At 50.3% G+C, this 48807-nt stretch carries 43 protein-coding genes; 30 read left to right on the top strand and 13 right to left on the bottom strand.

Annotation, left to right across the window (positions count from 1 at the left end):
- Positions 1–375: transposase (locus tag ACCI49_RS07085; RefSeq protein ID WP_371837343.1), on the top strand; the 375-nt coding region annotated here is incomplete at its 5' end.
- Between the two features lie 72 nt (positions 376–447).
- Positions 448–666, top strand: coding sequence for a hypothetical protein (locus tag ACCI49_RS07080; RefSeq protein ID WP_371838256.1), 219 nt, complete (start codon positions 448–450; stop codon positions 664–666).
- A 311-nt stretch (positions 667–977) separates the two neighbouring features.
- On the opposite strand, the gene ACCI49_RS07075 is transcribed toward ACCI49_RS07080, so the two are convergent.
- From ACCI49_RS07075 to ACCI49_RS07060, 4 genes are read right to left on the bottom strand one after another with little or no spacing between them, the layout of a single operon-like run.
- Complete coding sequence (locus ACCI49_RS07075; RefSeq protein ID WP_371838255.1) at positions 978–1859, bottom strand: sugar phosphate isomerase/epimerase family protein; 882 nt, start codon at positions 1857–1859, stop codon at positions 978–980.
- 2 nt (positions 1860–1861) lie between these two features.
- On the bottom strand, positions 1862–3598 hold the full coding sequence (locus tag ACCI49_RS07070) for a GMC oxidoreductase (RefSeq protein WP_371838254.1): 1737 nt from the start codon (positions 3596–3598) through the stop codon (positions 1862–1864).
- 14 nt (positions 3599–3612) lie between these two features.
- Entirely contained in the window at positions 3613–3837 is a 225-nt protein-coding gene (locus tag ACCI49_RS07065; protein WP_371838253.1) for a gluconate 2-dehydrogenase subunit 3 family protein, read from the bottom strand.
- Entirely contained in the window at positions 3800–4204 is a 405-nt protein-coding gene (locus ACCI49_RS07060; protein WP_371838252.1) for a gluconate 2-dehydrogenase subunit 3 family protein, read from the bottom strand. The genes ACCI49_RS07065 and ACCI49_RS07060 overlap by 38 nt, the downstream gene beginning before the upstream one ends.
- 288 nt (positions 4205–4492) lie before the next feature.
- Between ACCI49_RS07060 and ACCI49_RS07055 the strand changes: the two genes are divergently transcribed.
- The 13 genes from ACCI49_RS07055 (at position 4493) to rpoS (ending at position 17719) form a co-directional block, all read left to right on the top strand.
- A complete protein-coding gene (locus tag ACCI49_RS07055) occupies positions 4493–5719 on the top strand; it encodes a helix-turn-helix domain-containing protein (RefSeq protein WP_371838250.1) in 1227 nt (408 codons plus the stop codon).
- 87 nt (positions 5720–5806) lie between these two features.
- Positions 5807–7117 carry a tRNA lysidine(34) synthetase TilS gene (tilS, locus tag ACCI49_RS07050; protein ID WP_371838248.1) on the top strand — a complete coding sequence of 437 codons (1311 nt, stop codon included), beginning with the start codon at positions 5807–5809 and terminating at the stop codon, positions 7115–7117.
- Between the two features lie 125 nt (positions 7118–7242).
- A complete protein-coding gene (gene pyrG, locus ACCI49_RS07045) occupies positions 7243–8877 on the top strand; it encodes a CTP synthase (protein ID WP_371838247.1) in 1635 nt (544 codons plus the stop codon).
- Between the two features lie 56 nt (positions 8878–8933).
- A complete protein-coding gene (gene kdsA / locus ACCI49_RS07040) occupies positions 8934–9779 on the top strand; it encodes a 3-deoxy-8-phosphooctulonate synthase (RefSeq protein WP_371838246.1) in 846 nt (281 codons plus the stop codon).
- A gap of 226 nt (positions 9780–10005) precedes the next feature.
- Positions 10006–11292 carry a phosphopyruvate hydratase gene (eno, locus tag ACCI49_RS07035; protein ID WP_371838245.1) on the top strand — a complete coding sequence of 429 codons (1287 nt, stop codon included), beginning with the start codon at positions 10006–10008 and terminating at the stop codon, positions 11290–11292.
- Positions 11293–11379: 87 nt separating this feature from the next.
- Positions 11380–11667, top strand: a complete 288-nt coding sequence (locus ACCI49_RS07030) for a septum formation initiator family protein (RefSeq protein WP_371838244.1) — start codon at positions 11380–11382, stop codon at positions 11665–11667.
- Entirely contained in the window at positions 11664–12383 is a 720-nt protein-coding gene (ispD, locus tag ACCI49_RS07025) for a 2-C-methyl-D-erythritol 4-phosphate cytidylyltransferase (protein WP_371838243.1), read from the top strand. Before ACCI49_RS07030 ends, ispD begins: the two co-directional genes overlap by 4 nt.
- Positions 12383–12868, top strand: coding sequence for a 2-C-methyl-D-erythritol 2,4-cyclodiphosphate synthase (gene ispF / locus ACCI49_RS07020; RefSeq protein ID WP_371838242.1), 486 nt, complete (start codon positions 12383–12385; stop codon positions 12866–12868). Before ispD ends, ispF begins: the two co-directional genes overlap by 1 nt.
- The gene (gene truD, locus ACCI49_RS07015) at positions 12861–13823 is read left to right on the top strand and encodes a tRNA pseudouridine(13) synthase TruD (RefSeq protein WP_371838241.1); all 963 of its coding nucleotides are present in this window, start codon (positions 12861–12863) and stop codon (positions 13821–13823) included. The genes ispF and truD overlap by 8 nt, the downstream gene beginning before the upstream one ends.
- Before the next feature lie 53 nt (positions 13824–13876).
- Positions 13877–14548, top strand: coding sequence for a protein-L-isoaspartate(D-aspartate) O-methyltransferase (locus tag ACCI49_RS07010; protein ID WP_371838240.1), 672 nt, complete (start codon positions 13877–13879; stop codon positions 14546–14548).
- On the top strand, positions 14545–15507 hold the full coding sequence (locus ACCI49_RS07005) for a DUF368 domain-containing protein (RefSeq protein WP_371838239.1): 963 nt from the start codon (positions 14545–14547) through the stop codon (positions 15505–15507). Before ACCI49_RS07010 ends, ACCI49_RS07005 begins: the two co-directional genes overlap by 4 nt.
- A 224-nt stretch (positions 15508–15731) precedes the next feature.
- Entirely contained in the window at positions 15732–16466 is a 735-nt protein-coding gene (locus ACCI49_RS07000; protein ID WP_371838238.1) for a peptidoglycan DD-metalloendopeptidase family protein, read from the top strand.
- Between the two features lie 203 nt (positions 16467–16669).
- Complete coding sequence (gene rpoS / locus ACCI49_RS06995) at positions 16670–17719, top strand: RNA polymerase sigma factor RpoS (RefSeq protein WP_371838237.1); 1050 nt, start codon at positions 16670–16672, stop codon at positions 17717–17719.
- Between the two features lie 89 nt (positions 17720–17808).
- On the opposite strand, the gene ACCI49_RS06990 is transcribed toward rpoS, so the two are convergent.
- From ACCI49_RS06990 to ACCI49_RS06975, 4 genes are all read right to left on the bottom strand, one after another.
- Entirely contained in the window at positions 17809–18135 is a 327-nt protein-coding gene (locus ACCI49_RS06990; protein ID WP_371838236.1) for a YdbL family probable chaperone protein, read from the bottom strand.
- A gap of 11 nt (positions 18136–18146) precedes the next feature.
- A complete protein-coding gene (locus tag ACCI49_RS06985; RefSeq protein ID WP_371838235.1) occupies positions 18147–18341 on the bottom strand; it encodes a YnbE family lipoprotein in 195 nt (64 codons plus the stop codon).
- Positions 18342–18533: 192 nt separating this feature from the next.
- Positions 18534–21524 (bottom strand): intermembrane phospholipid transport protein YdbH family protein, encoded by a 2991-nt coding sequence (locus ACCI49_RS06980; protein WP_371838234.1) that lies wholly within the window; start codon positions 21522–21524, stop codon positions 18534–18536.
- A 433-nt stretch (positions 21525–21957) separates the two neighbouring features.
- Complete coding sequence (locus ACCI49_RS06975; protein ID WP_371838233.1) at positions 21958–22110, bottom strand: hypothetical protein; 153 nt, start codon at positions 22108–22110, stop codon at positions 21958–21960.
- Positions 22111–22406: 296 nt separating this feature from the next.
- Here ACCI49_RS06975 and pepN point away from each other — a divergent pair, with 296 nt between their 5' ends.
- The gene (pepN, locus tag ACCI49_RS06970) at positions 22407–25040 is read left to right on the top strand and encodes an aminopeptidase N (RefSeq protein WP_371838232.1); all 2634 of its coding nucleotides are present in this window, start codon (positions 22407–22409) and stop codon (positions 25038–25040) included.
- 220 nt (positions 25041–25260) lie between these two features.
- Here pepN and ACCI49_RS06965 read toward each other — a convergent pair whose 3' ends face one another.
- Positions 25261–26298, bottom strand: a complete 1038-nt coding sequence (locus ACCI49_RS06965; protein WP_371838231.1) for an AraC family transcriptional regulator — start codon at positions 26296–26298, stop codon at positions 25261–25263.
- Positions 26299–26481: 183 nt separating this feature from the next.
- Here ACCI49_RS06965 and ACCI49_RS06960 point away from each other — a divergent pair, with 183 nt between their 5' ends.
- From ACCI49_RS06960 to ACCI49_RS06950, 3 genes are all read left to right on the top strand, one after another.
- Positions 26482–28398 (top strand): DUF3604 domain-containing protein, encoded by a 1917-nt coding sequence (locus tag ACCI49_RS06960; RefSeq protein ID WP_371838230.1) that lies wholly within the window; start codon positions 26482–26484, stop codon positions 28396–28398.
- A gap of 152 nt (positions 28399–28550) precedes the next feature.
- Positions 28551–29420: a peptidylprolyl isomerase gene (locus ACCI49_RS06955; protein WP_371838229.1), complete on the top strand. Its 870-nt coding sequence runs from the start codon at positions 28551–28553 to the stop codon at positions 29418–29420.
- Positions 29421–29448: 28 nt separating this feature from the next.
- Complete coding sequence (locus tag ACCI49_RS06950; RefSeq protein ID WP_371838228.1) at positions 29449–30471, top strand: HupE/UreJ family protein; 1023 nt, start codon at positions 29449–29451, stop codon at positions 30469–30471.
- 169 nt (positions 30472–30640) lie between these two features.
- Here the strand turns inward: ACCI49_RS06950 and ACCI49_RS06945 are convergent, their stop codons facing one another.
- Positions 30641–31483 (bottom strand): alpha/beta hydrolase, encoded by an 843-nt coding sequence (locus tag ACCI49_RS06945; RefSeq protein ID WP_371838227.1) that lies wholly within the window; start codon positions 31481–31483, stop codon positions 30641–30643.
- A gap of 365 nt (positions 31484–31848) precedes the next feature.
- Between ACCI49_RS06945 and ACCI49_RS06940 the strand changes: the two genes are divergently transcribed.
- The gene (locus ACCI49_RS06940; protein ID WP_371838226.1) at positions 31849–32280 is read left to right on the top strand and encodes a PaaI family thioesterase; all 432 of its coding nucleotides are present in this window, start codon (positions 31849–31851) and stop codon (positions 32278–32280) included.
- A gap of 86 nt (positions 32281–32366) precedes the next feature.
- On the opposite strand, the gene ACCI49_RS06935 is transcribed toward ACCI49_RS06940, so the two are convergent.
- From ACCI49_RS06935 to ACCI49_RS06925, 3 genes are all read right to left on the bottom strand, one after another.
- Positions 32367–33419 carry an NAD(P)H-dependent flavin oxidoreductase gene (locus tag ACCI49_RS06935; protein ID WP_371838225.1) on the bottom strand — a complete coding sequence of 351 codons (1053 nt, stop codon included), beginning with the start codon at positions 33417–33419 and terminating at the stop codon, positions 32367–32369.
- Between the two features lie 123 nt (positions 33420–33542).
- Complete coding sequence (locus ACCI49_RS06930; RefSeq protein ID WP_371838224.1) at positions 33543–34280, bottom strand: TIGR04219 family outer membrane beta-barrel protein; 738 nt, start codon at positions 34278–34280, stop codon at positions 33543–33545.
- A 234-nt stretch (positions 34281–34514) separates the two neighbouring features.
- The gene (locus ACCI49_RS06925) at positions 34515–35387 is read right to left on the bottom strand and encodes a LysR family transcriptional regulator (RefSeq protein WP_371838223.1); all 873 of its coding nucleotides are present in this window, start codon (positions 35385–35387) and stop codon (positions 34515–34517) included.
- Between the two features lie 185 nt (positions 35388–35572).
- Here ACCI49_RS06925 and leuC point away from each other — a divergent pair, with 185 nt between their 5' ends.
- From leuC to trpA, 10 genes are all read left to right on the top strand, one after another.
- On the top strand, positions 35573–37021 hold the full coding sequence (gene leuC / locus ACCI49_RS06920) for a 3-isopropylmalate dehydratase large subunit (RefSeq protein WP_371838222.1): 1449 nt from the start codon (positions 35573–35575) through the stop codon (positions 37019–37021).
- Complete coding sequence (gene leuD / locus ACCI49_RS06915) at positions 37021–37668, top strand: 3-isopropylmalate dehydratase small subunit (RefSeq protein WP_371838221.1); 648 nt, start codon at positions 37021–37023, stop codon at positions 37666–37668. Before leuC ends, leuD begins: the two co-directional genes overlap by 1 nt.
- A gap of 30 nt (positions 37669–37698) precedes the next feature.
- Positions 37699–38757, top strand: coding sequence for a 3-isopropylmalate dehydrogenase (gene leuB, locus ACCI49_RS06910; protein WP_371838258.1), 1059 nt, complete (start codon positions 37699–37701; stop codon positions 38755–38757).
- A gap of 69 nt (positions 38758–38826) precedes the next feature.
- Complete coding sequence (gene asd, locus ACCI49_RS06905) at positions 38827–39942, top strand: aspartate-semialdehyde dehydrogenase (protein WP_371838220.1); 1116 nt, start codon at positions 38827–38829, stop codon at positions 39940–39942.
- A gap of 191 nt (positions 39943–40133) precedes the next feature.
- A complete protein-coding gene (locus tag ACCI49_RS06900; protein WP_371838219.1) occupies positions 40134–41129 on the top strand; it encodes an Asd/ArgC dimerization domain-containing protein in 996 nt (331 codons plus the stop codon).
- Between the two features lie 198 nt (positions 41130–41327).
- Positions 41328–44669, top strand: coding sequence for a motility hub landmark protein FimV (locus ACCI49_RS06895; RefSeq protein ID WP_371838218.1), 3342 nt, complete (start codon positions 41328–41330; stop codon positions 44667–44669).
- 157 nt (positions 44670–44826) lie between these two features.
- Positions 44827–45720 carry a tRNA pseudouridine(38-40) synthase TruA gene (gene truA / locus ACCI49_RS06890; RefSeq protein ID WP_371838217.1) on the top strand — a complete coding sequence of 298 codons (894 nt, stop codon included), beginning with the start codon at positions 44827–44829 and terminating at the stop codon, positions 45718–45720.
- 132 nt (positions 45721–45852) lie between these two features.
- Entirely contained in the window at positions 45853–46482 is a 630-nt protein-coding gene (locus ACCI49_RS06885; RefSeq protein WP_371838216.1) for a phosphoribosylanthranilate isomerase, read from the top strand.
- A gap of 170 nt (positions 46483–46652) precedes the next feature.
- The gene (trpB, locus tag ACCI49_RS06880) at positions 46653–47876 is read left to right on the top strand and encodes a tryptophan synthase subunit beta (protein ID WP_371838215.1); all 1224 of its coding nucleotides are present in this window, start codon (positions 46653–46655) and stop codon (positions 47874–47876) included.
- A 92-nt stretch (positions 47877–47968) separates the two neighbouring features.
- Positions 47969–48778, top strand: coding sequence for a tryptophan synthase subunit alpha (gene trpA, locus ACCI49_RS06875; RefSeq protein ID WP_371838214.1), 810 nt, complete (start codon positions 47969–47971; stop codon positions 48776–48778).
- Positions 48779–48807: the final 29 nt, after the last annotated feature.

Here is a 48807-nt window from a genome sequence, read left to right as displayed (position 1 = left end):
CGTTTTCAAATTTACGAAGGAAGTATGAATGCCGATAGGCTGATTGACTTTCTTAAGCGATTGATCAAAACAGCGGGGCGTAAAGTTTACCTCATTCTGGACAATCTTAGGGTACATCATGCACGATTTGTTAAAGCTTGGCTGGCAGAGCACGAGGATGAGATAGAAATTTATTATTTACCATCATATTCACCTGAACTGAATCCAGATGAGTATTTGAATTGCGACCTTAAAGGGGGCGTTCACAGTGGCATGCCAGCCCGATCCAAGGAGAAGCTAAAAAGGAAAGTGCTTTCTCACATGAGAATGTTACAAAAGAAGCCCGCGCGTGTAGCAGCCTACTTCCGACACGAATCAATTAGGTACGCAGCATAACTGAACTATTTGTCCGCCGGGTTAATATATCCAGCGATTGAAGCCAGCCAGATGGCCCCTGGCGAAGGAGATGTGGAACTTTATCTCAGCGGGGTAAAGCCATATATGGAGCTGGAAATTCAAAGTGCGGCACAAAAACTCAAAGCGGGAGAATCTTTAGACTGGCGTATCCATTGGATGTTAGTTGAATTGCCTGAAAATTTAGAGGTAGAAGTTGGCTCTGCCTCTTTGTTGGATTTTGTCCGTCGTGAAGTTGAACGGACAGGGGGCAATATAGCACTTATTAACTGATTTTCCAGCTTATATTTAAGGACGCCGCTAAAAATTACACTTTCATCAATTTTATCGCCCTGCAGCCCTCATTGGTTGATATAGTTGGGCAGCAAAATAGTAATTAGCGGTGCCCATATGTCTTTTTCAAAGTATAGGGCGTAAAGATCTAAAGTTGAAGTTGGGCGGAAGCGTCACTACTGGGTCAGAAAGAATACACTGTACTCGAATCGCGCTGTGAATACATCCCTGTAAGCTCGTAATCGGCATCCATGTCTCATACGGTCCCGAGTGCAGTGTATTCTTTATTCCTGCGGCTGCTATCAGTGAATCTATGGCTTTGAAAGGTAAGCCTGAATGTAGCCATCAAGCCCTTTTTTGGATGCCTTAAGGGCTTCTATAGATGACATGCCATCGGGATATTCTTCCTGCTCTAGAATAATCCACTTGGTTCCGCCTGTTGTTGCAGTTGCCTTTAGAACTGACATCCAGTCGGTCGTATCTTCGCCGATTATTGGTTTGCCCGTTGCAGCTTCTTTTGGGATACGTGCTTTAAAGTGAGTGCTGTAAGCGCGTCCAGGATAACGTTCAAGATAGCTCACTGGGTTTTTACCCGCGGCTACAACCCAGCCAATATCCAACTGCAGAATGAACTCTTGATCGGTAGATGTGGCGATCAGATCCCAAAAAGTGGACTCTCGGAATGGCTGAAATTCACCATCGTGGTTATGGAATCCAAATTTTAAGGAGCGCTCAGTGACACCCTGATGAGCAGTGCGTAACTGCAAAATCAGTTCATCTATTTGTTGTGGGTCCCAACTTCGGGGGTCCCAGCCTACAATCAGATATTCTGCCCCGAGAGTTTTATAAAAGGAAACCGTGTTTTCGATGGATTCCGATTGTAGATGATGAATGGGAATATGCGCTCCGCTGACTTTAAGGCCTATAGCATCGAGAAGTTTGCGCAGCTCTGTTGGTTTGTTTCTATAGGGCCCTAACTCTCCGGCGAACTCTACAGCATTAAATCCCGCATTTTTAACCGCTTTCAGAGTCCCTGTAAAATCCTTCTTGAGTTCACCTTTTACCGACCATAATTGTACACCGATGTTTGGTAGATAGTTATTGTCTGTATCTTCAAAACTCTCTGCAAGCAGTGGGCATGGTGATAATAAAAGTACACTTAGCCATATGTAAAAAAAGTTTTTAAGTAACATGATTATATTCTCCCTGAAGAAAGTTCATCAGCTGCATAGTGGGCAGCACGGGCAGTTATTGCCATAAAGGTCAATGAGGGATTCTGCACCGCCGATGAGGTGAAGCAGGACCCATCGGTAATAAACAGGTTTGGAATGTCGTGGGACTGATTTTGGCCGTTTAAAACAGAGGTTTTTTTATTCCGCCCCATACGGGCCGTACCCACTTCATGAATAGCACTGCCGGGCGGTTTTTTGTCATTGGTGGTTTCGCCTGTGACTTCTGCCAAGCCCAGCTCGCGGAGCATTTTCTGCATGGTTTCACTGGCATCCTCCATCATCAAACGCTCATTGTCCGACCACCGGCAGTCAATCTCTAGTTGCGGTATACCCCAATTGTCCTTTTTACTTGGGTGCAGACTTATATGATTGTGGTGACGTGGCAGCATCTCTCCTTGCGCGCTGATCCAGAAGCCCCAGCGGCCGGGCTGCTGAAGCCTGGCTTTAAAAGATTCGCCAATACCGTCAGTCTTTGTCATGGTTCGCCAGTCCTGACGGTAGGCGGTGCCAGCAATTTGATAGCCGCGCTTGTAGTGTTTTTGATAAAGTTCCGGTTTGTATTGAAAGTTCGGAATCAAAATTCCAGTAGGCCTGCGTCCAGAGTAATAGTCGTCCTGATACCCTTCAAGATATCCGTGTGCAGTTGCATTGTAGTTGTGGTCCATTAGATAGTGGCCGAGTACACCGGAACTGTTGGCGAGACCATTTGGAAAGTGTTTGTTGGCGGAGTTAAGCAATATTTGAGTGGAGCCCAGGGTGGAGGCACAGAGAAAGACAATCTCAGCTAGGAACTCACGCTGCTTGAGTGTGCGGCTGTCAATTACCCGCACTCCAGCAATCCGATTTCGGCGCTTATCGTAGATGAGGCTATGTACAATACTGTCGCTGGCAATATGTAGCCTGCCAGTTTTCATTGCTGCAGGTAGAGTTGCGCTTTGCGTAGAGAAATAACCACCAAATGAACAGCCTCTCTGGCACTGGTCGCGGGCTTGGCAATTGTATCTTCCGAGTGCGAGCTGGGTATCGTTCGGCTGGGTAAGGTGGGCGGCACGGCCGATAATAAAATGTTTATCTTTATGCTGTTTCCTAAATTTTTTCTGAAGGTCCTGCTCGCATCGATGCATCTCAAAAGGCGGCTGAAACTCTGAGTCTGGTAGCTGCGCTACGCCATCGGCATTTCCGCTGATGCCCACAAATTTTTCCACTCTGGAGTACCAGGGCGCCAGGTCTTTATAACGGATTGGCCAATCCACACCTTCACCATCTCGAAGATTACTGAGAAAATCATCCGGACCCAGGCGATAGCTCTGTCTGTGCCACAGCAGGCTCTTACCGCCGACTTGATTTCCGCGAATCCAGGTAAAATCTGTACCGGCTGTGGTGGTGTAGGGTAATTCGCTGTCTTTGCTGAAAAAGTGCTTGGTGGTGTCGTCGAATGCATAGCTGAGTCTTTGTACCGGGTAGTCCCTTTCAGCCTGATCGCGCGGCACCCGTGTGCGCAGGGCAAACTCCCAAGGCCCTTTGTTTTCTGTGATGTAGTCTTTGCGGTGCTGAACCATTCTGCCGCGGTCTACCAGCAGCGTGCGCAACCCCCTTTCAGTTATCTCTTTTGCTGCCCATCCCCCAGTAATGCCTGAGCCGATTACTATGGCGTTAAATACCTCGCTCTCCTTTTCAACTGCCAGGTGATCTGTTTGCATTGTGTTCCTCCTCGTTAGTATCGGGCCAGAGAGCCCCAGCCTTTACCTGTTTGCGCAAGTGGAATGGAGCCTTTGAAGCCGCCGGGGATAGCTTGGTAAGCAAGTTCTTGGGTGGCGCCTTCAAGGCTGGTGTAGTAGCCGAAACAGATTATGTGTTTGAGCACTTTGAACTGATCACGCTGGCTTGGGCTAAAGGGTGCATCACCGGCATCCAGGGCTCGAAGAAGGGGGGGCGGCAAGGGTTGTATCCAGCTCAGCAAAGCTGCGTCGATGAATACTGAAAGATCTCTCTTCCAACGATATAAGCGCATTGGAAACAAGCTGTTGATCCCGCTCGTCGGCGCATTTGGCAAGAAAGCGGTCGACAAAGAAATGACTTTGGGTTTCTGCCGCTCCTGGCGTCTCTGTTGCAGGAATTAACAAGCTACAAATCTGATAAACAGACGCCAGTTGTTCACTGGAAAAGTATTGAGCTTTATAAGGCTTATCTTTTATCTGGTTGAAAAAGCTGCTTGCGGCGGCCAATGCTGATGCATTGGTGTAAAGTGGTGCCATGGAACAGCCGGTTGCTGCGGCTAGCCCCTGCAGGAAATTACGTCGGTTCATTATCGTCTTCTCATTAGGTTTTTGGGCCAGATCTGATCAGGTAGAACTGAATCAGTGATCTCCCGACTTAGAAGCAGCTGCTCACTGAGGCTGCTGGAGTGCAGTTTGTACTGAATATGGAGGTGAGTCGTTCAATTGGCGGAATGAGCATGAATTTGAACGTAAAAATACAGGTAAAGCCTAAAACTGTACCCAGGAAAATGCCTGTCGATGCGGGAACTGGTACTTTAGAGATAATGGATAAGCCCCGGCTGAAAACAAGAGAGCTATGTGGGAGTTAGAGCGCGAATGGATGCTTTACTGTTCAATTTTCACGATATTGTCCTGTTGATGACCAGCTATCAGTGTGCCTTATTTGCTCTGCTGTTATTGGTGATTCGCCGGGATGGAAAAATCAGTAACAAGCTGCTCGCTCTGTTTCTTTTCTCGCAGGCAGCGATTCCCGTGGACATTCTGATCAGTTTTGGCGCAGGTTTTCGCCAGTGGTCTATCGAGACTTCTCCTAATCTTTTCTATGTGTTTGGTTTTGCCTTTTGGTTGGAAGGGCCCTTGTTGCTCTGGTATACCCGGTCATTGATTTATAAAAAGTTTCGGGTCGGAAGGCAGGACCTGTGGTTCCTAGCTCCCTTTATTGCTTATGCAGTTTATGAGTACTTTGCCTATTTCCGTTTCGATAATGAAGTCAAAACAGCACTGCTGTTGAGGGAGTACGAGCGGAGTCTTCCTCTACCTGATTTGTTATTGGGGCTGTTAAGGGAATTAATACGTGTACTATTTGGTACTTTGTGCCTGTTGGAGGTTCGAAGGTGCAGGCGGCGGATACGCGATACTTTTTCAAGTATTGAGAAGATCGATTTTACTTGGTTATTGGTGTTGCTTTGGGGCTTCCTGCTGGTGCGTATTTGGGCTGTGCTGATCAATATTGCCCTAACTGCGAACCTGTATTTGCAGGCCCCGGTAAATTTCAGTGCAATGGGGCTCGCGAGCAACTATGCGGTCTTTATCCTTGTCAGTGCAATGATTTTTTTCAGTCTCGGCTACTCCTCAATGTTCGAGGGATTTGAACGTGGCGAGAATAAGGCTAAGGGAGAACCGGAAAGTGCTGAAGATGGGTGCAAAAGCACTCCTCCTGTAGACATGGGGCTGGTGGCACGGATTGAAGATATTATGCAGCGGGAAAAACCATTTCTAGTGCAGGCACTGACCCTTGAGCAGCTCTCCAGCCAGTTGCAAATACCGCGGCGTTCGCTTTCTCAAACGATAAATCGTCACTATCAATGTAATTTCTTTGAATTTATTAACCGTTATCGAATCGATGAGGCCAAGCGCTTATTGAGAGATCCGGATAGCGCAGGGCTTACAGTGTTGGAAATCATGCTGGAGTCTGGATTTAACACCAAGGCGACTTTCAACTCTTTCTTTCGCAAAGTGGCGGGTATGACTCCAACCGAATATCGCAAACTCAGCGAAGATGATTTGCCGGCGGGCCTGCCCAGCGCTGTGGAAGCGGGTTAGCATCCTGACCTGGCTTGCTTTCAAATCACTCGCAGCTTGTCCAGGTGGGTATACTTTGGCGGATTTTAATTTCAGGTTTACCCATCAGTGACTACTCCAGCTTCCCACAATGGACTGCCGGCACTTTTACAGGCGGCGCTGCATCGCCATCCCGCTCAGGGGCGCCTTTGGCTTGGGTTTTCAGGTGGCCTCGATTCTACCGTACTCCTCCACTTATTAGTTAGCTGCAAGATTCCTGTGCAGGCTGTGCATGTGCATCACGGCCTGAGTGTTAATGCAGACAGGTGGCAAGCCCAGTGCCGGCAAACAGCAGCAGCACTTGGGGTATGTTTTACCTCAGTGCAGGTGCAGGTTGATAGAGGGGATGGTGGGCTTGAACAGGGAGCTCGTAGCGCCAGATATCGAGCTTTCTCCCAGGTGATGTCCGCCGGAGATCAGATTCTGCTCGGCCATCACGGTGATGATCAGGCCGAGACCTTTATCTTGAGACTGATGCGTGGTGCCGGTGTGTTGGGACTATCGGGCATGCAGGAGTGGCGCCCTATGGACGAGGGTAAGACACTTCTGCGCCCTTTGCTTAAGGCTGGGCGCTCTGACTTGGAAGCCTGGGCCAGGGATCACGGGCTCAGCTGGATTGAGGATGAGAGTAATAACGATGAATCCCTGGAGCGTAACTATATTCGCCGTCGTATTCAGCCATTGTTAGCAGCCCGTTGGCCGGCGCGACAACAAATTGTTCGGGCGGTGGAAAATCTGCGTGAATCCGTTGAGCTGTTACAGGAGTTTGCGAGTGAAGACCTGAAAAAATGTGGATTGCGAGACGAGCGTTTAGGGCAGAGCCTGGCTATAGAGCCGTTTGCAGCAATGAGTGGAGCGCGCAGAAAAAACCTTCTTCGCAACTGGGTGTTAGAGCGGGGGGGCACGGCGCCGGAATCTGCTTCATTGTCGCAAGCGCTGGAGCAGGTATTCAATGCGGCTGTGGATGCTCGGATTGAAGTCGCACTGGGAGGGCTGGTTGTGAGGCGCTACCAGAACCGCCTGTACCTGACGCCGGTACTACCACCTCTGGGCTTGAGCGGCGAAGGCCAATGGCATTGGGATGGTTCTTCAGACCTGAATTTGCCGGGAGGGGGAGTTCTTGCCCCTACAGCTGGCTGGCCGGCTTCAGACTATGAGGTTTGCTATCGTAGGGGGGGCGAGCGAGCGCACCCAGTGGGGCGTGCGCACTCCCAGACCTTGAAGAAGCTTCTGCAGGAGAGGGGGCTGGAGCCCTGGCTGCGTGATAGAGTACCGCTGGTCTATCGCGCGAGGGAGTTGTTGGCAGTTGGCGACCTGTTTACCTGCCGTGCGGATACCCCAGCTCCGCCGCGCCCACCTTCTTGGCGGTTTTTCGATTGAGTGGAAAGGGGTTTTCTGCTACCCTGGCGCCCCGTCTCAAAGGCACCGGGAGAAGCTGGATTATCCGCCCGGGCCAGCCCTGTAAGCTCGACATTCATCGAGCGCTCAACTGACCAAGGTTTTGCATGACGCGCTATATTTTTGTAACTGGTGGCGTGGTTTCCTCGTTGGGGAAAGGTATCGCCTCCGCCTCTTTGGCCGCCATTCTCGAGGCCCGTGGCCTCAAGGTTACCATCCTCAAACTGGACCCCTACATCAACGTAGACCCGGGTACCATGAGCCCCTTCCAGCACGGTGAGGTGTACGTCACCGAGGATGGTGCCGAGACTGACCTGGACCTGGGTCACTATGAACGCTTTATCCGTACGCGGATGTCCAAGCGCAACAACTTTACCACCGGCCGTGTGTACGAGACTGTGCTGCGCAAAGAGCGCCGCGGTGATTATTTAGGCGGTACTGTGCAGGTGATCCCCCATATTACCGACGAGATCAAGCGCCGCGTTGTGGAAGGTGGCCGCGATGTTGATGTGGCTATTGTTGAGATCGGTGGCACCGTGGGTGACATCGAATCCCAGCCATTCCTGGAATCCGTACGTCAGCTGCGTGTGGAAATGGGCACCAACCGCGCCCTGCTGATCCACCTGAGCTATGTACCGTTTATCTCCACTGCCGGTGAAACCAAAACCAAGCCGACTCAGCACTCTGTAAAAGAGCTGCGCTCTATCGGCTTGCAGCCAGATATCCTGCTGTGCCGCTCCGAGCGCGAGATTGATGAAGATTCCCGCCGCAAGATCGCATTGTTCACCAATGTTGAAGAGCGGGCTGTTGTACCGCTACCCGATGCTAAGACTATCTATGGCGTACCGCGTCTGCTGCACGGTTATGGCCTCGACGATATCGTTGTGGAGAAGCTGCAGCTGGAATGCCAGGCACCAGACCTGTCCGAGTGGGACGAAGTGGTGGATGGCAAGCTGAACCCTCAGCACGAAGTGAAAATTGCCATGGTTGGCAAATACATGGAGCTGCTGGACGCATACAAGTCCCTGATCGAGTCTCTCACCCACGCGGGTATCAAGCACCGCTGCAAAGTGGATATCGATTTTATCAATGCTGAAGACGTTGAGGGCGAGAATGGCATTGACCTGATCAAGGATGCCGATGCGATCCTGGTTCCTGGTGGATTCGGTGAACGCGGCTTAGAGGGCAAGCTGGAGTCTGTACGCTACGCCCGTGAAAACAATATTCCTTACCTGGGCATCTGTCTCGGTTTGCAGTCTGTGGTGATCGAGTTCGCGCGCAATGTGCTCGGCCTCGAAGGTGCCAACAGTACTGAATTCAATACCAAGACCCCGCACCCGGTGATCGGCCTGATCACCGAGTGGATCGATAGCGAAGGCAAGATCGAGAAGCGCGATGAGCAGTCTGACCTCGGTGGTACCATGCGCCTGGGTGGTCAGGAATGTCGCTTGGCCAAAGACTCCAAGGCCCGTGATATCTACGGTGCCGACGTGATCGTGGAGCGCCACCGCCACCGCTACGAAGTGAACAACAATTACGTTGACCGCCTGCAGCAAGCCGGCTTGAAAATTGGCGGCTGGTCTGCAGACGATACCCTGGTAGAAATGGTTGAATTGCCGAACCACCCCTGGTTCGTTGCTTGTCAGTTCCACCCGGAATTTACCTCTACCCCGCGCGACGGCCACCCGCTGTTCGAAAGTTTTATTGCCGCCGCAATGAAGCAGCGTGAAAACCAGGGCTAAACAGTAATTCCACCCCTGGCCCAGGTGGCTAGGGGTGAGATATCAGGGAGCTGATAGTGAAAACCATTGAAGTCGGAAATATCCAGGTTGCCAACGACAAGCCTTTTGTCCTGTTTGGCGGCATGAATGTACTGGAGTCCCGCGATCTGGCGATGCAGGTGGCTGAGCATTACGTAAAAGTCACCGAAAAGCTGGGTATTCCCTATATTTTCAAAGCGTCTTTTGACAAGGCCAACCGCTCGTCCATTCATTCCTATCGTGGACCGGGAATGGAAGAGGGTCTTAAGATTTTCCAGGAAATCAAAGGCACATTTAATATTCCCCTGATTACCGATATCCACGAGCAATACCAAGCTGCGCCCGTGGCTGAAGTGGTGGACATTATCCAACTGCCGGCATTCCTGGCCCGCCAGACCGACCTGGTTGCGGCCATGGCGGCAACTGGCGCGGTGATCAATGTCAAAAAACCGCAGTTTATGAGTCCGCCGCAAGTGAAAAATGTGGTGGAAAAATTTGCTGAGTGCGGTAACGAAAATATTATTTTGTGTGAGCGCGGTGCCTGCTTTGGCTACGACAATCTGGTTGTCGATATGCTCGGTTTTCGTACCATGATCGATGCCTCCGGTGGCGCCCCCCTGATTTTTGATGTGACTCATGCACTGCAAATGCGTGATCCCTCGGGTGCGGCCTCCGGTGGTCGTCGCGCGCAGGTGACAGAACTCGGTCGTGCAGGACTTGCAATTGGCATTGCCGGCCTGTTTCTCGAGGCGCACCCGAACCCGGATAAAGCCCTGTGCGATGGCCCCAGTGCGCTGCCACTGGAGAAATTGGAACCTTTCCTGGCCCAGATGAAAGCGGTGGATGACCTGATCAAAGGTTTTGTGCCACTGGACACGAAATAATAGTAAGAAAATATATTGCACGTTCTGGCTGGGCGTGCCGTGCTTAAAACTCCGCTATTTTCCCCGCACATTCAAAGCTGCGGGCAGATACCGGTAATGATTTGAAGTCGGGCACTGCCGCAGTCAGCAAGATAACACGTGCGATAGTTTGAAAATTTACTCTCAGAAAGTAACTCTTTTCAGTTAGTCACTACTTTAGTTATTACCAATACGGAGCCCATTGTTGATGAGCAAGATTGTCGCTGTTAAAGCCTATGAAGTGCTGGATTCCCGCGGTAACCCTACCGTTGAAGCCGATGTAATCCTGGAAGACGGTTCTATCGGTTCCGCCTGTGCTCCCTCTGGCGCATCCACCGGCTCTCGTGAAGCGCTTGAATTGCGCGATGGTGACAAGAGTCGCTACCTGGGTAAGGGTGTCCTGAAGGCTGTTGAAAACATCAATACCACTATTGCCGACTTGCTGAAAGGTATGGACGCATCTGATCAGCGTGCCCTCGATAAGGCGATGATCGATACAGATGGCACTGAAAACAAAGCTAATTTGGGTGCCAACGCTATCCTGGCGGTATCCCTGGCGGCTGCAAAAGCGGCAGCGGCATCCAAGAAGGTCCCACTGTACCAGCATATTGCAGAAGTAAATGGGACTGCGGGCCAATACTCCATGCCAGTTCCCATGATGAATATCCTCAATGGCGGTGAGCACGCCGATAACAATGTGGATATCCAGGAGTTCATGGTACAGCCAGTAAAAGCAAAAACGTTTGCTGAAGCCCTGCGTCAGGGTGCTGAGATTTTCCACTCCCTGAAAAAGGTGCTGTCCAGCAACAAACTCAACACTGCGGTTGGTGATGAGGGCGGCTTCGCTCCAAACCTGCCTTCTAACGAGGCGGCTCTAAAAGTGATCGCTGAAGCTGTAGAAAAAGCCGGCTACACCCTGGGTGACGATATTACCCTGGCCCTGGATTGTGCGTCTTCTGAATTCTACAAAGATGGCAAGTATGACCTAGCCGGTGAAGGCAAACAGTTTGATAGCGAAGGTTTTGCCAGCTACTTGGCTGATCTGTCCTCGAACTACCCCATCCTGTCTATCGAAGATGGTATGGATGAGAGTGACTGGGAAGGCTGGAAGGTGCTGACCGACAAGATCGGTGAGAAAGTACAGTTGGTAGGTGACGATCTGTTTGTGACAAATACCAAAATTCTCAAAGAGGGTATTGAGAAAGGCGTGGGTAACTCTATCCTGATCAAGTTCAACCAGATCGGCTCTCTGTCTGAAACCTTGGATGCGATTAAGATGGCTAAAGATGCGGGCTACACCGCAGTAATCTCCCACCGGTCTGGTGAAACCGAAGACACTACTATTGCAGATTTGGCAGTTGCCACTGCAGCGGGCCAGATCAAAACCGGCTCACTGTGCCGCTCTGATCGAGTAGCCAAGTACAACCGCCTGTTGCGTATTGAGGCCGAACTGAATGGTGCCGCTCCTTATCGCGGCCGCGTTGAATTCAAGTAGTTATTACTGTTTAGCGCACGCAAGCTGGAGGGGCAGGTTTCCTCTCCAGCTCGCTTTAATACGATCAGTGAAATTTCGTAATCTCGCATGAAATGGCTGCTAGCAATTCTTACCACCATACTGCTCGCCACTCAGTATCGACTCTGGGTTGGTAAAGGCAGTCTCGCCGAAGTTACTCGTCTCAAGCGGCAGCTTGTCCAACAACAGGAAAAGAACTCAGCCCTGGTGCGGGAAAATCGCCAGTTATTAAGGGAAGTTCGAAGCCTTAAGGTGGGCACCGATGGTGTAGAGGCTAAGGCACGCTATGACTTGGGATTAATTAAGGAAGGGGAAACCCTTTTTATCTTCCTGGATTCGGAAGAGGCTAAAAAGTGATCACAGATTATTGGGTGGTAGTGCCCGCTGCTGGTGCTGGTAAGCGCATGGGCGCCGATCGGCCCAAGCAGTATTTGCCTTTGCTTGGGCGACCCCTGTTGTCCCTGACTTTACACAATATTTTAAGTTGGCCGGGATTGGCCGGAATTGTTGTTGCTTTGTCTGGGGAGGATAAATTTTTCCCGTATTTGAAGGAGGCTAAACATCCTCTTGTACATACCGTTACCGGCGGTGAAGAGCGTGCAGATTCCGTACTCGCCGCGTTACAGTTTCTTCTGGAGCGGGAGGATGAAGACACCCCTGTGCTGGTCCATGATGCTGCACGCCCCTGTGTGGCATTAGATGATATCGCCGCATTGTTGGATATCAGCACCTCCACAATTGCACTTCTTGCACGGCCGGCCAGTGATACGGTTAAACATAGTCTTAGTGTGCATGGCGTTCCCTGCGTGGAACAGACACTTGATCGCACACAGATTTGGCTGGCACAGACACCGCAGCGAGCACCTCTTGGGCTATTACATTCCTGCCTGAGTCGCGCTTTGGAGCAGGGCGAAATGGTCACCGATGAGGCCAGCGCACTGGAGGCCTACGGTCATTCCCCACAACTTGTTGAAGGGCAGGGTGACAATATTAAAGTGACCCGTCCCTCCGATATCCTAGTGGCGGAGACCATTTTGCGCCTGCGCTATGCGCCCACCGAGGATAACCGATAGTGAATTTTCGAATTGGCCAGGGCTTTGACGTTCATGCGTTTGGTCCCGGTAATCATGTTGTGCTCGGCGGGGTAGAAATTCCCCATAAACATGGGTTGAAGGCCCATTCCGATGGCGACGTACTTTTGCACGCATTGGCAGATGCGTTGTTGGGCGCCCTGGCTCTAGGAGATATCGGCCAGCACTTTCCCGACACCGACGAGCGATATTCCGGTGCTGACAGCCGCGTATTACTACGGCACGTTGTCGCTCTTCTCAACGAAAAAGGCTATTGCCTGGTGAATGCGGATACCACTCTGGTTGCCCAGGCGCCAAAGATGGCACCGCACATTGAAGCTATGCGTCGTAATATTGCCACTGACTGTGGTGTAGATGTCACGGATATCAGTGTGAAAGCGACAACCACAGAAAAGCTTGGGTTTACAGGACGGGGTGAAGGGGTTGCAGCTCAGGCTGTTGTTTTGATTGAGCGCAATCATGTCTGACACCTGGAACCTGGACTGGTCCCGCGCTTTGGGCGGGGCCGCAATTTCTGCAGACTTTCGTACTGAACCGGAAGACTTTATTGTCGATGAGTTGGCATTTCCCGAGCCCTCTGAAAGTGGAGAGCATGTTTATCTTCATATTAAAAAGCGGGGAGCAAACACCGCCTGGGTGGCAAAACAACTTGCCAAGCTCGCAGGCGTGCGCCCCCTGGATATCAGCTATTTTGGGTTGAAAGACCGGCACGCGATTACCACCCAGTGGTTTAGTGTATGGCTCGGGCAAAAGCCTGAGGCAGACTGGTTGCAAATAAATAGCGATGAAAATGTAGTGCTACAGCATTTTCGAGGCGCGCGTAAGCTGCGCCGCGGTGAACATGTTGGCAATCGATTCAAGATACGCTTGCGCAATACCCAAGGAGATCTAAAAGCGGCTGAGCGCGTACTCGAGCAGATCAGTGGCGGAGTGCCAAATTACTTTGGTGAGCAACGCTTTGGTATTAATGGTGGGAACCTGGACCAGGTGCGCCATCTGGCCGAGGAAGATGGCCGCTGCCGCAAGAATGAAAAGGCTTTTGCTATGTCAGCTGCCCGCAGCTGGCTATTTAACCAAGTCTTGGCAGAGAGAATTGGCAAAGGTAACTGGCAGGAGTGCCTGCAGGGGGAGCCCGAGGCCGAACCGACGGGCCCGCTTTGGGGGCGTGGCCGCAATCCCGCGACTGGTTTGCTAGGAGAACTGGAGCAGGGGGTGCTTGGCACTTGGCAGCCCTGGTGTAATTGGCTTGAGCACTGTGGACTCACTCAGGAGCGCCGCCAGTTGGCTCTGCGGCCCGAGGCATTTCGCTACCAATGGGAAGGGAGTGACCTAATACTTGAATTTGCCTTGCCACCAGGTGCATTTGCAACTGCACTACTGAGGGAGGTGGCTGAGCTGGTCAACGTGAACTCGGGCACATAAAATTCAGTATTGGAAGCGACGGGCGTGATACAGGGGATGGAATTTAACAGTTTATGAACCGCTTGAGACAAGAAGGGTTGGGAATGACCTCCCAGCGCACTCGCAATCGCCTGATACAGCGCCTGCGGGAAGAGGGAATCAGCAATGAGGAAGTCCTGGATGTAATGGCTTCTACCCCACGACACCTGTTTCTGGACGAAGCTCTGGCTATTCGTGCTTACGAGGATACAGCCCTGCCCATTGGCTATGGTCAGACCATTTCCCAGCCCTACATTGTTGCGCGTATGACTGAGCTGCTATTGAGTCGGGCCAAGTCCCTGCACCGGGTTCTGGAAGTGGGGACTGGTTCCGGCTATCAAAGCGCAATCCTTTCCCGCCTGGTTGAACAACTTTATTCTGTTGAGCGTGTCGAACCTCTACTGGAGCAGGCCCGAAAGCGCCTGACAGAGCTGGGCCATCACAATATTGAATACAAGCTGAGCAATGGTGGCTTCGGGTGGCCCGAAAAGGGGCCTTACGATGCAATCCTGGCGGCTGCCGCACCAGCGATGGTCCCTGACGAACTGAGGCAACAGCTGGCACCGGATGGGGTACTGGTTATCCCGGTGGGATCTGAACACCAGTATTTGACTATGGTGACTCGCCGCCAGGACAGTGATCAGTTTGATGTTGAAAAATTGGAAGCAGTGCGCTTTGTGCCGCTGCTTAGTGGTGTTGTTCGATGAAATTTGCTGAGGCCTTGAAAAGCCGCTACCCCGGTGTGGTACTCCGTGGCATGGCGATGGGGGCTGCGGATGTGGTTCCAGGTGTTTCCGGGGGAACTATTGCCTTTATTACCGGGATCTACCAGGAGTTACTGGATTCTCTTAGCCGAATTGGACCGCACTGTATTACTTTGCTTAGAAAGGACGGAATTAGCGCTACCTGGAAGTACATTAACGGTGGCTTTTTAGTGTCGTTGTTCCTCGGTGTGCTAATCAGTATTTTCAGTCTTGCCCGTTTGATTAGTGGGCTGCTGGAGGATTATCCTATTGTGGTGTGGTCCTTTTTCTTTGGGTTGGTTTTGGCTTCCACCATGCCAGTGCTGAGAAATATTCCCCGCTGGTCCCCATCAGTTTTTATTTTTCTATTGTTGGGGTGCGCCTTGGCGATTACCGTCAGTGAGTTGCGCCCGGGAGAAATTCCGGCAACACCGCTGACCCTGTTTTTATCGGGTGCTTTAGCTATTTGTGCCATGGCTCTTCCAGGCATTTCTGGCGCGTTTATATTGTTAATGATTGGGATTTATCCCAAAGTGCTATCTGCTGTGCACGAACTGCAAATAGTCAATTTATTTTGTTTTGCAGCAGGAGCGGCCGTGGGACTAATACTGTTTAGCCGACTGCTTTCCTGGTTGATGCGCATGTATATTGCCCGGACCCTGGCTTTTCTTGCCGGAATTTTACTCGGGAGCTTGAAAATAATATGGCCCTGGAAGCTACCGATATCCGGGGAAGTTGAAGCCTCCAGCAAGTTGGCACCACTGCTTGCGAATACTTTGCCTTCCAAATTTGTGGCTCAGACTGGAGAGGCGGCACATGCTGGTGCAGCACTGACCGCTGCACTTGTCGCAATACTTCTGGTCTTTGCAGTAGATTTTTTTGGTGGCACTCATCGGGAGAAATCCTGTGCCACGCCGCAATAAGATCTGGAAAATCTCGGTATGGCAGCGTTTTGTGAAGATTTTTCCGTAATTTTTGGAGCTTTTCTTTAGACACTTTTTCCATAAATGCGGTGGTCTGATGTAAAAAGAGAATAATGGAATGTCATCTTTTGCTACTTTCTAGAGGCCTCTTTTGGCGGAACAATAGCCTATACCTTGGTCATTTTTTGTCTAAGGTGTTAAAAATATTAAGTATCGGGGCTCTTTTGTTGCTTTTGGCTTCCTGTAGCAGCCACAGAGCCCCCACCAGTTCCCTGAAGCAACCTCCCGGTATTCGCCTCAACTACCATACTGTGAGCAAGGGAGACACGCTCTATTCGATCGCTTGGCGTTACGGTAAGGATTTTCGCCAGCTGGCGGCACTCAATGGGATAAGATCCCCCTACCAGATTTACCCGGGCCAGCGTTTGAAACTGGCCGGAACAGTCCCTGTAAGTGCCCCTTCAAGTTCTCGCAGCATCACGAAGAAAACCGTGAGCAAGCCGGCGGTTGCACAGAAACCCAGCTCAGCTGCCAGTAAAAAATCTTTAACACAAAAATCTCGGCGTCAAACAACGCAGACCAGGCGCTCAGGCTCAATTCGCTGGCGGTGGCCTGTACGGGGGCCGCTGCTGAGTCGCTTCCGCTCTGGAGACCCCTTGCGCAAGGGAGTTGATATCGCAGGAGAAAAGGGAGAATCTGTATTGGCAGCAGCCGATGGCACCGTTATCTACGCGGGTAGTGCGCTGAGAGGTTATGGAAAGCTGTTGATCGTTAAGCACAGTGAGATTTATCTCAGTGCTTACGCCCACAATCACAAGTTGTTGGTGAAAGAGGGCAGTAAAGTCAAAGCGGGACAACGGATAGCGGAACTGGGTTCGAGTGGTACCGACCGCAACATGCTCCACTTTGAAATTCGCAAAAACGGTCAGCCAGTAAACCCTCTTGCTTATTTACCTTAAGCCTGATGGGTGCAGTAAAGCTCTGTAAATAAAAATGGACTTTTAACTAATACCACTTGAGGTAGTCACTGTAATCGTGACGACTGAAGAGTCTGGCCGATTCAGTGGCTGTCGCCACATACTTAGGGCACCTGATTGCGTTTCAATCAGTTACCTTGGTGTGTTGTGCGGCTGATATTGGCAAAGTACAAGGAGCAGGGGAAATGGAAGCACAACGGCAAGACCAGTCGATGACTGGCCAGGCAGAAGACTTTCCTCCTGAGTTGGCGGTAGAGAATGAAGAGCAGAAACTAAGTAGCAGCGACGAGAGAGGTAAAGGCCGTACGCGGAGAAAAGCGGCAAAAAATAACTCCGTCTCCTCCCCCGGAGAGAAGAGCAGGATTACCAGGTTGGATGGCGATAGCCATCTGCAGAAGAACCTGGATGCTACTCAACTCTATCTGAATGAAATTGGTTTTTCTCCCCTATTGACCGCTGAAGAAGAGGTGTACTACGCACGTAAGGCCTTGCGAGGTGATGTTGCAGCGAGAAAGCGCATGATTGAGAGTAATCTGCGCCTTGTAGTGAAGATCGCTCGCCGTTATGTCAGCCGTGGCCTGGCTTTGCTGGATCTCATTGAAGAGGGCAATTTGGGGCTTATCCGCGCTGTAGAGAAGTTTGATCCTGAGCGCGGTTTCCGCTTTTCTACTTACGCCACTTGGTGGATACGTCAGACAATAGAACGAGCCATTATGAATCAGACTCGAACTATTCGCCTGCCAATTCACGTGGTAAAGGAACTGAATGTGTATCTCCGGGCATCCCGTGAGCTGGCGCAGAAGCTGGATCATGAGCCGTCCGCAGAAGAGATTGCCAACTTACTTGAAAAACCCGTTGAAGATGTTGAGAGGATGCTGGGACTCAATGAACGGGTAACTTCAGTGGATACTCCGATAGGCCCTTCATCGGAAAAGACTCTGGTGGATACTATCCCCGATCAGCAGGAGTCTGATCCGGCTGAATTGCTTCAGGATAGTGATCTCTTCGATAGTATTAACCGCTGGCTAGGAGAGCTTCCCGATAAGCAGTGTGAAGTAGTTTCGAGGCGATTTGGGTTGCGTGGCTTTGAAGCGAGCACTTTGGAAGAGGTTGGGAGAGAAATCGGCCTGACACGTGAGAGAGTTCGCCAGATTCAGGTTGATGCACTCAAACGCTTGCGTGAGGTGATGGAAAAGCAGGGGCTGGATGGGCTGTCTCTGTTCGGAAACCTTTAAATTTGGTCTTCAATAGAGGAAACCCCGCGAAGGCAGTATATTCGCGGGGTTTCCAGTATCAATCCAATTCAGATTGATACCAAGTGGCTCTATTTCTTAACCCAACGCCCAAGATTGTCTTGGTAATACTCTCCGGGAGAAACACGTGCCTCCAGTTTTTCAGCTGCACGTGCTGCCACCTGAGCGATATCAATATTATTGCTTTTGGCAATTTGTGCGTAAGCGGCCTTACGTTTTGTATTGACTTGTTTTACCAGCTTTTCCAATTCAGGGGAGCTGGCATCCACGATGGCGATATAACCGCTGTTGGCCTCTCCTACAAGGCCTTGGCTTTTGGCTTCGCCCAAGGAAATTGCGAGGGCTGGTAGCGCAATTACGAGGCCCAGCAGTAACAGAGATTTTTTCACAATATTCATGTCTTGCCTCTTTAGAAAATGCCTTCCTTGTCCTCAAACAAGGTATCTAGATCTCGGTCTACTTTGACACGGATCTCATGTTCAATCTTTACATTTAAGTTTACGGTAATCGGCTCACTGGGGGCTTTTACCGCCACCGTAGGGGTACACCCTGTGGCAACCATAGCGTATAGCAACCCTATGGGAATCAGCCGGCTGGCTCTCATCTGACACTCCTTACAATACCTCTCGGGTACCTTTCACTCTTTTGCATTTTCAGTAGTTGTCTCAACGTCAAGGCCCGGTTCGTCAATGATGTCGGGAGCGGCCACATTCCCTCATTGTATTGGTCAAACCTTAACCAGCTCTGAACAGGCAGGCCTTTGCACCTAACCAGAAGAGCCTACTTTACTCTCGACCTATTGGTCCAGCCGCATTTCCAAAGCTTCTGTCAGGTCACGACTGGCCTGTAGAGAACGCAACATCGCAGGGATATTATTCTCTAGGTTGAGATTGATAACCAGATCCCGTTCAGAGTCAACAGACTCACTGCGCCCCACAAGTTTCAGTCTCAGCTGCAAGTCCCCATTGGGAGGGTACTCCATACTGCCTTCCAAGCTGCGGAAATCGTAGTCCTCCAGTGCATTGGCAATCAATTTCAGTTGGGGGTTGTCTGCTAGCATTTGCGGCGAGAAAGCGCCGTAATAACGTAACCGGCCTCCGGGTTTCAGTGCTTCCAGATGCCCATTTTTTACAGTAATGCCATCGGGGCCGGTGGTGATTGGAATTGTCAGGTTGAGGCGTCCGCTTGCTTTAAAATTTTCTGATTCTGTTTCGAGAGCTAGCTGTTCTAGTGATACATCCTGTGCGTACAGAGTGCTGCTTCGCTCTTCATTGGCCAGGTTCCATACCAGCGCCTCGGTAGTCACCTTCCCGTTGAGGAAATCCGCAGAGAGATTCCGTAAGATGAGATTCTGGTTTTTGTCTAAAGACAATGAAAAATGGATGTTCTCTAAGGGTAGACCGGCATCAATAGACTGTATCGACAGTGACTGCGGCTTCGGCGTAACCCAGTGCCCATCAGCCGCTTTTATCAGGACATCTCCTTCAACGCCAGTGGCAAAGCTGTCTTTATAGACTGCGGCAATATTATTCAGAGATAACCTAAGGATATCTTGTGGCTGCTGGGGCCAGGATGCGGTTCCTTTGGCAGAAAGTTTCCCGGAAACGATATCTACAGGTAGCCCGTGGATTGCCTGGCGGAGATTGTGCTGGGGATCAAAAATTACTTCGGGGATAGAGAAGTGAATGGTACCTGTGGCTAACTCCATATTGTGCTGCCAATCTGAATCTACTTTTATAGAGCCGACGATGAGCTGGCTATTTCCTTCTATTTTATCACCCTGAAGTGAGAATGCCCCCTTGAGGGACGCCTTTGCAGAGTAGTTTTCCGGTGTCTGTATTTCAAGATCTTTACCCACAAAGTTACTGTTTAGCTCAATGGCCCCCTGAGTGATTTTCAGGTTGATATTGCTGAGGTTAATGTCGCCGGAAAAAGCAAAGTATTCACTGGCCAAATTTTCGAATGTATTATTCCACAGCTTACTTTTACAATCTGTAGTTAATTGTGCAATTTTGCAATTTATTACAGGTATTCCGAGCTTAGCCATTTTAACTTGGAACTCTTTGCCTTTTATTTCCTCAGCTGTAGCTTTGATTTGTGTCAGCTGCAGTATCTGGGTGTTACTGTCTTTTTTGATATGTAACTTGCCACTTGAGTCCAGGTTTGCAAGGGTTACTCCTGAAATTTTATCGGCTAGCTTAGGCGCTTTGGCTGTTATCTCTAAATCACATTTTGCAAGATTGGAAATTTGGCACTGAATCTCATTGATCTGTGTAAGAATTACAGTACTACTTTCCTTTGCTTGTAGATTAGCTGTTACAGCTCCTTCTATAATTTCAGTCTTTATATGTTTGGGTGATGAGTTCTTCCCCAAGACTTTAATCTTTTTTCTTACCTCTACCTGAACCTGGCTCTGACTTAGCCCTGTAGAGTGTAAGGGGGCGTTCTCTGGCAAATCGGATAAAACAGTATCGAATCGAAACTGGCTCTCAGGGAGGAATATAAAGTGGAATTCATCAATCCAATTCTCTCCTGGTGTAGGGGTACCTAAGGGATGTAAAAGAACTGCACTCTGGAAACCTACTTTTCCCTTTGGATTGCTTATTGACAATGATGGGACATACTTATGCCAAAGCTGGGAGTTAAGCAATGGTTCCGTGGCAGCTAAGAAAATACTACCTTGGAGTTGTAGCTTGGGCACATTGGCCGATGAGGCAGCTTCAAAATTCAGATCCAATAAAGACTGCTTATGGGATGCATTGCCAGTTAATGAGGCATCAATCGTACCGCTGCCAGTGATAGCGCCAGGAATAAAAGGTATGAGTGACTTGAGTTTTACTTCAATAGGCGAATCGGTTGAGAGCCTTGCTTCCACTTTGCTATTTATCGGCTTGAAGGGAATGGAGGCCTTAAGGTTTTCGGTCTCAAACTGCAACAGGATATGCTGGTAGTTTGGAAAGGATATAATATTGTCTGGTATATACGAGCTGGCATTCATAACGACTTGCCCACTAGCCGTTAAACCATCCGTAGCTAATCCAGTTGTTAATTGTACAGCATCCAGGATCGGAGTAACGGCCTCCAGATTTACAGTTGCTCTGGCATTGAATTTCCATTCTTCCTCCCCCTCTTTAATGAGATTTACTTTCGCTTGAGATAAGATTTCGGAAGGGATCGAATATATCTCAGTGTCTAATCCAATTTTGGCTGAAGATAAACTGGCCTGTAGAGAGAGATGGAGTTCGTTAAGCCGAGAGGTCTTATAAGGGGATTCTAAGGTGATAGTATTATCACGCCGCGTGATATTGAGAGGGCCTGCTTCAAAGCTGTTATCGAGCAGGATTTGCTTGACTGACACCTTGCCTGGCATATACCGGACTATGTTCCGGGTGAAGCCATCCAAGGATAAGGTGGACTCTTTAGAGGGATTGCTCTGTGGAGGTGCTGGCACTACTGATTGAGGTTCTTTTCCTGCATGGCGAGTTAGCCTCGTGATAGAGAGCTCTATTTTCTGGGTATTATCACGGTCATAAATAATATGAAACGGGTAAATAATATTGACGTCGTCAAGGACCAAGCTACTGCCTCTGTTGGATTTCAGCTGAACTTGCCTAATTGAGACTTGCCTAAAACTTAGTTCCAACCCAGATAGTTTCTGGATAACCACCTCTCCGGCGAATAGGTTGACTAACTGGGAGGCAACAATATCCTTTTTCCACCAGCTGCCTATCAAGAGAAAAGCCAGGAAAACGGTCAACGAAATAATAAGAATGCGGAGTTTACGCACACTAAACCTCAAAACTCCCGAAGGAGATAACTTTATATTGACATCTGTTATCTAGCTGTAACAGACGACGGCAGGGCCGACACCTGCTATGTACATGGATGAGAGTGATTTTATCAGACTGGCCGGATGTTGCTGGACACAGCCATTTGATTGATAACTAGTGGTATGGTTCATTTATTGGCCAGGGAGTGGAAAAGTGGATTCCTGGTCGGGGGCAATAAATTTTAGTGGCATGCGGCAGCTTCACGCGTACTCCTCTCTATTTATGCAGGTGTCTGAGGTGAATAGTCAGACTAATAGCGGCTCATCCTTAAAGCTATCTTCAGAAACCCGTCTCTGGTCCCCAGAAGCTTAAATTTCTTGTCTATCTGCCCGCAATCAGTAGGTTCTTTTTGATAGTCTCCAGCTATAAGGGGGGGGATTCTTATAGCTTCTAGATAGCGTTTCCATCATGAAGTGCAGAGTTTATTTTCTGTGTGTCAGTGCGTGACTTAATGGCCCTATCCGGTTCTGCTGCAGAAACTGGAGCGCCGATGAACAGCAAAATCCCAACAATAAACAGCAAGGCGATTAGCTTGTTACCCATACAGGGCCACCCTTTTGTCAATTAGCAGGTTATGTAGAATTGTGTCGACGACCAACGGGCCGCAGCAAAGGTTTTACAAGTAGAGAATACTAGTGTCCGCCACCTTCGGTGGCCAAGCTCATCGATATAACGCAAGGATCGGAGGACTGAGACATCGCAGTAAAAACGCGATTCTACTGCCGCCAAGTTTGCGGGGCGCATCTCTTGTAGTTCCATCTTGTAATGATACTTTTGACCCCAACTTACTTATTTCTAACCGTTCCGCCCAGCATACAGTTACTGAGGATGTTTCAACGATGCAAGATACACAGCCGAATACCACCTATCTCAAGGATTATCGAGTACCGGATTATTTGGTGGATAACACTGACTTGCACTTCGAACTGGAGGCAAAGGTTACCCAGGTGAGGACCCGCCTTAAAATTCGTAGAAACCCTAAAGCAGGTGATGGGTTGCCACCATTGTTTCTTGATGGCGTCGATCTGCAGCTGTTTTCTGTCACCCTGGATGGAATCGCGCTTTCCTCCACAGACTATCAGGAATTACCTCAAGGGTTATCTATACCGGTTGAAAAGCCAGAATTTGTTCTGGAGATCCATAACAGCATTAATCCTGAAGAGAACACATCCCTTGAGGGGCTATACCTCTCCAATAAGATGTACTGTACCCAATGTGAGGCAGAAGGCTTTAGGAAGATCACTTTCTATCCTGACAGGCCGGATGTCATGTCGAAATTCACCACTACTATAGTGGCCTCAAAGGATCATCCTGTATTGCTTTCAAATGGTAATGAAATAGGGCGGGGGCATTGTGAGGATGGGCGTCAGTTTGTTACCTGGGAAGATCCCTTTCCCAAGCCGGCCTACCTGTTTGCGCTGGTGGCAGGAAATTTGGAACATGTTGAGGACGTCTTTACCACTGCCAGAGGCCGAAAAGTAAAATTGCAGATATTTACCGAAGCAAAAAATATAGGAAAATGTGATCATGCAATGCGCTCCTTAAAGAACGCTATGCGCTGGGATGAGGAAGTGTATGGCCGGGAATATGATCTCGATATTTTTATGGTAGTTGCAGTGGATCACTTTAACATGGGGGCAATGGAAAATAAGGGGTTGAATATTTTTAATTCCGCCTGTGTTTTGGCCAGTCCAGAAACAGCGACTGATTCTGCATTCCAAAGAATTGAATCAATCGTTGGTCATGAGTATTTCCATAACTGGTCCGGTAATAGGGTTACTTGCCGCGATTGGTTCCAGCTTAGTCTTAAAGAGGGGTTCACGGTTTTTCGCGATGCAGAATTTTCTGCTGACTTGAATTCGAGGGCCGTAAAACGTATTGAGGATGTGACCTTATTGCGTACCAATCAATTTGCGGAAGATGCCGGCCCAATGGCGCACCCGATTCGCCCGGACTCCTATATGGAAATCTCCAACTTCTACACTCTTACTGTGTATGAAAAGGGTGCAGAAGTTGTGCGTATGATCCATACGCTTTTAGGAGCGGATGGCTTTCGCAAGGGGAGTGACCTGTACTTTGAGCGGCATGATGGGTGTGCTGTTACCTGTGAAGATTTTGTAAGAGCAATGGAAGATGCTAATCAGGTGGATCTCACCCAGTTCCGTCGCTGGTATAGCCAGGCTGGCACGCCTGTGCTGGATGTGACAGATCAATTTGATGAAAGCACGGGTGTATATAGGCTTATAGTTCGGCAGTCTTGCCCCGTTACACCTGAGCAAAAAGACAAGCTCCCGTTCCACATTCCCTTTGCGATGGGGTTGCTGGACTCAACAGGAAGCGGTATCGCGTTGGATAAAGCGGGCTCCACCCAGCTTGTTCTGGAGATCACTGAAAGTGAACAGGTATTTGAGTTTAATGGACTGAGGGAGAGGCCTCTGCCTTCCCTTTTGCGTGGATTCTCCGCACCAGTCAAAGTGCGCTATGACTATAGTCTGGAGCAGCTGCTATTCCTGATGAGCCATGATTCGGATACTTTTAATCGATGGGATGCTTCTCAAAGGTTCGCATTTAAGGCCATGAATCAGCTTCAGAGTGCATACCAAGAAGGTTTAAGTTTAGAATTATCTCCAGAGCTCATCGTGGCTTATCGGAATATATTGTTGAATAAAGAGCTAGACCCGGCACTGGTTGCGGAAATTATGCTTTTGCCCAGTGAGCACTCCATTGCCGAGGAATCAGTATCTATTGATGCTGAAGCTATTGTTGCTGCAAGAACGTTTGCTCGTAAATCGCTTTCCTGTGCGCTTATTGATGAGTTAAAAGAACGGTATGCTGAGCTTGATATTGAAAGGCCCTATAGTCCCAATGCCAAGGATATCGCTGAACGCAGGTTAAAGAATATCTGCTTGGAATACCTCTGTGTCACAGAATCTGCGGATGCTCTAGATCTCGCCCAGTGCCAGTTTGATTCGGCTGGAAATATGACAGACAGTGCAGCGGCGTTAAGTGCATTGATTAACTATGGTAATGATCAATACGCTGAACAAGCCATTCATCAATTTTATGACCGCTGGAAGGAAGATACACAAGTTACTGAGCTTTGGCTTGCGCAGCAAGCCTGTAGCGCGAAGAGAGGCACCCTGAATAATATCAAAGCGCTTATGCAGCATCCTGCCTTTGAGTTGAAAAACCCAAATAAAGTGAGGGCAGTAATTGGTGGGTTTGCCAATCGAAATTTCCAACAATTCCACAAAAATGATGGTAGTGGTTTTGAGTTTGTTGCAGATCAGGTTATTGCTTTAGATAAATTAAACCCCCAGGTGGCCTCTAGAGTGGTTATTCCTATCACACGCTGGAAGAAATATTCAGGGGAGCTGGCAGGTAAAATGAAAGCAGCACTATTGCGAGTGTCAAATTCCGGGGAACTTTCCAAAGATGTTTATGAAGTGGTGAGCAAGAGTTTAGTGAATTAGTACCTAGTCAGCAAAGAGCGGGGGGCGTAACACGATCCCCGCACGAACACTCATACATACAAGTGGGTCAGAAGGAAAGAATACATTGCGCTCGGGACGCGCTGTGAATACATCCCTGTAAGCTCGTAATCGGCATCCATGCCTCATACGGTCCCGAGCGCAATGTATTCTTTCCCTCCTTCTTTATGGTATGTGCGATCACACATTTATGCGATAGGTTTTACTCGCTGGTGCTATGTTCTTCTTGTTGACCATGTTTCCTGAATTCTCGTGGAGATTTTCCGGTCCATTTTTTAAAGCTCCTTGAAAAGCTGCTGGTGTCACTGAATCCGAGCTTATAAGTAATTGATGTCACGGGTAGCTCTTGTTGCTTTAGGTAATGTATAGCTTGGTGTTTGCGTGTTTTGTCCAGTATTGCCTGATAGCTGGAACCTTTTTCCTTAAGTTTTCTGTGTAGGCTGCGGCAGCTTATCCCGATGGTTTTGGCGACGATCTCTTGGGATAAGTCACCGGTAGGCATTAGATCTATTAAAATTTTATTTGTTATGCTGATAATGTCATTTTTCCTTAAACGTGCTAGATAATTAGTTAGTGCCTGCTCGTTTATATGGGCCAACTCATTATTTCCTGAGCAGATGCGCCGATCTACAAAATCGCGTTTAAGTCGAATTTCACAGGTGTTCGCAGAAAATCCCACTGGGCATCTATACATCATTCGGTGGTGTTCTGGATTGACTGGCTTGGTGCGTGTGAGGTTAATTGCAATCAGATGTTTGTGGATGTCTGGGGATATTTTCCTACATGATTTTATTAACAAGGCGATAAAGGCATCCACAGCATGAATGCTAGGCTCATAATGTAAGCCTTCAACCTTGAGCAAGGAGACTATTACTTCGTGTTGCTCATCGCGAATACTGATTCTCATGGCAGTGCTGACTACCTCTGAGAATCGCGATGACCGCTCCAGGCTTTCTCTGATGGAGCTGCTGGCTAAGTGGGCATAACTTAGAGCGTGAAGGTTCGTGTGGTTAACATGCTTGGCAACCTGCAAGCCTATGCAGTCATTGCGGGATAAGGACTCCGCCAGATCCCATAATTTTTTCATGTTTTCCAAAGGGATACGTCGATTAGTATCCTCTATGCCACAGGCTGAGATACTGGCTTTCTGCAGGACTTCCCGAGGGGAGCAATAAGGTTTTAGAGTCTCAATAATGGGTAAAACCCAGGTTGCAATGGTTGTATGTCCATTCTCAGCCATTTGTCAACTTGTCCTAATTGGTCAAGAGTTTGGCCAGTTAAGTAAAGAAGTGCATAGGCCAAACTATTAGCATCAAAATAAGTATTTCTACATTCATTTGTCCAAGATTAGCCTAACAGTCTTGGTATGTTAAGGAAATCTGCTGCTTTTAAAGTAAGTCCTGATACTCATGCGATTGGAATTATGCACAATTTAATTAAAAGAACAGTGGTACTTACAGGCTTATCAGTCTCCGCATTTTATGGAAGTGTTAAGGCTGGTGAGCCCACCCAGCTTTTCTGGGGAGATATGCATTTACATACCTCTTACTCATTCGATGCTTTCTTAAGTCAAAATTACTCGGCAACACCTGATACTGCTTATCGGTGGGCCAAGGGGCAGCCAGTTATTCACCCTTATACCCACGCTAAGGTACGGATAGATACACCGCTGGACTTTCTTGTGGTTTCTGATCATGCAGAGGGATTGGGGGTTATGAGGGCGATAGTTAACGAAACAGACCAGCTAAACACAGAATTAACCATTTCCCAATCAATAAAGCGTTGGTTCGCCAAGCAGCATATTCGCTATAAAGTATCTGTGGATGAGGGGATGGATATATTTAATGGGTTGCTGCCCGTAAAGGCGCTCAACTCAGAGGATGGTGCTGACCCGGTACAGGACCCTGCCAATACAGCCCCGGAGCCTTTGCTTGGGGACTTAAATCTAACGCGGGAAACTGCCTGGCATGAAATTATTGATGCAGCTGATCGTCATTATAATCCTGGTACATTCACGAGCTTTATAGGCTGGGAGTGGAGTTCACTCCCTACGGGGGCTAACCTGCATAGGGTGGTAGTTTCCCCCAATGGCTCCAAGCAGGCTAAGCAATATCTGCCTTTTGGGTCAGACCAGAGTCAGTACCCAGAGGAATTATGGCGCTGGTTGGATGAAACGTCAGAGCGAACTGGCAGCGAATTCATTGCTATTCCGCATAACTCCAATGTGTCCAAAGGGTACATGTTTGCAGAAACCACTCTGCGTGGTGAGCCGATCGACACACAGTATGCGCGAACGCGCATGCGCTGGGAGCCCCTTGTTGAAATGACGCAAATAAAAGGGGATTCTGAGACGCACTCACAGCTTTCACCCACGGACCCCTTTGCTGACTTCGAAAACTATCCATTTTACTTGCAGGCTGATCCAGAAGCCTATCGTGTAGCTAAGGGCGACTATGTACGCTCTGGCTTAAGAACTGGTTTGGAGATAGGAGAGAAAATAGGGGTGAACCCTTATAAGTTTGGATTGATTGGGTCAACCGATTCTCATACAGGTATATCGAGTGCAGAAGAGGAAAACTTCTGGGGTAAATTTGCCCATGATTCAATACCCGAGGGCAAGCGAAAAAATGCTGTCATAGGCGGAACCAAAGCAACTGGTTGGAATATGTCAGCCTCTGGTCTTGCCGCAGTTTGGGCTGAGGAAAATACACGGGAAAGCCTGTTTGCCGCCTTTAAACGTCGCGAGGTTTATGCAACTACAGGGCCGAGAATCCAAGTGCGTGTATTTGCAGGTTGGGGCTTCCCAAAGCATGCAATAGATGCAGAAAATATTGCTGAACTGGGTTATTCCCATGGAGTGCCCATGGGGGGGGATTTAACCAGACCCCAAGCTACGGATGAGTCGATACAATTACTAATACGTGCTGTTAAAGATCCCAAAGGAGCAAACCTTGATAGAGTCCAAGTTGTAAAATCATGGCTCGACGAGGGAGGGCACAGTCATGAGCAGATCTTTAACGTAGCCTGGTCCGGTCAGCGGTCCTTGGATAGCCAAGGTCAATTAGCTCCCGTGGGTGATACTGTTGACCGCGAGACGGGCCTGTATACCAATACCCAGGGTTCTATCGAGCTGTCTACCTTATGGCAGGATCCAAACTTTGATATGAACCAAAGGGCTTTTTACTATGTTCGTGTTTTGCAGATCCCAACACCACGTCACTCCCTTTACGATGCGGTGGCAGCAAAAGAAATCAACCGTGGAAAGGTTCAGATACCTTCTGAAGGCCCTGCAGTTATTCAGGAGCGTGCCTATACCTCGCCTATTTGGTATACGCCGTAGTTAATCGATATATAAAGCCTGATGGTATAGCGAGGCGATCTTTTCTAATAGTTTTTTAACCTTCTTTGCTTGACAGTTGTGGAGGTTTTTAGTGTGAGGCTTATATGCTAAAGGGTTTGGGGAGGTTGGGTAGAGATCCATTGGTACATTTTTTGGCTATCGCTTTGTTTCTATTTGTTGGTGTCGAGCTAGTAGAGCCAGATGCAGGAGCCTCGGATCAAAAAAATATTCTACATTTGAATGAAGATTTGTTAGTTGAATATATTCAATATCGAAAAAAAACATTCAATCCAGATTTTGCCAAGACTTACTGGAAGGGGTTGGCGCCGTCTGAAAGGTCAGACTTGATTCATGATTATGTTAGGGAGGAAGTGCTTTACCGTGAAGCTATTAATCTAGGTCTTCAGGATAATGATCAGATCATACGTCGTCGCCTTATTCAAAAGCTCGAGTATGTAACAGAGGGCTTTGCTAGTGATATTAATGTTTCCCAGCAGGATTTAGAGGACTACTTTCGGCTTCATCAAGAAGAATACCAAATTGAAGCTTCCGTTACCTTTACTCATGTTTTTTTTGATTTCAGCAGTCAACTTAATAGTAGTCTAGAGGAGACTGCTTTACAGACCTTGGGTTACCTTTTGGAAAAGTCAGTGGCCTTTGAAAAAGCCTCAGAGCATGGAGATAGATTTATATATCACCGAAACTATGTTGGACGAACTCGTCAATTGGTAGCTAGTCATATGGGAGCGGATATGGCGCAGAAAATATTTCAGTTACCAATGAATACCTGGTCTGGGCCCTTTGAATCCCCTTATGGATTACATCTGGTATTGGTGGTCGAGAATAATCCCAGTCGCTTGCCAAACTATCAAGAGGTAGCTCCTTTGGTATTGGAAGACTATCGCCGTCAGAAACTGGATGATATGAGGCATCGTAAGATACAGGAATTGATTGCTCAATATCGAATTGAATTGGACCCTTCAATGCAGAATGTGCCTGCGGATTTTGCCTATGTTAAATAGATATTCCTGCAGGTTAATAGTAACTATATTGATTTTTCTAGCAGGTGGAATCTATAGTCACCCTGGCTTTGCCCATGAAGGGAGGCCAATTTATATCCAATTACAAGAGGTCTCGGAAAAAATATACGGTTTGCGATGGAAGATTCCGCCCGTGATGGAGCCAGGAACAGAGCCTAAGATTTACTTAAAGGGAGCCGGCTGTCGAAAATTCTCGGAAGTTGAGACTCCTCGTCATTCTGCTGAAAAAGTGTATCATTGCCAATCTCCAAGCTCGAATACTATTAATAGATCTACTGCTGACTTGCAAATACATCTTGTATACCCTGTTGCTAATCCAGTGCTATCTACCTTGGTTCACTTTGAAAGGTTGAATGGGGCGACTGTCCACCTCTTTAATGGTCCCGATGTATTAGAAGTGAATTTGCCTGCTGAATTGCCCATTTGGGAATATGTAAGGCAGTATATTGAAGCTGGGTTTTTACATATTTTGGAAGGCTATGATCATCTGCTTTTTGTTTTGTGTTTAGTATTTGTTGCAAAGGGGCTTGGGGGTATTTTGATAGCCATAACTGGCTTTACGTTAGGGCACTCAATCACACTTGGACTCGCAAGCTTGAATCTCTTTACCATTAGGGTGGATGTTGTAGAGGTATTGATCCCTTTAAGTATTATGGTTCTAGCGGCTGAGATTATTAATGCAGGGCATTCTCGTGATAGGAACACCTTGTCTTGGCGGTTCCCGGCTATTGTTGCTAGCGGTTTCGGGTTGTTACATGGATTTGGATTCGCCAGTGCATTGACAGAGCTGGGTCTTCCTCACGATCAGAAATTAGTAGCCTTGATTAGCTTTAATGCCGGTGTTGAGCTGGGTCAATTAGTGTTTGTATTGTTTGTGCTTCTTTTATCTTATATGGTTAAGTTGATATTTTTAAACTGGGGTTTTTCAGGATATTCACTTCGTAGTTTGATGCAGTCGACATTAACTGTTTATCCAGTGGGTGTGGTGAGTGGGTATTGGTTTATGGACAGGTCTGTGGGGTTGTTCTCTTAAAATATAACAAACTTACTACTGAGTCATAGGGAGAGAATACACTGCACTCGAGACGCGCTGTGATTACATCCCTGTAAGCTCGTAATCGGCATTCACGCCTCATACGGTCCTGAGCGCAGTGTATTCTTTCCTTCCCCTTTTTAGTAATTTACAGAAAATGAGAATTTTTCTATTCGGTAATCCATCTATAGCAAAATTTAGCAATATTCATCCATTTGGGTTCTAGCATTAAGTAGTGACCATAGCCTTCCGCAATATGCAGGGTGGTTTGTGAATTACATTTTTTTGCGATGAGTTGTGCTGTAGAGGGTGGTATCGCGAGATCTTCAGAGCCTGAGATCATTAGAATAGGGCATTTTATTTTTTCATAATCAATTTTGGTGGTTTTGTTTTCATCAAATATCCAGAAAAATAATTCAAATAGCACTCTGCCTGATTCCGGCCCTAAACGGTTAAATACAAGGTGCTGATCTGATAAGTTTAGTTTGTTAAGCCCGAATTTTACCATTGTTTCAAAGTCGGGTAATAGTATGTCTTCCCAGAACTTCCCCGATGCCATAAACATTTTGCCAAGATCGCATTCCTGGCTGGTTGTGGGTGGGATTCCCCAGTTAGTGCTTCCGTTCAATAATATTATTTTTTGTGCTAGATCCATGGAGGCTATTTTTTGTGCAATAACTCCTCCTAAGGAATGCCCAATCAGAATTGGCTTACTATTCAGGTGTTTGACAAATTTAGCTATATCTTCGACATAGTCTGCAATACTTGTCCCGATAAGAAGGCGATGGGCCGCTTCCGATTTCGGGTTTTCATGGTGGCGATATACTGGGCTGTGGCAGGAAAATCCTTTTTGCACAAAATATCTATGGAAATTTTCCATAGTCCAGGAACCCGCATTAGTACCGTGGATGAGAACAATAGATGTATCTATGATTATCCTCCTGATTGAATGGGCACTAATAGTCTTAGTGGTAGGTGATATTGCTTTTAATTGGTTCAATTCCAATAGCATAGCGTATCCCTTAACTTTTTCATGCGGTGTATTTTTCTTAATGGGTTCTTATGGTTTACTGAAAAGTGGGCGGGAAAGAATGCACTGTGCTCGGGGCCGTATGAGGCATGGATGCCGATTATGAGCTTACAGGGATGTATTCACAGCGCGTCTCGAGTGCAGTGTGTTCTTTCCTTCTGACTCAGTAGTGTTTCCGTTTATCAGGTGAGTCTTTTATGCTGGTAATCCAGTTTTTAGCGGGGTGGATCGGGATAAGGTTGCACTCTTTACACGATATTATTTTATGATTTGCTTTAGTATGATCAGGCCGAAGTACTCATGTGGAAAACGCAAGTCGGAATAAGTAACTGGTATTGGGGTTACATATGGAAAACGGATTTTTTCAAAAAGTGTTGGATGGTGAGTTGCCTATGCCAAAGGCAGCATTGACTCTTGGGGCGAGAATCCTATCCGTTGATAGTGATGTGGGCTGCATTGAAGTGGAGTTTGAAGCGAAGGAAGAATTTACTAACCCGATAGGAAAAATACAGGGGGGCTTTCTGGCTGCAATGCTTGACGACACTATGGGACCGGCCTTAACGGCCACTCTCAGCGAGAATCAGTTTGCGCCGACATTAGAGTTGAAAACACATTTTATTGCGCCGGTAGTGGTTGGAAAAATATTGGGCCGGGGACGAGTTGTTTCCAAGGGAGGTAGTATTTGTGTCCTTGAGGGAGAGCTGTTCCAGGAGGGAACACTGGTTGCTAAGTCTACGGCCACCGCTATGATTCGGAGTATCTCTTCTTCTACCAAATAATTCAAATTGGTTTCCTGCCGTTAAACTGGGTTGCCCCCTTGAGCAATGAGGGGCGTACAAATGCAACCATTAGCTTATATCGAGGGTTAGCGGCAGGCATCAATTTCTGCAATTAGGGTCGCCATTAGCTCGGCTGCGGGCAGTGCCCTGGCGAGGGGGGCACCTTGACCAGCCCATTGTACGGCAAAATCCTCACTGCCGGTGTGGGATGCTGCAGTGGCCAGGGCTTTTCCTGCGCTATAGCAAATTGGGTAGTCAGGGCGGGTGGGGGCATTTCGATCCAGGTCATGGTAGAAACGATTAGTGATGCCCCGCGCCGGTCGCCCGGAGATGTTGGTGGTGATAGCGGTATTTCGTGCACGTTCACTTTGTAACGAATTGCGGTAGGTGTTGTTAGCCGCAGACTCTGGACACAGGATAAAGGCGGTACCCATCTGTACCGCGCTAGCGCCAAGAGAGAACGCTGCCTGGATGCCGGCTCCATCCATTATTCCTCCCGCGGCAATCACGGGTAGCCTATGTTGACAACTCAGCAGTCTTACTAGAGCAAGAGTGCCCATCTCCATATCGAGTTCAGGCTCAAAAACGCCCCTATGGCCGCCTGCTTCCACCCCTTGTGCAATCAATGCATCGATACCAGCTTCTTCTATCAAACGAGCCTCGCCAAGATTTGTAGCCGTTGCCAGTAGGGCAATGCCGGCATCCTTGAGCGCGGTGATCGCGGATTGTTCGGGCAGGCCGAAATGAAAGCTCACTACTGAGGGCTGCTCTTCCAGCAGAACTGCGAGCATTTCCGGGTTTCCGATAAAGCTTGAGTAGGGCTCATGGATTTCTGCAGGTGGGGTGGCACCCAGGCTTGCAAAGTAGGGGGCAAGATGGGCGAGCCAAGCTGTTTGGCGATTGTTGTCTGCAACTGCGGGTTGGTGGCAGAAAACGTTTACGTTAAAAGGCTTACTGGTGAGCTCGCGGGTTTTTCGGATCTGTTCAGTAGCCTTTTGTGGGGAGCAGGCCCCGAGACCAAGGGCGCCAAGCCCCCCGGCATTGGAAACTGCAGCCGCTAATTGGGGCGTAGAAACACCCGCCATTGGCGCCTGCAGAATGGGATGAGAAATCCCCAGCCTTTCCAGTAGTGGCCGCATTATCTCGCCCGCCTCATCGCTGCTTCACCAGACTACCTTAGGGCAGTTTGGGCACGACAGCTATATCGTGCAGGGAGTTATTTGCCAACTTTTCAATGCCGAAGGGTCAACTGTAATTTGATTTTACAGGTGCAGGTTGAAGCCGATATAGGGACCTTTAATTTCAATGTCGCTCTGCAGGTCGTCCAACTCTTCCAGGTCGAGGCTCATTACCCGGTAGCCCGCCTCAATAGCCAAGTCGATCGCCGGTACGAAATTCCAGCGTACTTTTGCTGTGAGGTCTGTGTGGGTGTCACCTCGGTAGGCGGTACCGTTGCCCTGGGCAATTACAGACCAGCCGGTAAATGGCAGGTCGAAGCGTGCCATAGCGTAGGCCATCGGCAAATAACCGGTGAGGTCGACAGTTTCTGCCTGGGTTTCGCTTACCGCAGTAAATTCACCGTCATACATGCGCGCAGTCAGGCCTATGTCGAGGTTTACCCAGTTATCCAGCACTTCGTAGTAGAAGGTGGCATCGGTGTGTGTAAGCGAGAGGTCAGTGGTGATCTCTGAGCCTACCAGGAAGGTTTCATCGTCAAAGGTTACAGAGCCCTCCAGTATTGAGGCGCCATCGCTGTCAATCTTGCTATGGGCTAACAGGATATTGGGAACCAGGGGAATTGGGTGCTCTAGGGCGGCCTGTATAAAGGTAATGTTGTCTTCACTAAGAGAGAGGTTGTCTAAATCGTAGTCATCATTACCAATGCCGCCGGTGTAGCCTGGGAGCCAGACGCCTGCTGTGGCATCAAAGCCAAGGATGGTATCTGCGCTGGCAGTGGTGCAGGCGAGGAGGGCACTGAAAGCAATTGCGGTTTTTTTCATGGACTTCTCTCCGTGATGAATTTGTCGCGGAGTGTACAGATATATTTTTAGTGTGCCGCTGTAAGTTGCACATTTTTACAAATCTTTTTGAACGGGCAAGCAAATTTGGCGTGTAAAAGTGTAGCGCTGTTTGGGCTCTGCCCATCGTTCTATTTGATGTATTGCGAGTGGCTGCGAATTAGTCAGCCAAGCTTCATTAAATGAATTTGTAATATTTTTCTTGTTTGCGCCGGTTTAACTGGCCGCTTCAAATAACATTTGTTGCAGGGCACTGGCGGCATTGCTCAAGGTGCGACCGCGATGACTGATGACACCCAGGTTGCGCAGCACCTGCAGCTTCTTCACTGGTAATATTGCGAGGCTTTCATCGACGAGCGTATGGGGCAGCACACTCCATCCAAGGCCCACACAGGCCATCATCTTGATTGTCTCCAGAAAGTTGGTCGCTAATTTGGCACTGAGTTTTAGCCCTTGTGCATCAAACTCACGTTTAATCAGGCGCCCGGTATAGGTATTGAGGTCCGGCAGTATGGCGGGATAGTCGGCCAGGTCGGCCAGTTCCAGCGTGGGAATTTTTGTCAGGGGGTGTTCTGGAGCTGCTACCACCACACAGGGGTCGGGCCAGATAACCTGTGCATTGAGGTGCGGGTATTCTTTCAGGGCCAGAGTCACAACTGCCAGCTCATACTTGGCTGCCATCAGTGCCTCGTAAGCCTGTTCGGAATCCAGAAAATCGATATCCAGGGCCACTTCTGGGTAGCGGTTACTGAACTCTCTGAGCACCGGTGGCAAGTGGTGCAGTCCCACGTGGTGGCTGGTAGCAATGCGCAAGCTGCCGCTCACCGAGTTGCTGAGGGCGCGCAATTCCCGCTCCGTATCACTGATTTCGTTGAGAATATGTCGGGCGCGGGGCAGGAGGACGCGGCCGGCATCGGTCAGCTGTAGGCGCCGGCCGATGCGGTTGAACAACGCCGCGCCAAGTTGCTGTTCGAGGGCGGCAAGGCGCTTGCTTACCGCGGGCTGTGTCAGGTGAAGCTGAGTCGCCCCCTCGGAGACAGAGCCTCTCTCAGCAATTGCTAGAAATGCTTTAAGCCATTGAATTTCCAAATTTTTTAACCTCGTTTTATGGGCCGCGGGAATATTGTTGGCAGAGTATGAAGCGCCTCAACTTACATGCTACTTCAGGATGAACTTTGAATTCCATAATGGAATACTTGTGATAATAAATATAAATTGGTGTTATTTGTTGCTGCTGGGTAGACTCGGTCTCTAAACAATTGAGAGGACAGGCTGTGGCAGGGCAAACACTCTACGACAAACTGTGGCAGGACCATCTGGTCAAGACCAGTGATGATGGCTCGGCGCTTATTTACATCGACCGTCACTTGATTCACGAGGTGACTTCCCCTCAGGCATTTGAGGGCCTTCGACTGGCAGGGCGCAGCCCCTGGCGCAAGGATTCCCTAGTGGCGACACCGGATCATAACGTGCCTTCCGAGAGCACGGAGCGCGCCGCAGGTGTGAGCGGTATCCGCGACGATATATCCCGCATTCAGGTGCAAACTTTGGATGAGAATTGCCGGGATTTCGATGTGGTGCAGTTTGGCATTAACGAACCGGGTCAGGGCATTGTGCATGTTATTGGTCCTGAGACCGGGGCGACTCTGCCCGGTATGACCGTGGTATGTGGTGACTCACACACCTCTACCCATGGTGCTCTGGGCGCGCTGGCCCACGGCATAGGCACTTCTGAAGTGGAGCATGTAATGGCCACCCAGTGCCTGACCCAGAAGAAGATGAAAAATATGCTGGTGCGCGTAGACGGCGAACTGCGCCCAGGCGTTACCGCCAAAGATGTAGTGCTGGCGATTATCGGTAAGATCGGCACCGCCGGGGGCACTGGCTATGCGATTGAGTTCGGCGGTGACGTTATCCGCAATATGTCCATGGAAGGCCGTATGACCGTTTGTAACATGGCGATTGAGGGCGGTGCCCGTGCTGGCATGGTCGCGGTTGACCAGATCACTCTCGACTATGTGAAAGGCAAACCCTACGCGCCAAAAGGCGAACAGTGGGACAGAGCGGTTGAGGCCTGGAGTCACCTGCATTCCGATGACGACGCCGAGTTTGATGCGGTGGTGGAATTGCGCGGTGAAGATATCGAACCCCAGGTGAGTTGGGGTACTTCGCCGGAAATGGTGGCCTCGATCAGTGCCAAAGTGCCAGATCCCTCTGCCGAAAGTGATACCACCAAGCGTACTGGAATGGAGCGCGCTCTCGACTATATGGGCCTTGAGGCCGGGCAAAAGATTAGTGATATTCGCCTGGATCGGGTATTTATCGGCTCCTGTACAAATTCTCGCATCGAAGATCTGCGCGCTGCTGCTGAAGTGGCCCAAGGCCGGTACAAAGCAGATAGCGTCAAGCAGGTGTTGGTTGTACCCGGCTCCCAGGCGGTGAAGGCCCAGGCGGAACAGGAAGGGTTACATGCAATCTTTGAGCAGGCAGGCTTTGAGTGGCGAGAGCCATCCTGCTCTATGTGCCTTGCTATGAATGCAGATAAGTTGGGAGCTGGTGAACACTGTGCCTCAACCTCTAATCGGAACTTTGAAGGACGTCAGGGCTATGGTGGGCGCACCCACTTGGTGAGCCCCAGTATGGCGGCAGCCGCTGCAATTGCGGGGCACTTTGTCGATGTGCGTGAAATGGCGACGGTGCGAGCCGAAGAGGAGATGGCCTGATGAAAGCGTTTACCCAACATGAAGGTCTTGTGGTGCCGATGGATCGGGCCAATGTGGACACCGACCTGATTATTCCCAAGCAATTTCTCAAGTCCATCAAGCGTACTGGGTTTGGCCCCAATTTGTTTGATGAGTTGCGCTACCTGGATGAGGGGTTCCCTGGCCAGGACTGCTCAAACCGCCCTGTTAATCCAGAGTTCCCACTAAATTTCCCGCGTTACCAGGGTGGTTCGGTATTACTTGCACGCGAGAATTTCGGTTGTGGTTCCAGCCGTGAGCATGCGCCTTGGGCGCTGGATGATCACGGTTTTCGTGCAATTATCGCCCCCAGTTTCGCGGATATCTTCTTCAACAACTGTTTTAAAAACGGCCTGTTGCCGATTGTATTACCGGAGGAGGTAGTACATCAGTTGTTTGAAGAAACTCATGGGCAGGAAGGATATTCACTGACCATTGATCTGGAGCAGCAGCATGTGCGCAAACCCTGCGGTGAAGTGATTCCCTTTGAAGTAGATGTGTTCCACAAGCACTGCTTGCTTAATGGCCTTGATCACATCGGCCTGACATTGGAGCACTCAGAAGATATTCGTGCTTATGAAGAAGCGCGACGTGAAAAAGCCCCATGGCTATTTGATGCGGTTCAGTAATTAAAGGAAATTCCTGTGACGAAGAAAGTAATGATTTTGCCGGGCGACGGCATTGGCCCGGAAATTGTTGAGCAGGCGATGGCGGTACTGGAAGTCGCATCTGGAAAGTTTAATTTGGGCCTTAGTTTTGAGCAGGGGTTGATTGGGGGTTCCTCAATTGATGTCCATGGTGAGCCTCTCACCGATGAGACTCTCAAGGCTGCTGGCGAGTGTGATGCAGTATTACTCGGTGCTGTAGGTGGTCCCCAGTGGGATACCCTGGAGAGAGAAATTCGTCCGGAGAAAGGCCTGTTGAAAATCCGCAGTGGCCTCGGCTTATACGCCAATTTGCGCCCGGCAATTCTTTACCCCCAATTAGCAGATGCTTCCTCCCTGAAACCGGAGGTGGTTTCAGGGCTGGATATTTTGATTGTACGTGAGCTGACTGGCGGCATTTACTTTGGTGAGCCTCGGGGTATCCAGACTCTGGAAAATGGCGAACGCCAGGGCTTTAACACCTATGTCTACAGTGAGTCGGAAATTGAGCGTATTGCGCGCAGTGCCTTTGAGGCGGCGCAAAAACGCAGCGGTAAACTCTGCTCTGTGGATAAGGCTAATGTGCTCGAAGTCACTGTTCTTTGGAGAGAGGTATTGGATCGTCTGGCACCGGAATACCCCGATGTTGAACTGTCCCATATGTACGTGGACAACGCTGCGATGCAATTGGTGCGTGCGCCCAAGCAGTTCGACGTAATGGTAACCGGTAATATGTTCGGCGATATTCTCTCAGATGCCGCCGCCATGCTTACAGGTTCCATTGGTATGTTGCCTTCTGCTTCCTTGAATGAAAGTGGTTTTGGCCTTTATGAACCCTGCCACGGTTCCGCGCCGGATATCGCAGGGCGGGGTATTGCCAATCCATTGGCAACGATCCTGTCTGCTGCCATGATGCTGCGTTACTCCCTCAATATGAGTGAAGCAGCAGAAGCCATTGAGGCCGCGGTGAGCAAGGTGTTGGAGCAGGGTTTGCGCACCGCGGATATTTATACCGAGGGCAGCCAGAAAGTCACCACCGCAGAAATGGGGGCTGCCGTCGTCGCTGCACTTTAATCCCCGATTTCACTATCGCGCCGCTTTCCCGGCGGCGCACTTTGATCACATCACACACAGGACATCGCAATGCAAAAAATAGGTTTTATCGGCTGGCGCGGCATGGTCGGTTCGGTATTACTGGAGCGCATGCGCTCAGAGGATGACTTTGCCCATATCGTTGAACCGGTTTTTTTCTCCACTTCCAATGCGGGTGGAAAGGCACCAGATATTGACCGTGAACTGCCGCCTTTGGGCGATGCCTACGATATCGATGCATTGGCAGAGTTAGATGCGATCGTCAGCTGTCAGGGTGGTGACTATACACAGGAGGTTTTCTCCCGCCTTCGTGACTCAGGCTGGAATGGCTACTGGATAGATGCCGCCTCGAGTTTACGTATGCAGGACGATGCCGTAATCGTTCTGGACCCGGTTAACCGCGATGTTATCGATCGCGCTATAGAAGCCGGGCAAAAGAATTTTATTGGTGGCAACTGCACCGTCAGCCTGATGTTGATGGCTCTCGGTGGTTTGTTTAAAGCCGGTATGGTGGAGTGGGTTACAGCCATGACCTACCAGGCCGCCAGTGGTGCCGGTGCCCGCAATATGCGGGAGCTAATTGGGCAGATGGGCGCTATTCGCGACGGTGTTAGCGGTGAGCTCTCCGACCCCGCCAGCGCGATTCTGGAAATTGATCGCAAGGTGGCTGCGGATATGCGGTCGGTTGAGTTTCCCACTGCCGAGTTCGGTGCGCCCCTGGCGGGCAGCCTTCTGCCATGGATTGATACCCAGCTTGAAAATGGACAAAGCCGTGAAGAGTGGAAAGCTCAGGTTGAAGCGAACAAAATCCTGCAGACAGCTGCTCCAATTCCGGTGGATGGTACCTGTGTGCGTATTGGTGCGATGCGCTGCCACAGTCAGGCTTTCACTGTGAAGCTGAAGAAAGATCTGCCTATGGCAGATATTGATCAATTGATAGGTGCGGCAAATGAATGGGTCAGTGTCGTGCCCAATGATCGCGAGGCTACTTTACAGTCCCTGACTCCCACTGCCGTGACTGGCAAACTGGATATCCCGGTGGGGCGTCTGCGCAAGTTGAGTATGGGGCCTGAGTACTTGAACGCTTTCACTGTGGGGGACCAACTGCTGTGGGGTGCGGCAGAGCCCCTCCGCCGCATACTGCTGATTTTGCTCGGCAAGCTTTAATTGGTACGGCCTTGGATAAGTCCTCAAATGGCAATCTTTTTTGTGCCTGTTAATGGAGGACTTTTCGCCAAGCTGTGAACCCCATCGCGTAAAAAGCTGTTACTGGTTGTCATAGCGGCTTTTTCGATTTTCCCTCACGGGTATAATCGCCCCTCATTTTTTCCTTTCCAATTTCAACGAAGTGAATAGCCATGTCCGAAGCCGCCCGCGAACTGGTCATCGCCGGTGTCGATAACGCCGCCTTTGCCCCTCTGCTGGAAATACTGGAAGAGCGGGAAATTATTACCGCTGAACAGCTGAGTTTGCTGGAGACCGAAGACCGGGAAGTGGACCCGCAGGTGTTTGCTAACCGCAATATTCCTGTGCAGTCCCTGGAAAAATTCACTTTTAATGACCAGCAGGTGGTTCTCCTATTGAGCGCCGATGATGCTGTTCAAGCCGCCATGGCTGCGGCCGAGCAAAATGGTGCCTGGATAGTGGATGCGGCTGCCAATACCCGAGGCGATGAAAGTGCTGTTCTGATCCACCCTATGTTTAACAGCGGGGATCTGGCGAATGCAGATCGTCGCGTCGTTGCCCTACCCAGTGCTGGTGCCGCCATGGTCGCGGAGGCCTTGGCCCCCCTGAAGGATAAGTTGCAGGCTGTCGAAGTGCAGTTGAGTCAGCCGGTATCTGCGTTGGGGAAGGCTGCGATTGATTCCATGGCCGCACAGACGGCGCGTATGTTTAGTGGCCAGGAGGCAGAAATTGATCCGGCGATCGGTCACCGCTTGGCTTTCAACTTGCTAAGCGCCAGCGAAGGGCTACTTGCCAGTGGCCACACCGTGAGCGAGCTGACCCTGATCCATGATTTGCGTCGCCTGTTGGGTGAAAGTGTGGTGGTGGATGCGAGTATTAATACAGTCTCAGTATTTCATGGGCAGCTTGCCAATCTCGGTGTTCTGCTGGCAGAAGATATCGACTTGGATAATATGCGCGCACTGTTGGGCAATGGTGCTCGCCTGCAGTTGGCAGAGCAACCCTCGGCAGAAAACGCGGTCGGCAGCGATGTGACAATCATCGGACGCTTGCGCCAAAGTCTACTCAACAAGCGTCAGCTAAATTTTTGTGCGGTGTCAGATAACCTGCGAAAAGATGTAGCAATGAACTGTGCACAAATTGCTCACTTGTTGCTAAAAAACTACTGATATTTAATACTTAGCGGCCATAGTGAAGGTGTAATCTTAACTTTGGTCCGGCTGAGATTGGCGAGTTATTCGTCGCAGTTGGTGGTCGTCTGCACGGCGGTCTCATAGTCGAACGATTACCGTTCAAAAATGGGGGTTTTCTGAAGGTGTGCTTTTTGGAATCCCTGGGAAGATTCTAACAATTAAAGGGAATCGGATATGCGTGTGCGTAAGCTGGCACTTGCAGTTGGTCTAGTCGGTGCACTGGGAAGCAACGCGACTCTGGCGCTCGGGCTGGGGGAGATCAAACTCAACTCCACCCTAAATCAGCCGCTCAATGCGGAAATTGGATTGCTGCAAACTCGCGGCCTGGACGATGCCGAGATCAAAGTGCGCCTCGCAGGGCCGGGTGAATTTGAGCGTGCGGGAGTGGACCGCTCCTACCTGCTCACCTCTCTACGCTTTGATGTAGATTATTCGGGTGCCAAGCCGGTTATTCGCATAACAAGCCGCGAGCCTATCCGTGAGCCTTTCTTGAATTTCCTGGTGGAGACACGCTGGCCCAGCGGGCGCCTGCTGCGCGAGTATACCCTGCTGATGGATCTGCCGGCATTTTCGCCGAACACAGCCCAGCAACCGGTGCGCGCTGCTGAGCGTGAACGCCAACAAGTCCGTCGGGATGCACCGGTACAGCGTCCCGTTCAACGTCCCCTCCAGCCTGCTCAACAGCCGACGGTTGAGCCGGACAGTGAGCCGGTTGGTGAACCTGCGACGGCGCCGCAGTCTGAGCCGGTTCGGCGCCAGCCGCAGCGCGCTTCTTCTATGGAAGACGCGGGCAGCAACAGCCAGGTTTATGGCCCGGTTTCCTCCGCCGATACTCTGTGGGAGATCGCCTTGGAAAATCGCGTTGGTCGCGAGTTTTCGGTGCAGCAGACGATGCTGGCGATCCAGCGCCTGAATCCTGAAGCCTTTATTAATGACAATATCAACCTGCTGAAAAAGGGCGCTGTTCTGCGCTTGCCCAGTGCTGATGACCTGCGCAGCCTTAGCCTAACCGAGGCGATTTCAGAAGTTGCCCAACAGAATGACTCCTGGCGCCAGCGCAGTGGCGCGGAAGAAGTCGCCACAGGTGTGCCGTTGGATGCGCGTGCTGTGGAGGAAGAGACTGTTGTCAATGATGTGGTTGAGGGGCGTGTAAGCTTGGCCGCGCCGGGAGACAATGAATCCGTTACTTCTGGCTCTGGTAGTGGCGCTGAGGACAGTGAAGCGCTGGAAGGTGACCTGACTACAGCTGAGGAAGAGCTGGACAGGTCCCAGCTAGAGAATACTGAGTTGCGTGAGCGTATCGCTGAACTCGATGAACAAATTGACACTATGGAGACCCTGGTCGAGGTTTCCAGTGAGGAAATGCGTGCTGTGCAGACTGCCGCAGAGCAGTCCGACCCAATGCTTGATCCCAGTGAAATTGACGCGGCGGAAATTGATCCCCCTCAAGCAGAATTAGCCGTTGCTGATGAAGGAGGGCTCCTCGACACCACCGAGTCTGAGGTCGAAGCCACAGCTGCAGAACCTGAAGCGCGTAATCGCGTAGTCTCTGTACAGACCAAGCCCGAGCCGACCCTGATGGACAAGCTTGGCGACAATATGCAGCTGATTGGTATCGGCGCTGCCGGCCTGCTGGTTGGTATTTTTGGCTTCTTTACCTGGCGACGCCGCAAGGCCGAGCAGGAGGCTGAGCAGCAGCTCGAGCATGAAATGGCTGCCGATCAGACGCCAATAGAGATTGCTGAAGAAATTTCTGAGCCAGATGAAACCCTGGCCGCAGTTGAGAGCATGGAGGCCGATGATACTTTCGACCTGGGTGATCTGGGTGATGTGGGTACCGATGACCCCATTTCCGAAGCGGAAATTCATCTGTCGCTGGGCCAGTATGAAGAGGCTGAGAGCAAACTGTTACAGGGCCTGGAAAAAGACCCGCAGGTGGTGGATGCGCGCCTGATGTTGATGGAAGTATACGCCCATCACCAGGATGTCGAGAAGTTTGACGAGCACTATTTGCAATTGCTCAGTATCAGCGATGGCCCAGCTGCGGATCGCGCCGCGCGTCTGCGCGAAACTATTGAGGGGGCTCCAGATTTCGAGGCGCCATCAGTGGACTTCTCCAGTGAATCCCTGGAGGCCGCCCAATTGGATGATATCGGTGCAGCCCTGGATCAGGATTTCTCCAGTGCTGAGCCGACAGTGGCTTCTGCTGAAGCCCTCGACAGTGATACCTCGCTGCTCGATGACCTCACCATGGACCTGTCCCTGGAGGATGAAAGTACCGCTGGCGATAATGCTGGACAGGAGCTGTCCCTGGATCTGGACCTGGATACCTCTTATGCAGAACCGGCCACTGGCGCCAGTGATACCGCCAATCTGGATAGCGAATTCAACCTGGATGATCTGGATCTCGACACTGCGCTGGATAGCGAACCACAGTTGAGCAGTGGAGAGACTCAGCAGCAAATAGATGAGGAGCTGAATCTCGACGAACTCGACCTGGGGGAGCTGGATCTTGGAGATCTCAACATGGAATCCGGCGAGGCTTCTGTGGCAAAGGCTCCCATCGATACAGAGCTGGCAGTAGATGAGTTCGAAAATTCTGAATTAGATCTGGATTCAATGGAGCTGGCAGGCGCGAGTACAACAGATACTGAGGCCACTGAAGCAAAAGCTGCTGGCTCTATTGGCGGGCTCGACTTTGAGCTGGATCTATCCATGATGGATGATGAAGCCGAGATGAAGCCTGCTACAACAAAATTGCAGGTTGAGGAGCCGACTGGGGGTTTGGATCAGGACATGGATCTCGATTCTATCGATTCGGATCTCGCTGGACTGGAAAGCCTGGCTACCGATGGCGATGGCGATGGTGATTTGTCCCTGGAAGAGTTTTCTGAGGGCGATCTGGATATGATCGGCGGAGAGTTGGATTCCGAGCTGGATCTCGAAAGCATTGACCTCGACGATATTGCCAGCGACCTTTCCCCCTCTGAGGAGTTGGCAGCGGAAGTTGAAGTGCCTCAGTCTGAGCGGGCCGGGTCCGGAGACACTAGCGAAATGTCATTGGAGGCGGACCTGGAGCTGGATATGGCCTCCCTGGAAGCCAGCGGTGAAGGTTTGTCCCTAGGTGAGGGATCCATTGAGGAGGAGTTCTCTCTTGAGGATGAGCTGGCCTTGATTGATGAGTCTACCGATGGTGAACTCACCCTTGAGGCTGACTTAGGGCAGAGCGAAGAGGCTGTAGCCGAAGCGCCTGAGCAGATTGAGGCTGTCGTAGAAAAAGAGCAGGGTAGTGAATCTGAGTTTGCCGACCTGGATTTCAACCTGGAAAGTGACCTCAACTCGGAATTGAGCTTGCTCGAAGGCGGCGACGAGATGGGTACCAAGCTGGAATTGGCTCAGGCTTACTTGGATATGGGTGATAAAGAGGGCGCCAAGGATATCCTCAAGGAAGTGGCCCAGGATGGAGGCGGCGAGCATAAGAATCGCGCCGAGGAAATGCTGGAGCGTATGGTGTAAGAGGCCTTTAGGTTTCGCCCATAAAAAAACCTCGCACTGGCTGCGAGGTTTTTTTATGGGGCTGGAGCATAATTTTCCTGCCTGTTTAGGGCATTGAATCTGATTGATATTGCTGCTGTTCGGACATTGGGAGCGGGGCAAAGAGTGGTTTTTCAATATGATGCAGGCCAGAGAACGCGAGTACATTTATAAAACCAATGGCGAGGTTCCAGCGGGTGAGCAGTTGCCGGATGGGCTGCATAGATTCGCTCTGGGGGTTGAGTATTGTGGAGCGCGATTGCACGGTTTCCAGAAGCAGAAATCAGCTGCGGAGACAGTGCAGGCGCATCTTGAGCGGGCCTTGTCCACTATCGCTGCAGAGCCCATAACGCTGGTTTGTGCAGGGCGTACTGACGCGGGCGTTCACGCCACCAATCAGGTTATTCACTTTGATACTCGTGCGCAGCGCCCAGAACGGGCCTGGATACAGGGAGTAAATACCAAGCTGCCAGACTCTGTGCGTGTGCGTTGGTGTCGCGAAATGCCCGCGCAATTCCATGCACGTTTCTCCGCTCATGCGCGCAGTTACCGCTATTTGATTCACTGCGCGCCGACTCGTTCTGCCCACAGCGCGGCGGAAGTTACCTGGACCCAGCACTCCCTGGATCTCGGTGCTATGCGTGAGGGGGCCAAGTACCTGCTTGGCCGCCATGATTTCACCAGCTTTCGGGCCTCTCAGTGTCAAGCCAAGAGCCCGGTTAGAGAAATTACCCGCCTGGACGTCGCTCGTGTTGGGCAGCTGATCGTTCTGGAAGTAAGCGCCAATGCCTTTCTGCATCATATGGTGCGCAATATAACTGGGGTATTAATGGCTGTGGGGCGCGGAGAGCGGGCGCCGATATGGGTGAAAGAGGTGCTGGACCAATATGATCGCTCGGCAGGGGGGGTTACAGCGCCGCCATTTGGCCTTTATTTGGTGGATGTGCAATACCCACAGGAGTTCCAACTGCCCCAGTGTGAACCGGGGCCGCTTCTGGTGCCTTTGTCCTTGGGCCAGTTGTCGGTTGTATGATTGGAATAGCTGAATTGCAATTAGAATGACCCTATAGGTTGGGGTGGCACGCGTTTCACACCTTGCACCAATCTGCTAGTATCGGGAATTCCCTCATTTTTGCTGGCCGGTCGGCTGGCTCCAGGTTTAGCGATGCAAGTGAAGATTTGTGGCATCACCCGCGTTGAAGATGCCCTTATGGCTGTTGATGCTGGCGCCGATGCGCTGGGACTGGTGTTCTACAAGGCGAGCCCTCGCTATATCGATCCCAAGGCCGCTGCTGCTATCGCCGCTGTAGTTCCTCCCTTTGTTACCTTAACAGGGCTCTTTGTTAATGCCGCACAGGGCGAAGTGGATCAGGCACTGGAACTCGTGCCTCTTAACCTCCTGCAGTTCCATGGTGAGGAGGGAGCTCGTTACTGTGAACAGTTCCGCCGGCCCTATATAAAGGCCCTGCGAATGAAAGAGGGGTTGGATACCATTGCTGCAATGGAGGAACACCCCAAGTCGCGTGGTTTCCTGCTGGATGCCTATCGCCCCGGAGTTCCCGGTGGTACTGGAGAGACCTTTGACTGGGATAGGGTGCCTCAAAATAGTCCTAGGTCCATTGTCTTGGCTGGGGGATTGAACCCGGATAATGTCGCCAATGCCATCAAAGCTGCGCACCCGCAAGGCGTGGATGTCAGCGGAGGTGTGGAGCAGGCACCGGGCAAAAAAGACCCGCAAAAAGTAGCTGCTTTTATTCGTGCGGCGAAAGGTAGTCATCTCGGTACAGCAGAGTAAAGATAGGTGACACATTGAGGTGTCGCCCGCCGGAGATGCCGGCGCTGGCCGGTAAATAAAAGTAGAGCGAGTATCCGCATCAGTAATTACCGGCAATGTTTAAAGTGGTTAGGAGTGGCACTTTAATCAGTAGGTAAATAGACAGAAGAAATTTTTGTGATCGACGGAGTATGAGTGTGACTAAGCCAGGTGCTATTGATTTTTCCACCTTTCCGGATGCCAGCGGGCATTTTGGTCCGTACGGCGGTCGCTTTGTATCGGAGACACTGATCAGCGCATTGGATGAACTGCAGGCGATGTATAGCCGCCTGAAAGATGATCCTGAATTTGTCGCTGCTTTTGACCACGATCTTGCGCACTATGTCGGACGGCCATCACCACTATATCTAGCTGAACGCCTGACAGAGCAGGCCGGTGGAGCGCGTATCTGGCTTAAGCGCGAGGACCTCAACCACACTGGTGCACACAAGGTAAACAATACCGTGGGCCAGGCGCTGTTGGCCAAACACAGCGGAAAAACCCGGGTTATTGCAGAGACCGGTGCGGGTCAGCACGGTGTAGCTTCTGCAACAGTGGCCGCACGTCTGGGATTACAGTGCACGGTTTATATGGGGGCGGAAGATGTTAAACGTCAGTCCCCCAATGTTTACCGCATGAAACTGCTGGGTGCTGAAGTGGTACCAGTGGAATCCGGCTCCAAAACCCTCAAAGACGCCATGAATGAAGCGATGCGCGATTGGGTTACTAATGTCGATAACACTTTCTACATTATCGGAACTGCTGCTGGCCCCCATCCGTATCCGCAATTGGTGCGGGACTTCAATTCCATTATTGGGCGTGAAGCGCGTCGCCAGAGCCTGGAGCATTTTGGCCAGCTGCCCGACGCACTGGTGGCCTGTGTGGGTGGGGGCTCCAATGCCATAGGCCTGTTCCACCCCTTCCTGAATGATGCCGATGTGAAGATGTTTGGTGTGGAGGCCGGCGGTGAGGGCCTGACTTCCGGTAAGCATGCGGCGCCGCTCAACGACGGTATCCCCGGTGTCCTGCACGGCAACCGCACGTACCTGATGGAAGATGAGGATGGCCAGATTATCGAGACTCACTCTGTTTCCGCAGGCCTCGATTATCCGGGTGTTGGGCCCGAACACGCCTGGCTTAAAGACATTGGCCGCGTAGAGTATGTCACTGCTGATGACAAAGAGGCGCTCGATGCCTTCCGTCGCCTTACCCGAACCGAAGGTATTCTGCCTGCCCTGGAGTCCAGCCACGCTGTTGCATACGCGATGAAATTGGCTGCCAGCATGCAGCCGGAACAGAACATTGTTGTGAACCTTTCTGGTCGTGGGGACAAGGATATTTTTACCGTTGCCGCTATTGATGGCATTGAGGTTTAACTGATAGGCGCCCGCTTGTTGAGGCGAGTAGGTGGCAAAGAATACTGACCAAGTGAGCTGGCGATAGCCAGGAGTAACTCAGGGAATACACAGTGACAGAACAAAACAGAATTGATCGCCGCTTTTCCAGATTGCGGGGAGAGGGCCGTAAAGCCCTGGTAACTTATATTGTCGCCGGTGATGGTGGCCTGGAGAATACGGTACCGCTAATGCACCAGCTGGTAGCCAGCGGCGCCGACGTTATTGAATTGGGGGTGCCTTTTTCCGATCCTATGGCTGAGGGCCCGGTAATCCAGAAGGGACATGAGCGCGCTCTGGCCAACGGTGCCTCCCTGCGCAAGTGCCTGGCTATAGTGCGCGAATTCCGCCAAGTCGATGAGGAAACGCCAGTAATCCTGATGGGCTATGCCAACCCGATCCAGCGCATGGGGGAGAGGGAGTTTGCCGATGCTGCGCTTGATGCTGGTGTCGACGGCGCGCTTACAGTGGATCTGCCTGCGGAAGAGGCAGGTCCGCTCAATACCTTGTTGGCAGAGCGCAACTTGCGCAATATCTTCTTGCTGACCCCCACCACTACTGAGGAGCGGATTCGTGAGATTACCAGCCTGGCAAGTGGTTTTATTTATTACGTATCTCTGAAAGGGGTAACCGGCGCAGGCCACCTGGATCTGGATTATGTGCGTGATAACCTCGAGCATATTCGAGGCTTTACCGATCTGCCCCTGTGTGTAGGTTTCGGTATTAAAGATGGGGCCTCTGCGCGCTCGGTAAGTGCCCACGGAGATGGCGCGGTGGTGGGGAGTGTCCTGGTGACCGCGGTGGATGAGGCGGCAGACCTGGCGGCAGCAAAGGAGAGGGTTGGCGCAATAGTCAGTGAGATGCGCCAGGCGCTGGACCGTTAGATTAAGCCTGGTATCCCGATACAGGGCTG

This window comes from Microbulbifer epialgicus, from assembly GCF_041447265.1.
GTDB classification, from domain to species: Bacteria; Pseudomonadota; Gammaproteobacteria; order Pseudomonadales; family Cellvibrionaceae; genus Microbulbifer; species Microbulbifer epialgicus.
This window is presented reverse-complemented; position numbering and strand designations above follow the sequence as displayed.

Coding starts and splice junctions, on each gene's coding strand:
- ACCI49_RS07075 (WP_371838255.1), bottom strand. CDS start 1,859: ATGTTACTTAAAAACTTTTTTTACATATGGCTAAGTGTACTTTTATTA.
- ACCI49_RS07070 (WP_371838254.1), bottom strand. CDS start 3,598: ATGCAAACAGATCACCTGGCAGTTGAAAAGGAGAGCGAGGTATTTAAC.
- ACCI49_RS07060 (WP_371838252.1), bottom strand. CDS start 4,204: ATGAACCGACGTAATTTCCTGCAGGGGCTAGCCGCAGCAACCGGCTGT.
- ACCI49_RS07055 (WP_371838250.1), top strand. CDS start 4,493: ATGGATGCTTTACTGTTCAATTTTCACGATATTGTCCTGTTGATGACC.
- pyrG (WP_371838247.1), top strand. CDS start 7,243: ATGACGCGCTATATTTTTGTAACTGGTGGCGTGGTTTCCTCGTTGGGG.
- eno (WP_371838245.1), top strand. CDS start 10,006: ATGAGCAAGATTGTCGCTGTTAAAGCCTATGAAGTGCTGGATTCCCGC.
- ACCI49_RS07030 (WP_371838244.1), top strand. CDS start 11,380: ATGAAATGGCTGCTAGCAATTCTTACCACCATACTGCTCGCCACTCAG.
- truD (WP_371838241.1), top strand. CDS start 12,861: ATGTCTGACACCTGGAACCTGGACTGGTCCCGCGCTTTGGGCGGGGCC.
- ACCI49_RS07010 (WP_371838240.1), top strand. CDS start 13,877: ATGAACCGCTTGAGACAAGAAGGGTTGGGAATGACCTCCCAGCGCACT.
- ACCI49_RS07005 (WP_371838239.1), top strand. CDS start 14,545: ATGAAATTTGCTGAGGCCTTGAAAAGCCGCTACCCCGGTGTGGTACTC.
- rpoS (WP_371838237.1), top strand. CDS start 16,670: ATGGAAGCACAACGGCAAGACCAGTCGATGACTGGCCAGGCAGAAGAC.
- ACCI49_RS06990 (WP_371838236.1), bottom strand. CDS start 18,135: ATGAATATTGTGAAAAAATCTCTGTTACTGCTGGGCCTCGTAATTGCG.
- ACCI49_RS06985 (WP_371838235.1), bottom strand. CDS start 18,341: ATGAGAGCCAGCCGGCTGATTCCCATAGGGTTGCTATACGCTATGGTT.
- ACCI49_RS06975 (WP_371838233.1), bottom strand. CDS start 22,110: ATGGGTAACAAGCTAATCGCCTTGCTGTTTATTGTTGGGATTTTGCTG.
- pepN (WP_371838232.1), top strand. CDS start 22,407: ATGCAAGATACACAGCCGAATACCACCTATCTCAAGGATTATCGAGTA.
- ACCI49_RS06965 (WP_371838231.1), bottom strand. CDS start 26,298: ATGGCTGAGAATGGACATACAACCATTGCAACCTGGGTTTTACCCATT.
- ACCI49_RS06960 (WP_371838230.1), top strand. CDS start 26,482: ATGCACAATTTAATTAAAAGAACAGTGGTACTTACAGGCTTATCAGTC.
- ACCI49_RS06945 (WP_371838227.1), bottom strand. CDS start 31,483: ATGCTATTGGAATTGAACCAATTAAAAGCAATATCACCTACCACTAAG.
- ACCI49_RS06940 (WP_371838226.1), top strand. CDS start 31,849: ATGGAAAACGGATTTTTTCAAAAAGTGTTGGATGGTGAGTTGCCTATG.
- ACCI49_RS06935 (WP_371838225.1), bottom strand. CDS start 33,419: ATGCGGCCACTACTGGAAAGGCTGGGGATTTCTCATCCCATTCTGCAG.
- ACCI49_RS06930 (WP_371838224.1), bottom strand. CDS start 34,280: ATGAAAAAAACCGCAATTGCTTTCAGTGCCCTCCTCGCCTGCACCACT.
- leuD (WP_371838221.1), top strand. CDS start 37,021: ATGAAAGCGTTTACCCAACATGAAGGTCTTGTGGTGCCGATGGATCGG.
- leuB (WP_371838258.1), top strand. CDS start 37,699: ATGATTTTGCCGGGCGACGGCATTGGCCCGGAAATTGTTGAGCAGGCG.
- asd (WP_371838220.1), top strand. CDS start 38,827: ATGCAAAAAATAGGTTTTATCGGCTGGCGCGGCATGGTCGGTTCGGTA.
- ACCI49_RS06900 (WP_371838219.1), top strand. CDS start 40,134: ATGTCCGAAGCCGCCCGCGAACTGGTCATCGCCGGTGTCGATAACGCC.
- ACCI49_RS06895 (WP_371838218.1), top strand. CDS start 41,328: ATGCGTGTGCGTAAGCTGGCACTTGCAGTTGGTCTAGTCGGTGCACTG.
- truA (WP_371838217.1), top strand. CDS start 44,827: ATGATGCAGGCCAGAGAACGCGAGTACATTTATAAAACCAATGGCGAG.
- ACCI49_RS06885 (WP_371838216.1), top strand. CDS start 45,853: ATGCAAGTGAAGATTTGTGGCATCACCCGCGTTGAAGATGCCCTTATG.
- trpB (WP_371838215.1), top strand. CDS start 46,653: ATGAGTGTGACTAAGCCAGGTGCTATTGATTTTTCCACCTTTCCGGAT.